The 57,671-nt window shown below is 45.1% G+C and carries 56 protein-coding genes (1 of these 56 running past the window's edge); 21 read left to right on the top strand and 35 right to left on the bottom strand.

All coding sequences use genetic code 11. The annotated features are described in order from the left end of the window. The 3 genes in view from dapE to R7040_RS21155 are tightly spaced (at most 14 nt apart) and all read left to right on the top strand, a layout consistent with a single transcriptional unit that may run on beyond the window. Positions 1-477: the 3' end of a succinyl-diaminopimelate desuccinylase gene (gene dapE / locus R7040_RS21165; RefSeq protein ID WP_213898519.1), read on the top strand. It extends 660 nt beyond the left edge of the window; the window shows 477 of its 1,137 coding nt (coding positions 661-1,137); its start codon lies beyond the left edge, outside the window; it ends in the stop codon at positions 475-477. 14 nt (positions 478-491) lie between these two features. After that, a complete protein-coding gene (locus R7040_RS21160) occupies positions 492-1,190 on the top strand; it encodes a M15 family metallopeptidase (protein ID WP_025768261.1) in 699 nt (232 codons plus the stop codon). Then, a complete protein-coding gene (locus R7040_RS21155; protein WP_005380425.1) occupies positions 1,187-1,390 on the top strand; it encodes a DUF2897 family protein in 204 nt (67 codons plus the stop codon). Before R7040_RS21160 ends, R7040_RS21155 begins: the two co-directional genes overlap by 4 nt. A 106-nt stretch (positions 1,391-1,496) precedes the next feature. Here R7040_RS21155 and bamC read toward each other — a convergent pair whose 3' ends face one another. Both bamC and dapA read right to left on the bottom strand, forming a co-directional pair. Next, positions 1,497-2,516, bottom strand: coding sequence for an outer membrane protein assembly factor BamC (gene bamC / locus R7040_RS21150; protein WP_005380424.1), 1,020 nt, complete (start codon positions 2,514-2,516; stop codon positions 1,497-1,499). A gap of 80 nt (positions 2,517-2,596) precedes the next feature. Next, a complete protein-coding gene (dapA, locus tag R7040_RS21145; RefSeq protein WP_005380422.1) occupies positions 2,597-3,475 on the bottom strand; it encodes a 4-hydroxy-tetrahydrodipicolinate synthase in 879 nt (292 codons plus the stop codon). A gap of 476 nt (positions 3,476-3,951) precedes the next feature. Here dapA and R7040_RS21140 point away from each other — a divergent pair, with 476 nt between their 5' ends. Together R7040_RS21140 and bcp are read left to right on the top strand one after the other, a co-directional pair. Beyond that, positions 3,952-4,494: a glycine cleavage system protein R gene (locus tag R7040_RS21140; protein ID WP_005380420.1), complete on the top strand. Its 543-nt coding sequence runs from the start codon at positions 3,952-3,954 to the stop codon at positions 4,492-4,494. A gap of 16 nt (positions 4,495-4,510) precedes the next feature. After that, positions 4,511-4,981 (top strand): thioredoxin-dependent thiol peroxidase, encoded by a 471-nt coding sequence (bcp, locus tag R7040_RS21135; RefSeq protein WP_005380418.1) that lies wholly within the window; start codon positions 4,511-4,513, stop codon positions 4,979-4,981. Positions 4,982-5,058: 77 nt separating this feature from the next. Here bcp and R7040_RS21130 read toward each other — a convergent pair whose 3' ends face one another. Both R7040_RS21130 and R7040_RS21125 read right to left on the bottom strand, forming a co-directional pair. After that, entirely contained in the window at positions 5,059-6,132 is a 1,074-nt protein-coding gene (locus tag R7040_RS21130; RefSeq protein WP_005389843.1) for an AI-2E family transporter, read from the bottom strand. Between the two features lies 1 nt (position 6,133). Continuing rightward, positions 6,134-6,370: a sulfurtransferase TusA family protein gene (locus tag R7040_RS21125; RefSeq protein WP_005380414.1), complete on the bottom strand. Its 237-nt coding sequence runs from the start codon at positions 6,368-6,370 to the stop codon at positions 6,134-6,136. Between the two features lie 257 nt (positions 6,371-6,627). Here R7040_RS21125 and R7040_RS21120 point away from each other — a divergent pair, with 257 nt between their 5' ends. Genes R7040_RS21120 through R7040_RS21105 form a run of 4 tightly spaced genes read left to right on the top strand, consistent with a single transcriptional unit; the run spans position 6,628 to position 9,479 of the window. Then, complete coding sequence (locus tag R7040_RS21120) at positions 6,628-8,079, top strand: M48 family metallopeptidase (RefSeq protein ID WP_318096979.1); 1,452 nt, start codon at positions 6,628-6,630, stop codon at positions 8,077-8,079. A 16-nt stretch (positions 8,080-8,095) separates the two neighbouring features. Next, on the top strand, positions 8,096-8,446 hold the full coding sequence (gene arsC / locus R7040_RS21115) for an arsenate reductase (glutaredoxin) (protein WP_005380410.1): 351 nt from the start codon (positions 8,096-8,098) through the stop codon (positions 8,444-8,446). Continuing rightward, positions 8,447-9,016, top strand: coding sequence for an NAD(P)H:quinone oxidoreductase (gene wrbA, locus R7040_RS21110; RefSeq protein ID WP_005380409.1), 570 nt, complete (start codon positions 8,447-8,449; stop codon positions 9,014-9,016). Positions 9,017-9,038: 22 nt separating this feature from the next. Further along, on the top strand, positions 9,039-9,479 hold the full coding sequence (locus tag R7040_RS21105; protein ID WP_005380407.1) for a DUF2069 domain-containing protein: 441 nt from the start codon (positions 9,039-9,041) through the stop codon (positions 9,477-9,479). Between the two features lie 140 nt (positions 9,480-9,619). Here the strand turns inward: R7040_RS21105 and R7040_RS21100 are convergent, their stop codons facing one another. Next, entirely contained in the window at positions 9,620-10,828 is a 1,209-nt protein-coding gene (locus R7040_RS21100) for a DUF2066 domain-containing protein (RefSeq protein ID WP_158156766.1), read from the bottom strand. 365 nt (positions 10,829-11,193) lie between these two features. Between R7040_RS21100 and R7040_RS21095 the strand changes: the two genes are divergently transcribed. After that, positions 11,194-12,447 carry a uracil-xanthine permease family protein gene (locus tag R7040_RS21095; protein ID WP_005389855.1) on the top strand — a complete coding sequence of 418 codons (1,254 nt, stop codon included), beginning with the start codon at positions 11,194-11,196 and terminating at the stop codon, positions 12,445-12,447. A 116-nt stretch (positions 12,448-12,563) separates the two neighbouring features. Here R7040_RS21095 and upp read toward each other — a convergent pair whose 3' ends face one another. Then, the gene (gene upp / locus R7040_RS21090; protein ID WP_005380401.1) at positions 12,564-13,190 is read right to left on the bottom strand and encodes a uracil phosphoribosyltransferase; all 627 of its coding nucleotides are present in this window, start codon (positions 13,188-13,190) and stop codon (positions 12,564-12,566) included. A gap of 179 nt (positions 13,191-13,369) precedes the next feature. Between upp and purM the strand changes: the two genes are divergently transcribed. Together purM and purN are read left to right on the top strand one after the other, a co-directional pair. Further along, a complete protein-coding gene (purM, locus tag R7040_RS21085; protein ID WP_318081537.1) occupies positions 13,370-14,410 on the top strand; it encodes a phosphoribosylformylglycinamidine cyclo-ligase in 1,041 nt (346 codons plus the stop codon). A gap of 151 nt (positions 14,411-14,561) precedes the next feature. Continuing rightward, complete coding sequence (purN, locus tag R7040_RS21080) at positions 14,562-15,218, top strand: phosphoribosylglycinamide formyltransferase (protein ID WP_025768256.1); 657 nt, start codon at positions 14,562-14,564, stop codon at positions 15,216-15,218. Between the two features lie 389 nt (positions 15,219-15,607). Here purN and R7040_RS21075 read toward each other — a convergent pair whose 3' ends face one another. Together R7040_RS21075 and lpcA are read right to left on the bottom strand one after the other, a co-directional pair. After that, the gene (locus tag R7040_RS21075) at positions 15,608-16,453 is read right to left on the bottom strand and encodes a class II glutamine amidotransferase (RefSeq protein WP_053304068.1); all 846 of its coding nucleotides are present in this window, start codon (positions 16,451-16,453) and stop codon (positions 15,608-15,610) included. Positions 16,454-16,503: 50 nt separating this feature from the next. Continuing rightward, on the bottom strand, positions 16,504-17,079 hold the full coding sequence (lpcA, locus tag R7040_RS21070; RefSeq protein ID WP_005380392.1) for a D-sedoheptulose 7-phosphate isomerase: 576 nt from the start codon (positions 17,077-17,079) through the stop codon (positions 16,504-16,506). A 376-nt stretch (positions 17,080-17,455) separates the two neighbouring features. On the opposite strand from lpcA, the gene fadE reads away from it, so the two are divergent. After that, positions 17,456-19,900, top strand: a complete 2,445-nt coding sequence (gene fadE, locus R7040_RS21065) for an acyl-CoA dehydrogenase FadE (RefSeq protein WP_005385392.1) — start codon at positions 17,456-17,458, stop codon at positions 19,898-19,900. A 202-nt stretch (positions 19,901-20,102) separates the two neighbouring features. Then, on the top strand, positions 20,103-21,878 hold the full coding sequence (locus R7040_RS21060) for a SulP family inorganic anion transporter (protein ID WP_005380390.1): 1,776 nt from the start codon (positions 20,103-20,105) through the stop codon (positions 21,876-21,878). Between the two features lie 73 nt (positions 21,879-21,951). On the opposite strand, the gene R7040_RS21055 is transcribed toward R7040_RS21060, so the two are convergent. The 5 genes from R7040_RS21055 to dnaQ form a co-directional block, all read right to left on the bottom strand. Further along, positions 21,952-22,362, bottom strand: a complete 411-nt coding sequence (locus R7040_RS21055; RefSeq protein ID WP_005391824.1) for a GNAT family N-acetyltransferase — start codon at positions 22,360-22,362, stop codon at positions 21,952-21,954. 84 nt (positions 22,363-22,446) lie between these two features. Continuing rightward, on the bottom strand, positions 22,447-22,839 hold the full coding sequence (locus tag R7040_RS21050; RefSeq protein ID WP_017633769.1) for a DUF1353 domain-containing protein: 393 nt from the start codon (positions 22,837-22,839) through the stop codon (positions 22,447-22,449). 51 nt (positions 22,840-22,890) lie between these two features. Beyond that, positions 22,891-23,448, bottom strand: coding sequence for a nucleotidyltransferase domain-containing protein (locus R7040_RS21045; protein ID WP_053304069.1), 558 nt, complete (start codon positions 23,446-23,448; stop codon positions 22,891-22,893). 202 nt (positions 23,449-23,650) lie between these two features. Further along, complete coding sequence (locus tag R7040_RS21040) at positions 23,651-24,901, bottom strand: TIGR03503 family protein (protein WP_017820744.1); 1,251 nt, start codon at positions 24,899-24,901, stop codon at positions 23,651-23,653. An 8-nt stretch (positions 24,902-24,909) separates the two neighbouring features. Beyond that, positions 24,910-25,632 carry a DNA polymerase III subunit epsilon gene (dnaQ, locus tag R7040_RS21035; RefSeq protein WP_005380385.1) on the bottom strand — a complete coding sequence of 241 codons (723 nt, stop codon included), beginning with the start codon at positions 25,630-25,632 and terminating at the stop codon, positions 24,910-24,912. Positions 25,633-25,691: 59 nt separating this feature from the next. Between dnaQ and rnhA the strand changes: the two genes are divergently transcribed. Continuing rightward, positions 25,692-26,156: a ribonuclease HI gene (gene rnhA, locus R7040_RS21030; RefSeq protein ID WP_005380384.1), complete on the top strand. Its 465-nt coding sequence runs from the start codon at positions 25,692-25,694 to the stop codon at positions 26,154-26,156. Here rnhA and R7040_RS21025 read toward each other — a convergent pair. Further along, entirely contained in the window at positions 26,153-26,899 is a 747-nt protein-coding gene (locus R7040_RS21025; protein ID WP_017636046.1) for a class I SAM-dependent methyltransferase, read from the bottom strand. The genes rnhA and R7040_RS21025 overlap by 4 nt on opposite strands. Before the next feature lie 37 nt (positions 26,900-26,936). Here R7040_RS21025 and gloB point away from each other — a divergent pair, with 37 nt between their 5' ends. The 3 genes from gloB (at position 26,937) to R7040_RS21010 (ending at position 30,216) form a co-directional block, all read left to right on the top strand. After that, entirely contained in the window at positions 26,937-27,695 is a 759-nt protein-coding gene (gene gloB, locus R7040_RS21020) for a hydroxyacylglutathione hydrolase (protein WP_017636045.1), read from the top strand. Between the two features lie 254 nt (positions 27,696-27,949). Continuing rightward, complete coding sequence (locus R7040_RS21015) at positions 27,950-29,533, top strand: LysM peptidoglycan-binding domain-containing protein (protein WP_213967821.1); 1,584 nt, start codon at positions 27,950-27,952, stop codon at positions 29,531-29,533. Continuing rightward, on the top strand, positions 29,530-30,216 hold the full coding sequence (locus tag R7040_RS21010; protein ID WP_005380375.1) for a YIP1 family protein: 687 nt from the start codon (positions 29,530-29,532) through the stop codon (positions 30,214-30,216). Before R7040_RS21015 ends, R7040_RS21010 begins: the two co-directional genes overlap by 4 nt. 1 nt (position 30,217) lies before the next feature. On the opposite strand, the gene R7040_RS21005 is transcribed toward R7040_RS21010, so the two are convergent. The 21 genes from R7040_RS21005 to rpsB all read right to left on the bottom strand — a co-directional run bounded on the left by R7040_RS21005 (position 30,218) and on the right by rpsB (position 53,057). Next, on the bottom strand, positions 30,218-31,063 hold the full coding sequence (locus R7040_RS21005; RefSeq protein ID WP_132936887.1) for an endonuclease/exonuclease/phosphatase family protein: 846 nt from the start codon (positions 31,061-31,063) through the stop codon (positions 30,218-30,220). 140 nt (positions 31,064-31,203) lie between these two features. After that, a complete protein-coding gene (gene glnB / locus R7040_RS21000) occupies positions 31,204-31,542 on the bottom strand; it encodes a nitrogen regulatory protein P-II (protein WP_005380372.1) in 339 nt (112 codons plus the stop codon). A 187-nt stretch (positions 31,543-31,729) separates the two neighbouring features. Continuing rightward, complete coding sequence (locus tag R7040_RS20995) at positions 31,730-32,044, bottom strand: c-type cytochrome (RefSeq protein WP_005391816.1); 315 nt, start codon at positions 32,042-32,044, stop codon at positions 31,730-31,732. 70 nt (positions 32,045-32,114) lie between these two features. Beyond that, positions 32,115-33,425: a tRNA lysidine(34) synthetase TilS gene (tilS, locus tag R7040_RS20990; RefSeq protein ID WP_318096967.1), complete on the bottom strand. Its 1,311-nt coding sequence runs from the start codon at positions 33,423-33,425 to the stop codon at positions 32,115-32,117. Between the two features lie 107 nt (positions 33,426-33,532). After that, positions 33,533-34,492 (bottom strand): acetyl-CoA carboxylase carboxyl transferase subunit alpha, encoded by a 960-nt coding sequence (gene accA / locus R7040_RS20985; RefSeq protein WP_005380365.1) that lies wholly within the window; start codon positions 34,490-34,492, stop codon positions 33,533-33,535. Between the two features lie 46 nt (positions 34,493-34,538). Next, positions 34,539-38,018, bottom strand: coding sequence for a DNA polymerase III subunit alpha (dnaE, locus tag R7040_RS20980; RefSeq protein WP_005385364.1), 3,480 nt, complete (start codon positions 38,016-38,018; stop codon positions 34,539-34,541). A gap of 81 nt (positions 38,019-38,099) precedes the next feature. After that, the gene (rnhB, locus tag R7040_RS20975) at positions 38,100-38,735 is read right to left on the bottom strand and encodes a ribonuclease HII (protein WP_005380361.1); all 636 of its coding nucleotides are present in this window, start codon (positions 38,733-38,735) and stop codon (positions 38,100-38,102) included. A gap of 9 nt (positions 38,736-38,744) precedes the next feature. Next, a complete protein-coding gene (gene lpxB / locus R7040_RS20970) occupies positions 38,745-39,884 on the bottom strand; it encodes a lipid-A-disaccharide synthase (RefSeq protein ID WP_213967820.1) in 1,140 nt (379 codons plus the stop codon). A gap of 119 nt (positions 39,885-40,003) precedes the next feature. Next, the gene (gene lpxA, locus R7040_RS20965; RefSeq protein ID WP_005380357.1) at positions 40,004-40,792 is read right to left on the bottom strand and encodes an acyl-ACP--UDP-N-acetylglucosamine O-acyltransferase; all 789 of its coding nucleotides are present in this window, start codon (positions 40,790-40,792) and stop codon (positions 40,004-40,006) included. Between the two features lies 1 nt (position 40,793). Beyond that, the gene (gene fabZ, locus R7040_RS20960) at positions 40,794-41,246 is read right to left on the bottom strand and encodes a 3-hydroxyacyl-ACP dehydratase FabZ (protein WP_005380349.1); all 453 of its coding nucleotides are present in this window, start codon (positions 41,244-41,246) and stop codon (positions 40,794-40,796) included. Positions 41,247-41,478: 232 nt separating this feature from the next. After that, positions 41,479-42,510 (bottom strand): UDP-3-O-(3-hydroxymyristoyl)glucosamine N-acyltransferase, encoded by a 1,032-nt coding sequence (gene lpxD, locus R7040_RS20955; protein ID WP_005380347.1) that lies wholly within the window; start codon positions 42,508-42,510, stop codon positions 41,479-41,481. A gap of 6 nt (positions 42,511-42,516) precedes the next feature. Then, positions 42,517-43,026 (bottom strand): OmpH family outer membrane protein, encoded by a 510-nt coding sequence (locus R7040_RS20950; protein ID WP_005391804.1) that lies wholly within the window; start codon positions 43,024-43,026, stop codon positions 42,517-42,519. Between the two features lie 13 nt (positions 43,027-43,039). Continuing rightward, entirely contained in the window at positions 43,040-45,454 is a 2,415-nt protein-coding gene (gene bamA / locus R7040_RS20945) for an outer membrane protein assembly factor BamA (protein WP_005391802.1), read from the bottom strand. Positions 45,455-45,498: 44 nt separating this feature from the next. Further along, positions 45,499-46,857, bottom strand: a complete 1,359-nt coding sequence (gene rseP, locus R7040_RS20940; protein ID WP_005380334.1) for a sigma E protease regulator RseP — start codon at positions 46,855-46,857, stop codon at positions 45,499-45,501. Beyond that, positions 46,857-48,062 (bottom strand): 1-deoxy-D-xylulose-5-phosphate reductoisomerase, encoded by a 1,206-nt coding sequence (gene ispC / locus R7040_RS20935; protein ID WP_005385353.1) that lies wholly within the window; start codon positions 48,060-48,062, stop codon positions 46,857-46,859. The genes rseP and ispC overlap by 1 nt, the downstream gene beginning before the upstream one ends. A 50-nt stretch (positions 48,063-48,112) precedes the next feature. Then, positions 48,113-48,955 carry a phosphatidate cytidylyltransferase gene (locus tag R7040_RS20930; protein ID WP_005385351.1) on the bottom strand — a complete coding sequence of 281 codons (843 nt, stop codon included), beginning with the start codon at positions 48,953-48,955 and terminating at the stop codon, positions 48,113-48,115. 12 nt (positions 48,956-48,967) lie between these two features. Further along, complete coding sequence (locus R7040_RS20925; protein ID WP_005380331.1) at positions 48,968-49,723, bottom strand: isoprenyl transferase; 756 nt, start codon at positions 49,721-49,723, stop codon at positions 48,968-48,970. 96 nt (positions 49,724-49,819) lie between these two features. Next, positions 49,820-50,377, bottom strand: coding sequence for a ribosome recycling factor (gene frr / locus R7040_RS20920; protein WP_005385348.1), 558 nt, complete (start codon positions 50,375-50,377; stop codon positions 49,820-49,822). A gap of 100 nt (positions 50,378-50,477) precedes the next feature. Continuing rightward, complete coding sequence (gene pyrH, locus R7040_RS20915) at positions 50,478-51,203, bottom strand: UMP kinase (protein WP_005380329.1); 726 nt, start codon at positions 51,201-51,203, stop codon at positions 50,478-50,480. A gap of 147 nt (positions 51,204-51,350) precedes the next feature. Continuing rightward, positions 51,351-52,196 (bottom strand): translation elongation factor Ts, encoded by an 846-nt coding sequence (gene tsf / locus R7040_RS20910; RefSeq protein ID WP_005380328.1) that lies wholly within the window; start codon positions 52,194-52,196, stop codon positions 51,351-51,353. Between the two features lie 132 nt (positions 52,197-52,328). Next, positions 52,329-53,057 carry a 30S ribosomal protein S2 gene (gene rpsB, locus R7040_RS20905; RefSeq protein ID WP_005380327.1) on the bottom strand — a complete coding sequence of 243 codons (729 nt, stop codon included), beginning with the start codon at positions 53,055-53,057 and terminating at the stop codon, positions 52,329-52,331. A gap of 384 nt (positions 53,058-53,441) precedes the next feature. Between rpsB and map the strand changes: the two genes are divergently transcribed. From map to R7040_RS20890, 3 genes are all read left to right on the top strand, one after another. Beyond that, positions 53,442-54,320: a type I methionyl aminopeptidase gene (gene map / locus R7040_RS20900; RefSeq protein ID WP_005380326.1), complete on the top strand. Its 879-nt coding sequence runs from the start codon at positions 53,442-53,444 to the stop codon at positions 54,318-54,320. Positions 54,321-54,428: 108 nt separating this feature from the next. After that, the gene (gene glnD, locus R7040_RS20895; RefSeq protein ID WP_017636037.1) at positions 54,429-57,053 is read left to right on the top strand and encodes a bifunctional uridylyltransferase/uridylyl-removing protein GlnD; all 2,625 of its coding nucleotides are present in this window, start codon (positions 54,429-54,431) and stop codon (positions 57,051-57,053) included. 142 nt (positions 57,054-57,195) lie between these two features. Continuing rightward, positions 57,196-57,579 (top strand): DUF3461 family protein, encoded by a 384-nt coding sequence (locus tag R7040_RS20890; RefSeq protein WP_213967819.1) that lies wholly within the window; start codon positions 57,196-57,198, stop codon positions 57,577-57,579. Positions 57,580-57,671: the final 92 nt, after the last annotated feature.

The following is a 57,671-nucleotide window of genomic DNA, read 5'->3' as shown; positions in this document are numbered from 1 at the left end:
TGGGACAAAGGGAATGATTACTTCCCACCGACTAGTTTCCAGATCCCGAATGTATCGGCTGGCACTGGTGCGTCTAACGTTATTCCTGGCGAGTTCCATGTTCAGTTCAACCTACGTTTTAGTACTGAGCTTAACAATGACGCAATTGTTCAGCGTGTTACCGAAACATTGGACAAGCATGAGCTGGACTACGACCTAAAATGGACATTCAACGGTGACCCATTCCTGACCGATACGGGCGCACTGCTAGACGCGGTTGTAGCTGCTGTGGCTGAAGTCAATGATACGAAGCCAGCGCTACTTACAACTGGCGGTACGTCTGATGGTCGTTTTATTGCTCGAATGGGAGGTCAAGTCGTAGAGTTAGGCCCTGTTAACGCTACGATTCATAAAGTGAACGAGTGTGTGAAAGTCGACGATCTTGAAAAGTTGACGGACATGTACGAAAACACGTTGAAACACCTATTGGCGAAGTAATCAGCGAGAACACAATGACACCAGAGCAACTCACCGGAATCACTGATTCCCATCTTCAATCCACACTAGTGGGGCAAAAGGCATTTATGCTTCACCCTAAAGTAGTCAATGACTTATTGAAGATGATTAATGCCGCAACCGAAGCAGGTTTCAAAATGGAAATCGCCAGTGGTTTTCGTGACTTTAATCGCCAAAAAGCCATCTGGAACGGGAAGTTTTCTGGTGAGTTGCCAATTCTCGACATAAACTCCCGCCCTTTGAATAAAGCAGAGTTAAATGACGAAGAGAAATTGATGGCCATTTTGCGCTGGTCGGCATTGCCCGGAGGAAGTCGTCATCATTGGGGTTGTGATTTTGATGTCTATGCGCGCAATTTATTGCCTGCTGACACCAAACTCAAGTTGGAACCTTGGGAGTATCTTGAAGGCCACCAACAAGCGTTCTACCAATGGTTAAAAGCCAACCTTGGTCGGTTCGGTTTCTTCTTCCCTTATCAGCATGATTTAGGTGGCGTTTCGATTGAGCCTTGGCACATTAGTCACCGCGCTGTCGGGCAGCAATGCCTCGAGCAGTTGACGCTTGATGTACTCAGAAGCCAGTTGATTAAACAAAATCAGACCGACAACATTGCAGGGATTGACGTCATACTGAATAATTTGGATAACGTCGTTGCCAAATTTATTCACAATATCACGCCGCCGGAGGCTCTATGATAGAAATACTAACCAATCCTTGGGTCATTATTATTGTAGTGTTGAGCGTGGTCATTGGTAATATTGCCGCACTCAAATATACCGCAAAAATGAAGTTTGGTCAGATGGATAAAAGCCGTAAGAACGATTTAGATAAGCTGAACACATTGGATAAACAGCGCTACGCTGAAGAAGATAAAAACAAAAACGAGCCTCGTTAGTTACTCACCAGCTTCATCTCGACACATTTAATCTAAACATCAAAAAAGGGACCACTAGGTCCCTTTTCTATCATTAAGTAAACACGCCGCGTTAAGCTCGCTTTGTTTACTGCTTCACTGTTGCAGCCAATACAGGCGCTAGTGATTTCAAAAACTCTTCTTCTACTGGCTTGCCAGAGGAGTCGGTGATATTGATAGACGTACGGTTGCCTAAATCACCAAGTAAGAATGTGTACTTACCAGCGGCTAACTCCACTGGTTTAACGCCGATATCGTTCCAGAATTCATCATCCGGAGATGCATATTTCGCAGTGATTGTGCCCTGAGACTGGCTACGCTCTTCAATCTTAAAGCCCATCTTAGGTAGAATATTAGGCAGACGTTGCCAAAGCATGTTGTATTGCGCACGCGCGATAATCACAGGAAGTCCGCTGCGGTCTTTACCCATTGTGATTGGGATCTGTTTAACCAACTCTTGCGCTTTACGCTGTGCTTCTTCACGCACTTCTTGATCGTAGCGAGCGGTGACCAAGTTCGTCATGAACACATTGTAGCGCTCACGGTTGGTCGCCGTTACTTCTTTCACTTGATTGCCTTCACGCCAGTCAATAAGGCTCACCTTAAAGCCGTGTCGACCATTTGCTTCAGCGCGTACGATTTCATATCGGCTGCCAATTTCTAGCTCTTCATCTGGCGAATCCCAAGTCACCCATCCTGTCTCGATGCGAGAGTCTGTTTGGCTTTCAACTGGAATCTCGTTGGCCGCGACCATGTTTTGCACCGTTTGCCAAACTTTATCTAGTTCATCTTTACGAAGTAGCCAAAGTGTCACTTCACCATCACTACTGCGGTCTAGACGTGCACCGGGAATAAGCTCTAGGACTTGTTGAGGTGGACGAATGTCGACATCTTTACCTACACCACCAGCGTAGTTACCCTGAGGGATCTCGTAGTTAGGGTAAAACTGAGGCTGTGCACCCTGTGGGACATTCCACTCACCCAAATTTGGGGAGTTCAAATACTCGAAGTCATCTTTTGCTTGACGACGTTGATTGGCACCACCTGAACAGGCAGTCAATACGAATACAGCTAATGAACTTAACACTAACTGGCTTGAAAGCTTCATCTATACTCCTAAAACACCGAGGGCGCTTTGGCCCCCAGTATGAACTTCAATCCTAGTAACTCAATCTTAATAGCTCAATCTTAATAAATATGGGCGTCTGTTAGCGCCTGCTCGACGATCGGCTGCGATTTTTCAGAAAGCGTAGTTAAAGGAAGACGCAAACCACCTTCTTCAATCAAACCAAGCTTTTGCGCTGCCCATTTTACTGGGATAGGGCTTGCTTCGATGAAAAGGTTTTTGTGTAGAGTCATCAAGCGTTGGTTAATCGCTTCTGCTTCTTCGTACTTACCTTCACTTGCCAAATGGAACATGTCTGCCATGTCTTTAGCTGCAATATTGTTCGTTACCGAGATAACACCATTGCCGCCAAGTTTCACAAAATCCAGCCCTGTCGCATCATCGCCACTTAGTAAGATAAAATCTTCGCCACAAAGTTCACGATGAATTGCAATTCGTTCCAAATCGCCCGTTGCATCTTTTAGAGCCACGATATTATCAAGCTTTGACAAGCGTGCCACTGTTTCTGGCTGCATATCAACAGCAGTACGGCCTGGTACGTTGTACAAAATTAGAGGCACGTCACTCGCTTCGGCAATTGCCTTGTAATGTAAAAACAAACCCTCTTGAGTTGGTTTGTTGTAATACGGTGTCACACTCAGGAAGCCAGCAATACCAGAATCAGCCAGTAATTTGCTAAATGTTACTGCCTCATGGGTTGCATTTGCACCCGTGCCAGCAATCACAGGGATGCGACCGTCGGCAAACTCAACAGTTTTATTAACGACCTTCACATGCTCTTCAATGGTCAGTGTCGCTGACTCACCTGTTGTGCCTACTGCCACAATACCGTCTGTACCCGCTTCAACGTGGTACTCTACTAGCTTTTGCAGACCGTCAAAGTCTACTTCGCCATCTGCTTTGAATGGCGTAATCAGCGCTACGATACTTCCTGAAAACATGTTTATCTCCCTCATTTAACTCTTTCTGCATGGTACTGTAATGCGATTGAAAAACACAAGAGCGTAAACTCGCTTACAAAGTACAAATGAATGAATAATTATCAGTTGTTAGAGGTCTAGCAACTTAATTGCTCTATTTGGTTTGATTAACGGCAATATTGATAATCGTGTTGGGCTTTCGAGTGACTTTAGAATCTATCAGTGATTTGGAAAATACTGAAGAGCACAAGCAAGGAAAATATACTCTTTGGTCTTGTTAGCCAAGTCAGATCTAAGTGAATAAAACGGCCAGACAATAGGCAAGCACATCATGCAAACGTTTTGTTTATCCTATAGCCTGCATTTACTGTTTATTTCCCACCACTCCCCTCAAGCTCCGACTGCTTTTTTATGGACTAAAAAAGAACTGGCTCGATATTTCTTCGCAATATCTGTGCTAACATCTCTCTATTGAAGAAAGGACAAGAAGCTCATTTATGAAGCAACATCTGGTACTTACAGCAGTTGGAACGGACCGTCCAGGCATTTGTAACCAAGTCGTACAGCTCGTTACTCAAGCTGGTTGTAACATAGTCGATAGCCGTATCGCTATCTTTGGCAGCGAATTTACGCTGATCATGCTCCTGACTGGGAACGCCAGCAGCGTGACTCGAGTTGAAACACAATTGCCCCTGCTTGGCCAAGAACATGACCTTATTACGATCATGAAACGCACAGCGGCGCACGAACTGCTCGATAACAGCTACACCATGGAAGTGTTTATTGAGTCTGAAGACCGCCCTGGGTTAACTGAAAAATTTACTAAGTTCTTCGCTGATCAGCAGATTGGTTTAGACTCTCTTAGCGCGCAAACCATCAGCAAGTCGAAAATTCAACTCGATTCTGACCAGTTTCACATTGCGATTACTGCATCTGTAAGCGCGGATTTTAATTTGATGCAGTTACAAGAAGACTTCGATGAACTTTGTAAGTCGCTCAACGTACAAGGTTCTCTGAATTTCATTAAAAACACACTATAAAGTAAAGGAAATCAAAATGAATACGCTGACAGCAGGCTCGCCAGCGCCAGCCTTCTCTTTGCTCGACCAAGACGGAAATACCGTTTCTCTTGAAGACTTTAAAGGCAAGAAAGTACTTTTCTACTTTTACCCTAAGGCGATGACGCCGGGTTGTACTACACAAGCAAAAGGCCTTCGTGACATCAAAGCTGAACTCGATGCACATAACGTGGTGGTACTCGGCGTAAGCATCGACCCTGTAAAGCGTCTAGGCAAGTTCATCGAGCGCGATGATTTAAACTTCACTCTGCTTTCTGATGAAGACCATGCCGTTGCTGACCAGTTCGGCGTTTGGGGCGAAAAGAAATTCATGGGCAAAGTATACGACGGTCTTCACCGCATTAGCTTTCTGATCAATGAAGAAGGCGTGATCGAACATGTGTTCAACAAGTTCAAAACCAAAGATCACCACGAAGTCGTATTAAACTACTTAAACGAAAACGCTTAAACGCTATTGTTTTTCTACAAACAAAAAGCCCAGCAAACTGCTGGGCTTTCTTGTAACCATCGTACCTTTGGTAACAACTACTCTTGTTCGACAGGTTCGTTTTCTTCCGTGCTTGGTAATGCATGCCATACGGCTTTGACTAATGTCGCTAAAGGAATGGCGAAGAACACCCCCCAAAAACCCCACAGCCCACCAAAGACTAATACAGCCACAATGATAGCAACTGGGTGTAAGTTTACTGCCTCGGAAAACAGAACAGGAACCAACACATTACCATCCAGCGCCTGGATAATACCGTAAGCAAGCAACAACCAATAAAACGGAGGCGTTAAACCCCATTGGAACAAACCAACGATAGCAACAGGTACAGTAACAGCCGCCGCACCGATATAAGGAATCAAAACCGACAGACCAACAGCTACGGCAAGCAACGCCGAGTAACGAAGATCTAAAAGGGCAAAAGTCACGTAGCTCACACCGCCCACGATTAAAATCTCTAACACTTTACCGCGAATGTAATTTGATATCTGCTCGTTCATTTCATGCCAAACTTTATTCGCCAATTTACGGTTTTTCGGCAGAATACCACTTGCGATTCGCAGCATTTCTTCTTTGTCTTTAAGCAAAAAGAAGATAAGGAGTGGCACTAAGATCAAATATACCGCTAGCGTTGCAATGCTAACTAATGAAGCAAGCGACCCTTTGACGACACTTTCACCCAGCCCCAGTGCTTGGTTTTTGGCGTTCGTCACCACGGTTTCTACTATTTCTAAATTGGCTAGTTCAGGATGGCGCTCTGGCAATGTGACAATAAACTTTTGTAGCCCGTTGTACATGTTCGGAATATCGTTAATTAGATTACCGACCTGAGTCCAAATCGTCGGAACCAAGCCAAACAACGCAATTAACATTAACCCGACAAAGACCAAGATCACGATAATAACCGACAAAGTGCGCGGCACGCCCATACGACACATTTTGACAACTGGCCATTCAAGTAGATAAGCCAAAACGATCGCGACAAGTAATGGCGCAATCAAGTGTCCAAAGAAGTAAATGGTGATAAAGCCAAACAGCAAGATCGCGACGAGACTTACTGCGTGAGGGTCAGAGAAACGTCGTTTATACCAACGACTAACCATTTCAAACATCTTATGCGGATTCCTTATTGAAGACAGTCAATGTGTAGTGCTCTGATGTAGATTGGCAATCAACCGAGTACCCTTGGGCACTAAGATAGTTCACAATGTCTCGTTTAGAGCTGTTGTCCACCACTTGAATGACAAGTTGATGATACTGCTTTGCTTCTCCTTGAAAGACCTCAGCAGCATGACGCTTTGCAAGTAACAGTGCCATAGGACAACGTTGCTCACGCAAATCAAGTAACATGGACTCCATTGTATTGCTCTGCACTTATGATAGGGTTGTATTGTAACGGCTTTTTGAGCTGGTGCTAGCACTTCTGACATGATTTAACCACATGCTGAAATAGCTCGGATATAAAATAATTTACGAAACCAATTCATTTATTTCCGGTCTTACTGTTAGCTTATATCCTCACGGATAACCAAAACGTATGTGGCGCTGTTAATGGGCTCTCGACCTGTAACCACATGCTTATGTATTTTGGAGAACCTTTTAAACGTATGTTAAAACGCACTCGCTCGCTAGTTTGCTTATGTCTTGCTGCTGCCATCAGTTCGCCGACAACTTATGCCAATAGCATTGACTTGCCAGACATTGGCACAGCTGCTGGTGGCACGCTTTCAATAGACCAAGAGTTGATTTATGGCGACGCCTATATGCGTATGCTCAGAGCCAGTAAACCTATCGTTAATGACCCTGTCATCAATGAATATATTGACTCTCTTGGGCACAAATTAGTGGCCAATGCGAATGATGTAAAAACGCCGTTCCACTTCTTTATGATTCGCGACCGTAATATCAACGCGTTCGCGTTTTTTGGTGGCTATGTAGCGCTGCATTCTGGGTTGTTTCTTCATGCTCGTTCAGAAAGTGAGCTGGCCTCTGTTGTCGCTCACGAGATAGCGCACGTCACACAACGTCATCTTGCTCGGAGTATGGAAGAACAATCACGCCGCTCTCCGGCCACATTAGCCGCACTTGCGGGGGCACTACTGCTTTCAATTGCCTCACCCGAAGCGGGGATGGCTGCAATTACAGCAGCAACCGCGGGCAACATGCAAAGTCAAATCAACTACACTCGTGCAAACGAAAAAGAAGCGGATCGCTTTGGTATTTCGACATTAGCAAAAGCCGGCTTTGATGTTCAAGCAATGCCAAGGTTTTTTGGCCGTCTTGCTGATGAGTATCGTTATGCGAGTAAACCGCCACCAATGCTCCTGACTCACCCTTTGCCTGAAGATCGAATTACCGATAGCCGTGCGCGAGCAAGAACCTATCCTCCAATGCGTGTTGTGCCTTCAATAGACTATCATCTAGCTCGCGCGCGCATTGTGGCTCGTTACGCTGGCATTGATGGACAAGCCGCCCTGAGCTGGTTTGAGAGAACCCAAAAGAAAGCCTCTGCGGACATTACACCTGCTTTTGATTATGGTCGAGCACTCGTGCATTTAGACAATAAACGCTTATCTCAAGCGGAACCAATTTTGAAAAAGTTACTGGAACAAGACCCAAGTAACCCGTTTTACTTGGACGCTATGACGGATTTATACATCGAGAAGAAGCAGCCAGAAAAAGCAACCGAGATGCTCCGCAAAGCGTTATCTCGTAACCCTCAAAATAAAGTATTGACCATTAACTACGCCAATGCGCTACTTGAGGACAATAAAAACGATCAAGCCACGCGAGTTCTTCAAAGATACACTCATGACTATCCTGAAGATACAAATGGCTGGCACCTAATATCGAAGAGCTACCACGCGCTGGGGCGTAGCGATGAAGAGTTGGCTGCTCGAGCAGAAATTTTGGCATTGCGAGCAAATTGGAATAAAGCGATTCAATATTATAGTGAAGCAAGTAAAATGGCCAAGTTGGGCAGCTTAGAGCAAGCGCGATACGATGCCCGTATCGACCAACTCATGATCCAAAGAGATCGATTCATGGCATTACAATAACGAAATGGAGAAAACCATGTCAGTCGTGATTTATCACAACCCTCGTTGCTCAAAGAGCCGTCAAACACTTGAACTGCTTGAGCAAAATGGTGTTACACCGGAAGTCGTCAAATACCTAGACACACCACTTAACGTGGATGAACTAAAAGCGCTGTACGCCCAGCTTGGCTTTTCATCTGTACGTGAAATGATGCGCACTAAAGAAAGTGAATATAAAGAGCTTGGCTTAGGCGAAGACTCCGTCAGCGATGAGCAATTATTCGAAGCAATGGCGAAAAATCCAAAGTTGTTTGAGCGTCCGGTTGTCGTTGCTAACGGCAAAGCAAAAATTGGTCGCCCACCAGAGCAAGTGTTGGATATTTTATAAATGGATTGCCAGATCCTTATTTTGTATTTCAGCCGTCATGGCTCGACAAAACAACTGGCAAGACAAATAGCAAGAGGAGTCGAATCGACTCCTCAATGCCAAGCAATTTTGCGTACAGTTGAAGAATTGTCACCTCACTCACACTCCCCTTCTGATCCAATTGTTACTCTAGAGGAACTAAAAACGTGCGACGGTCTAGCGTTTGGCAGTCCCGTCTGGTTTGGCAACATGGCTGCGCCTTTAAAGCACTTCTGGGATCAGACTACATCTTTATGGGTCAGTGGTGACTTAATCGATAAGCCTGCTTGTGTCTTTACCTCTTCGTCCTCGATGCATGGTGGTCAAGAAACAACGTTACAAAGCATGATGACCCCTTTATTGCATCACGGGATGATGGTTTTGGGCATTCCTTATTCCGAGCCAGAGTTACACACTACGCAGTCCGGAGGCACTCCGTATGGCGCCAGCAGTGTAGGCCATGAGGCAACCCTAAGCAGTGAAGAGATTCGCCTGGCACAACAATTAGGCAAAAGGCTGGCAACTGCAGCGTTAAAACTAAAAGTCTGTTAGTAAAATCAAGGATAGTTAATCGATGTCTGACTCTTTAGACCAAACACCACTCGGTACACAGGCTAAAACCTATCGTTACCTGGCTTTATTTGGCAACTTAGCCTTATTAGCCTGGGTCGCTATTTGGCAGCTTGCGTTATCCCCTCACCCTCACCTCAGCAGCACAACACTTGCTATTGCTTGGTGTATTCCGCTACTACTTCCGTTACCTGGTATTTTAGCTGGTAAGCCTTACACTCATGCTTGGGCTAACTTTGTTCTTATGCTGTATTTCTTGCATGCGCTGACCATCCTTTATGTGGATGGGGGTGAACGCTGGCTTGCGGCAGTGGAACTGATACTGACTTCACTCGGTTTCGCTGGCAATATTTTGTTTGCTAGAGCGAGAGGCAAAGAGCTAGGTCTTAAGTTGAAACGCCTCTCTCAAGTAGAAAAAGAAGAAAAAGCGAAATTCAATAAATAACGCCAATTGCAGTCAATCACTGATCATTGGTTCGAATACGAATTTAGAAAACAAAAAGAGTCGCTATTGCGACTCTTTTTTATGCTTACCACATTGGTGTTTGATCCTTGCGTTTCACGCCTGGAACGCTACGAAGGCGATTACGATGCCGAGCGCCACTCGTAGATCAAGTCATACTGTTCTCGGACAGGCTCCACAATCATCGGCTGAGTTGGCTGTGTTTCGTCACTTGCTTCTGCCACAACATTTACTGGTACTTCAGGCTGCGCTTCTTTTGGCGTCGCGGCGTCTTTTGCTTCATTACTCTGAACCAATGGCTCTTCTTCTTGAGTTGAAGCTGGGGCATCAACTTCACCTAAAGGATCTTCAAAAACCATTAATTGAGAAATAGAAGAAGCTTCTTTCTCAAAAGCTTGTTGTGATGCCAAAAGGTGGATGTTGAGCGTTAACTCGTCCCCTTGAACACGCTTAATCTCTGTACCCGCAACCGAATTAAGTTGTTTTAACGCATTCTCTAAACGGAAGAAGTCCGTGGCAGAGGTTACATTAAGGACTTTCACTGCTAGCGCTTTTGAAGACTTTCCTGAAACCACAACTGCACTCTTACTTGCATAGTAGTCTGCGATGCCATCCACCATTTCTGCAATAGCATTAGCACCTGATGCAGACCCGCTGCGCGGAGAACGTTGCGCTTCTACAATTCTCGTTGGCGACTGGTCGTAGAGTGTCCAACGAATTTGTTCACCTTGAGCTCGTACAACCAAAACGGCGTCAGCTGGGTAGCGCTGGCTGGCTTGACCAATTGGCTCAATAAAGCCGCCCCAAAGATCAGAGACATTAACACCGGTTACATCATCAAAATCCCCAACCGGGATAGTGATTGGTAGGCCTCTTAGTTTCGCTGCGCTACGAAGTGCTGCAACATTTGAAGATTCAGAATGTTCCCACGCAATGTTACGATCGTAACCCTGTTCTTCAACCATCCAAACTAAAATATTGGCACGATTTGGCGACCAAGATGGCAATTGTGCTTGTGTTAAAAGAGAGCTGATTTGGTCGTTGTTAAACAACATTTTTAAGCTCGCTTTTCCATCAACCTGTCCATAGCTCAGTTGAGAAATGTAACGCGCACTTGAGCTAAGTGCCTTTTTAATCACTGGATTGCTTAAAGAGGATTGAGAACCGGTCGCTCGAATAATCACATCCTGCATACCTTGTTGACGAGCCAAAGACTCACCGTCGTTCTGCTCACTGTCGATAACCACTTCGGCACGATAGATATCCACCTGAGTTAATGCATATACTGGTAGGGACAACCAACCTATCAGTAAGAGAGCTAAATAGCGCATAGTTTTTATAATCCTCTGAACAAGAACCCGAATAATAAGCAACTATCAAATCTTGAGCAAGGTAAGTACTGAGTAAATTGTCTGTATTATGACCAGCTTTGTTAACTCGGGCCTCAACCAGCGCTTCAGTGCTATTTTTTATAATAAACTCATTGCTTATTAAGCTATCTCAACAAGTTAGGCTGTCCATTTTTCATCTTCACGCAAGACACGTAAAAGAGGACAATTTGCAAGCAAGCAACTCTCAAAAGTGCTATTTATGGGAAAAATTCAATCGAAAGTTTGATCTATGCAACATTGCAAACGATTGCAGGATGATAGTATTCGCCGGATTTGTCTGCGTATCTTGAAAATAGGGAATTATTATGAAAAACGCGTTACAAGGCGCTCAAATGCTCTTTGTCGCTTTTGGTGCTTTGGTGCTTGTGCCGCTCCTAACTGGCCTTGATCCAAACGTAGCCCTCTTTGGTGCCGGTGTCGGTACTCTCCTCTTCCAGTTAATGACTAAACGTTCTGTTCCCATCTTCCTTGCCTCTTCTTTTGCGTTTATTGCTCCTATTATGTTCGGTATCCAAACTTGGGGTATCGGTGCAACGATGGGCGGCTTGATGGCAGCGGGCTTAGTTTATGTGGCTCTAGGGGCTATGATCAAAGTGCGCGGTGTTGGATTTATCCATAAAATTCTCCCGCCCGTTGTCGTTGGCCCTGTGATCATGGTTATCGGCCTTGGCCTTGCCCCAACAGCAGTGAACATGGCGGTAGGTAAAACTGGTGATGGAGCTGCACAGCTAGTTAATGGTGATGCTGCGATCATTATCTCGGCGGTCTCACTGCTCACAACCATTGTACTCAGCGTTTTTGCAAAAGGCTTTTTGAAGCTCGTTCCTATTGTTGGTGGTATTCTTGCTGGTTACTCTGTTTCTCTATTCTACGGGGTGGTTGATTTCACTCCTGTAGAGCAAGCGGCTTGGCTAGCCATGCCAAACTTCACCGCGCCAGAGTTCAATATCAACGCAATTTTGTTCATGATTCCTGTCGCTATCGCACCTGCGGTTGAGCACGTAGGTGACATGCTTGCTATCTCAAACGTTACAGGTAAAAACTACCTGAAAAAACCAGGCCTTCACCGCACAATCGCAGGTGACGGGGTGGCAACTATCGCAGCTTCGATGGTGGGTGCTCCACCAAACACCACTTACAGTGAAGTAACAGGAGCGGTAATGCTAACCAAAGCATTTAACCCTGTGATCATGACTTGGGCAGCAATCACCGCAATCGTACTTGCATTGGTAGGTAAGCTAGGTGCGGTTCTTCAAACGATTCCAGTTCCTGTTATGGGCGGCATCATGATTCTGCTGTTCGGCTCCATCGCAACGGTAGGCCTCAACACACTGATCAAGAATAACGTTGATTTACATAAGTCTCGTAACCTAGTGATTGTTGCCGTAACACTTGTGTTTGGCATTGGTGGTATGGCTTTCGGTATTGGTGAGTTCAGTCTACAAGGTGTGAGCCTATGCGGTATCGTGGCAATTATTCTTAACCTTGTGCTACCAAACGATTTAGGTGAAAACCACGTTGTGGATAACGCACAAATGGAAGAAGAAAGCGCGAAATAGTTCGTTTGCGCCGCTTTATTAGTTGGCGTGTCTTACTCTTCTCCTCTTGTAGATACAAAAAAGGCTTGGTTTTCACCAAGCCTTTTTCTGTTCAGTCATAGTAATACATCAAAGAATTACTTAGTACCGAAGATCTTATCACCTGCATCGCCTAGACCCGGAACGATGTAGCCTTTGTCATTAAGCTTCTCATCGATTGCCGCAGTGTATAGCTCAACATCTGGGTGTGCTTTTTCTAGCGCTTCAATACCTTCTGGTGCAGCAACAAGTACTAGCACTTTGATTTGGTTACAACCTTTCTCTTTTAGGAGATCGATCGTAGCAATCATAGAACCACCTGTTGCAAGCATTGGGTCAACAACAAGCGCAATACGCTCCTCGATGTTTGAAGCAAGCTTGTTGAAGTAAGGAACTGGCTCAAGCGTTTCTTCATCACGGTAAATACCCACAACACTGATACGTGCGCTTGGCATGTGCTCAAGAACTCCATCCATCATGCCTAGACCTGCACGTAGGATTGGCACTACGGTTACTTTTTTACCTTTAATCTGGTCTACTTCTACCGGACCGTTCCAACCATCAATGGTCACTTTTTCTGTTTCAAAGTCTGACGTTGCTTCGTAAGTAAGTAGGCTACCGACCTCAGTCGCTAACTCACGAAAACGTTTTGTGCTGATGTCACCTTCTCTCATTAGACCAATTTTATGTTTTACTAGAGGGTGCTTTACTTCAACAACTTTCATGTCCATCTCCGGCTATAGTTGGCAATATTTAAACAAACCTTCAGATTATACATGATTTTCACAGGGATATCAGGATAAATCACTAAAGAAAAAAACAGACGCAAACGTTTGCTATCTATGTTTAAGCACTGTTAGAATAGCGCCGTTTTCATATCCAACTTAATACCGAGGACTTCCCTGTGAGTGGTAACAACTCTTCTCTTAGCTATAAAGACGCTGGTGTAGATATTGATGCAGGCAACGCGCTTGTGGATCGTATTAAGGGTGCGGTAAAACGCACTCGTCGCCCTGAAGTTATGGGTGGTATCGGTGGTTTTGGCGCGCTATGCGAATTGCCAACTAAATACAAACAACCTGTACTGGTTTCTGGTACTGATGGCGTTGGCACAAAACTTCGCCTAGCACTGGATATGAACAAGCACGACACGATTGGCATCGACCTAGTGGCAATGTGTGTAAATGATCTTATCGTGCAAGGCGCAGAGCCACTGTTTTTCCTAGATTACTACGCAACAGGCAAACTAGACGTTGATACCGCAGCGGATGTTGTTTCAGGTATCGCAGAAGGGTGTGTTCAAGCAGGTTGTGCCCTAATTGGTGGCGAAACTGCGGAGATGCCGGGCATGTATGAAGGCGAAGACTACGACGTAGCTGGTTTCTGTGTTGGCGTAGTAGAAAAAGAAGACGTGATTGACGGCACGAAAGTCGCTGCTGGTGATGCACTTATCGCTATTGGCTCAAGCGGCCCACACTCAAACGGTTACTCCCTTATCCGTAAGATCCTAGAAGTATCTGGTGCAGATAAGAGCGAAGAGCTAGCAGGCCGCACTATTGGTGAGCACCTACTAGAACCAACAAAAATTTACATCAAGTCAGCACTTAAGATGATTGAGAAACACGACATCCATGCGATTTCTCATATCACTGGTGGTGGTTTCTGGGAAAACATCCCACGCGTACTGCCTGAAGGCACGAAAGCAGTTATCGATGGTAACAGTTGGGAATGGCCAGTTATCTTCAAGTGGCTACAAGAGAAAGGCAACGTCGACACACACGAAATGTACCGCACATTCAACTGTGGTGTAGGTCTAATCGTCGCACTACCGAAAGACCAGGCAGACGCAGCAGTTGCTCTTCTTAAAGAAGAAGGCGAAAACGCGTGGGTGATTGGTCAAATCGCACAAGCAGACGCGAACGAAGAGCAAGTTGAAATCCAATAATTTGCAAATCGAGCTCAAAAGATAAGAAGAATGAGGACACTAGATGACTAGGTCCTCATTTTGCTATCTAGAACACTAAAAACCATTCTATTAGTAGGTAGTTTAGAAGCTACATAACTCCAACCTACAATACCAAGGCGCTCTCGACATCATGAAAAACCATACCCTAAAAAACTTTGTGGTCCTCATCTCGGGTAACGGAAGTAACCTGCAAGCTATCTTGGAAGCTTGCGAAGACAGCATGCCAAACGCACGAGTGGCAGCCGTGTTCTCTAACAAAGCAGATGCTTTTGGTTTAGAACGTGCAAAAAAGTTTGATGTGGACGGTCACTTTGTCGACCCTAAAGCATTCAGCTCGCGTGAAAGCTTTGATGCAGAGCTAATGAGTCAAATAGATGAATACCAACCAGACGTGATTATTCTTGCTGGTTACATGCGCATTCTGAGCAGCGCATTTGTTTCTCATTACATGGGTAAGATGATCAATATCCACCCTTCTCTTCTACCAAAATATCCTGGGCTACACACACACCAGAGAGCAATTGATGCTGGCGATAAAGAACATGGTACGAGTGTGCACTTTGTAACGGAAGAGCTTGATGGTGGCCCTGTCATACTGCAAGCAAAAGTTCCTGTGTTCGAAGACGATGATGCTAGTGTACTTGCAGCACGTGTTCAGGCGCAGGAGCACCGAATCTACCCTATGGTGGCTAAGTGGCTGGTAGACGAGCGGTTGATCATGAAGGATGGTAAAGCCTATTTAGATGGCGCAGAGCTTGGCGTACATGGGTACGCCTCAGATGAGTAGCCCTGAATAATAAACTCCAAGCACAAAAGAGCAGCCTGAGGGCTGCTCTTGGTTGTTTTAATACTTATAAACTTGATTCAAGAAAACCATGGTGAGACTAGAAACCTAAAACCCAACATTCTAAAAAATCCCATAACCACTTGAGTAACATAACACTCGGAAAGTAGATTCTGAATCTGGTTCGTTCTTCACCGTTCAGACTGACGAGGTGTTTTATGAGAAATTTCTATCAGTTACGTCTTTACAGCAAGCCTTAGCGAGACTAGGACTCTACTACCAGCACTCTAGAAAGTAAGAATGCTCATCCGTATCCGCCCTCGGCTTAAAACGCATAAAAATAAAGCTCGCGATTAAGCGAGCTTTATTTTTATATTCAGAGTAAGAGACCATCACTCTAACGGTTCGGTTGGCGCTTGATTGCCCGGCTTAGCCGCCGAAAACGGCACATTTACCAGTTCAGAGGCATTATTTTTGACTAGTTCACCTAGGTGAAACAAGCCGTATTCGCCAGGTTTCATACGCTGCCAAGCTTCGTTGCCCGTCAAAGGTTGAGTTGCGATCACAGAAACGATGTCATGTGGCGTGGTTTCTTCTTGGAAGTTAATTTCCACATCTTCATCAAGCAAAGCAGCTTTTCCAAACGGTGCGCGTCTTGTGATCCAATACAAATGATTGGTGCAATACGTCATTACATACTCACCATCACTCAGAAGCATGTTAAATACACCCTTCTCTCTTAGCTCATCACAACATTTAGCAACATATAAGAATACCGACTCCATATCCTTTGGCGGCTCAGGATATCGATCTTCCATTTGCTTCAACAACCAGCAAAATGCCAGTTCACTATCTGTTTCACCGACAGGTCGATGTCGGCCTGTATGTAAGTCTTGATAGCCAGAGAGCTGACCGTTATGCGCAAACGTCCAATACCTACCCCACAGCTCACGTGTAAAGGGATGAGTATTTTCTAAATTAACACCACCACGATTCGCCTGTCGGATATGACTAACGACCGCACGACTTTTGATGGGATAATTTTGTACCAACTCTGCTATTTTAGACTCACAACTTGGCTTGGGATCTTTGAAGGTTCGAAAGCCCTTCCCTTCGTAGAAGGTGATCCCCCATCCGTCACGGTGTGGGCCGGTTCGACCTCCACGCTGCATGAGCCCAGTAAAACTGAAACAAATATCCGTTGGAACATTAGCGCTCATACCGAGCAATTCACACATGGTTTAAAAAACTCCCTAACAACACAGCTCGAAACGGTGGCCGTAAACGATTATTCCATCTCTTTTTCGATCAACTGAATGATGATATGAATAATCTTAATATGAATTTCCTGAATGCGGTCTGCATAACCAAAGTGTGGCACGCGGATTTCAATATCTGCAAGGCCTGCCATTTTGCCGCCATCTTTACCTGTTAGCGCAATCGTCTTCATGCCTTTCGCTTGTGCTGCTTCAATCGCTTTCAGGATGTTACCTGAGTTACCTGAAGTCGACAGACCAAACAGTACGTCACCTTTTCGACCAACCGCTTCTACATAACGTGAAAACACGAAGTCATAACCAAAGTCATTACTCACACAAGAAAGGTGGCTTGGATCTGAAATAGCAATACCAGCATAGCCAGGACGATTTTCTCGGTAACGGCCTGTTAGCTCTTCGGCAAAGTGCATTGAATCACAGTGAGAACCACCGTTACCACATGACAATACTTTACCATCTTGCTTGAATGAGTCAGCAATCATTTTCGCCGCTGCTTCGATTTGCGCAATGTTATGGTCATCGCTTAAAAATTTGTTGAGCACTTCAGCAGCTTCGTTTAATTCACTTCTAATCAGATCATGGTACATAAGACGTTCTCTTTATTATTTCGGCTTCAGTCAGCTCTTGACTCACTGAGCAAATTGTTCTGATACCAATTTGGTATCGGACATTTCATAAACCTGAACTCGGGTTTGATTACTCTGAGTTTACCCACAAACGAGAATTAGTGTCGATAGTGAACCAACAGATTTAGATTAGTGATGGTAATAAACTTGTCAACTTGCTCATGAAACCATCACTCAAATCTCAACTTTAGAATTTTAACTCTACTTAGATCACTTTTTATCCAATCTTATGTTTTACATTTCCTTAATATTTTGATTACACTTAAACCAACTGGTTAGACCTCTTACCTAACATACAGACGTACAAAACTTATAAAGTCTGAAAAGGAAAATATATATGGACATCTTGCTCTCAATCATCACGATGGCGATCGTGCTAGGCATTACGCTCTACCACCGCATGTCTCTCGTGAAATCTATTAGCTTACTCACCGCGGCCATGCTGGCTCTTACAGTAGCAGGAACTGTCGGCGTTATTGGTTGGGCGATTTACGTTCTCGCCGCAGCTGTGCTCGCGGTTCCTGGCGTACGTCAGTCTTTAATTAGCCGCAAAGCGTTAGTGCTTTTCAAGAAAGTGCTGCCAGCTATGTCTCAAACCGAAAAAGAAGCGTTAGACGCAGGTACCGTCTGGTGGGAAGCCGAACTGTTTAAAGGCAAACCAGAGTGGCAAAAGCTACACGCGATTCAAGCACCTAAGTTAAGTGCGGAAGAACAAGCCTTTTTAGACGGCCCTGTGAATGAAGTGTGCGCCATGGTGAGTGATTTCCAAGTGACCCATGAACTCGCGGACTTACCGCCAGAAGTTTGGCAATACCTGAAAGATCATAAGTTCTTCGCCATGATCATTAAGAAAAAGTACGGTGGTCTGGAATTCTCAGCATACGCGCAATCACTAGTACTACAAAAACTAACGGGTGTTTCTGGCGTTCTATCGTCTACCGTTGGTGTTCCTAACTCTTTGGGCCCAGGTGAGCTACTGCAACACTACGGTACTGAAGATCAAAAAAATCATTACTTACCGCGTCTAGCTGAAGGTAAGGAAATCCCTTGTTTCGCCCTAACAAGTCCAGAAGCGGGTTCTGACGCAGGCTCTATTCCAGATTACGGTGTGGTCTGTAAAGGCGAATGGGAAGGAAAAGAAGTACTGGGTATGCGCCTGACTTGGAACAAGCGCTACATCACCCTAGCGCCAGTCGCAACGGTACTAGGCTTAGCATTTAAACTTCGCGATCCTGAAGGTTTGCTAGGCGACAAAGAAGATCTTGGCATCACTTGTGCGCTTATCCCAACTGATGTCAAAGGTGTTGAGATTGGTAACCGACACTTCCCGCTCAATGTACCATTCCAAAATGGTCCAACGCGCGGTAAAGACATCTTTGTTCCTATCGATTTCATTATCGGTGGTGAAAAAATGGCGGGCCAAGGTTGGCGTATGCTGGTTGAGTGTCTGTCGGTTGGACGTGGTATCACGCTACCTTCAAACTCAACAGGTGGCATCAAAACTGCGGCAATGGCAACCGGTGCTTACTCACGTATTCGCCGTCAGTTCAAACAGCCGATCGGCCATATGGAAGGAGTTGAAGAACCATTAGCACGCTTGGGTGGTAATGCTTACGTGATGGATGCAGCAAGCAACTTAACCGTTGCGGGTATCGACTTAGGTGAAAAACCTTCAGTTATCTCAGCTATCGTGAAGTATCACTGTACGCACCGCGGCCAGCAAAGCATCATCGATGCAATGGACATCGTAGGCGGTAAAGGTATCTGTATGGGACCTTCTAACTTCCTAGCTCGTGGTTACCAAGGTGCGCCAATCGCAGTAACGGTTGAGGGTGCTAACATTCTAACACGCTCAATGATCATCTTTGGCCAAGGCGCAATCCGTTGCCATCCGTACGTTCTTGAAGAAATGAACGCGGCGTATTCTGAAGCAAGTAATGCTGTCGAGAAATTTGATAAAGCGCTTGCTGGTCACGTGAGCTTTACAATGAGTAACCTAGTGCGCAGTATATGGTTTGGTTTGAGCGACGGTCTGGGCTCTTCATCGCCAACCAAAGATGCAACCAAGCGTTACTACCAACAATTGAACCGCTACAGTGCAAACCTTGCCTTACTATCGGATATCTCGATGGCAGTGCTAGGTGGCTCTTTGAAGCGTAAAGAGCGTCTATCAGCGCGTCTTGGTGACATTCTAAGCCAGCTATATTTAAGCTCTGCGACGTTGAAACGTTTTGAGCAAGATGGACGCCCAGTCGAAGATTTACCATTAGTACACTGGGGTCTACAAGACAGTTTGAAACAAGCGGAAGTGGCGGTAGACGAATTCTTAGCAAACTTCCCGAACAAAGTGATTGGTCGTGCACTGCGCGTGTTAATCATGCCATTCGGTCGTGTACGCAAAGCGCCAAGCGATAAACTAGACAGTAAAGTGGCGCGCATTCTACAAACGCCAAGTGCAACGCGCTCACGCATTGGTCGCGGTCAATACCTTGAACCAACCGAGCACAACGCAGCAGGTAAGATTGAGCTTGCGCTGTCAGTCATTCTTCAAGCTGAACCTGTGTTTGACAAAGTATGTAAAGCGCAAGGTAAGCGTCGCCCATTCTTACGTTTGGATATGATTGCTCAGGAAGGGCTAGAGCAAGGCTTTATCACGCAAGAAGAAGCCGATCTACTCAGAGAAGCGGAACAGCATCGTCTAGATACAATCAATGTTGACGACTTCGAGCCGGAACTGCTTGCCGCAAAGCCGCTATACCCTCAGATGGATAGTGTCGCGTAACTCTAGAATCTGAGACCACAAACGGGAGTATCAGCTCCCGTTTTTTATTGCTTCCAGAATCGGATTCATAACACCTCACACTACAAAGCCCCCCTGCGCAATAAAATCCTCGCACTCCAATCTTTCCCCCGATTTCCAGTGATAACTAACTCACAGACGTTCCAACTAAGCGGTGTATACTTTAAGTAACTCACTCACATATATGGTAAATCCGTTGGCTAAAATATTACTCGCACAGTGGTTCCCAGGGCTTGTTCAGCTTAAGCATTATCAAAAAGAATGGTTTGTTAACGACTTTAGAGCCGCCTTTTCTGTTGTCGCGGTTGCACTGCCAGTTGCCATAGCTTACGCACAATTAACTGGTGTATCCGCAATTGTCGGTCTGTATTCGTGTGTACTGCCAATGTTGGTTTACGCCATGATGGGCACATCTCGACAACTCATTGTCGGACCCGATGCAGCAACCTGTGCAGTGATTGCTGCTGTTGTGACACCACTTGCCGCAGGTGACCCCACAAAACATTGGCAGTTGGTTATGACCATGACAGCGATGACGGGGATTTGGTGTGTACTGGCAAGTCGTTTCAAGCTAGGGGTATTTGCAGATTTCCTTTCTCGTCCGATTCTTTTGGGTCTACTCAACGGTGTTGCTCTCACAATTATCGTTGGTCAGTTTGCGAAAGTAGTCGGTTTGAAATACGAGCAACGTTATTTACTGGAACGTTTATGGGAAGCTCCACAACGATTAACCGATCTTCATTGGCCTACTGTAACTCTGAGTATCGTGACAGTTGTCGTTTATTTGCTCACCAAACGCTACCGACCAACTTGGCCTGCTGCCATGCTGGCGATCCTCGTAACTACTGCGTCAGTTTGGTTTTTCCATTTACAAGAGATGGGCGTATCGGTTGTCGGACTCACTCAAGGTGGCTTCCCTCAGTTTCAAACACCGGAATTTGAGCTAGGTGAAGTTCGTGAACTAGTAGTCCCGGCGCTCAACCTTGCGATTGTCAGTTTTGTTAGCATGATGCTCACTGCCCGCAGTTTCGCTGCTAAAAACGGTTATGATATTGATGCTAATAAAGAGTTTCAGGCGTTGGGTTTTGCCAACATTGCCTCAGCGTTTTCGCAAGGTTTCGCGATAAGCGGCGCTGACTCACGCACAGCCGTCAATGATGCAAATGGCGGTAAATCTCAATTAGTTTCGATTGTCGCCGCAATCACCATTGCCATTATTGCGGTATTTATTTACGAGCCTTTGCAGTTCATCCCTATCGCTTCACTTGGTGTTGTATTGATCATTGCGTCCCTATCGCTGCTCGATCTTAAAGCAATTTGGAAATTAAAATCTCGTGACAAAGATGCATTTTATCTGGCCATCATTACTTTTATTTCTGTGTTGATCGTGGGTGTAATACCGGGGATCACTTTGGCGGTATTGCTAGGGCTGTTTCAATTTTTACGGATTGTCATGCGACCGAGTGATCAGCTACTTGGCTTGGATGAAAAAGGTACCATTCGGACCATCGACGACTCAGGTAAAGCTTCGCCTATTCCTGGAATGGTGATTTACCGCTTTAACTCACCGCTAACTTACTTCAATGCTCCTTACTTTAAACGTAGAGTGTTAGAGCAGGCAGAGCATCACAAAGACGCAAGTTGCGTTGTCATCGACGCCGTATCGAGCTTTACTCACTTGGATCTCAGTGTGATGGCAACACTGGCAGATATTCACAATACTTTGAAAAAGAGAGGTGTACGCTTAATCCTCGCAGGAAGGAAACGACGTCTTCGTCAATGGTGTGAGCTTACTGGTATCAGCACCAGTGAAGGAGGCATCTTACTGCGAGCTGATATGTACCTTGCCATTAAACTTAGTGGCTGTTACATCAGTGCTGTGGGTGAGGGACAAATTCCTACTGTTCAAAAAGAGCCTGATTTAGAGCAGCCACCCAAACCAATTCCAGAAGTGGCTTAAATACAAATTTAATATAGAAAACAGGAAATTAAACTCCTGTTTTCTAGTGCTTATCTTCACAGCTGAATACGTGTTACGCCTTTGGCTTAAACTTTTTTGTCATCCCTTGGCTTTTAGGAGCCACCAGCCTATAACCAAGCTTTTCGTAAAAGACCGGTTCATCAGCAATCATAGAAACGTAAGAGCCTTCAAGTGCAACAGAAGAAAGATAACCGTCGATGTATTCCATGACTTTTCTACCTAAACCGTTGCCTTGATAATCAGAATCAACGGCAACGTCGACAATTTCGAAGTTACACGCCCCGTCACCAACAACCCGACCCATTGCAATGAGCTTTCCTTCATCCCGAACAGATACGCCATATAACGAATTGGGTAGACCAATTTCAGCAGCTTTCAACGATTTGGGTGATAGCCCGGCTTTGATACGCATATCACAGTATTCTTTCGGGCTTGGCACATGCTCTTCATATCTTATTGTCATTATGTACTACTCCTTTGTATCACCTTGGAGCTTACATAACTAAACTGTATAAATAAACAGTTAAACGTTGGAAAGATGTTCCCATTAAGCACACAAAGTATCGGGTCTAGAAAAGAACCCGCCGACAACTCTGACGCCATAATAGATATAAGTTGCTCTGAAGCTAGACATTCCTTTTTCTAAACATGTTTCTCTCAACAACGTATCCGCATGCTTTCGAGCACTTTGTGGCAACACCTCTTCCCTCATGAGTTGGTAAAGAGCATCATGCACTAAAGAAGCTTTCATAATGTTTTTTGTGTCTAACGCTGGCCCACTCGCTCCATCCCATGCATAGCCCTTTTTAATCGTTAACACGCCTTGTTTGGACAAACTAAGAAAAGGGCTGTCATACGCGTTACTCACTGAAATGTGAGTCTCAATCTTTTCTTCAGAATGGAGAGTGTATTTATACTTCTGACGCTTTTTGTATTTCATAACCTAACCGCCTAGCTAACTTCAGTGGGAGGAACGGAGATGACTCTCAAATTAGAGTTTCTCAGAGAGTTTTTTCAAATAGGACTTAGCAAGCTCATGGTTATCTCTGCTCAACCACTTAATACAATCAAAGAGTTCCCAGATCAGTCCTTGATCACCACTGGTATAAACTGGGAAATCTTCATGCTTTGGCGCAGGTTCATCAGTAACCATGCCCCCAATCACATCAGCTTTATCAAATAAAGTCTTAAATGGCTTAGAAAGTTTGAAGGGCTCACAGAGATCTAAACAATGAATCTCTGCACTGGTTAAGTCATTAAAAATGTATTTTTTGAAACACGCATTTTCGTTGTGCTCTCCCTCAAGGCGATAAAAAATGTCTTTATTAGCTTCAAACTGGGTAAAGCAAGGCTCTGAGGCTTTATGGAAGTTGTTTTGAGTAAATACAACAACATCAGCGTCCGAAATACGGTCACCTTGTCCTGATGACAATGAACCAAGCAATACCGCGGCAACAACGTCTTTTTCAGAACAAAAGGCATCATAAGCTGACTCAACCAAGGCCTTTTGTCGTGGTAAATGTTCTAGTCCTAACTCTCCAATTGTCATAATTCACTCCGTCGATACGCACTAAAATCAAGTCGAAACGTAAACAGTATCATGCGAGCTTTATTATGATTAATCAACGTTAAATCATGGTGTTACTTTAAAATAAAATGATTAATGACCATGAGAAACATCAAATTCTGTCTCAAACTTAAACTGAAAAAACGGAGCCGATTGGCTCCGTTTCTCGCTTTATGTGTTACTACTATTTCTTTGGCACTTCTAACTGCATCTCTGGCATGGCATCGCGCTTCGCTTTAATTTTGCGCCAGACTATCCATGCAATGATCACAATCAGCAGCATTATCACGTTACCCACCGCGATAATAATCATGCTGCGCTTACGCTCAGCCTCCCGCTCAGCGATAATTTGCTTTTCCATTTCAATACGGCGCTGCTCGGCTAATTCAGCTTCTTTTGCAATTCGAGCAGCTTCTAGATCAACTTCATCAACAACACTGAAGGTTTGCTCTGGAATAGGAAACACCAACGGACGCTGGGTTGCAAAATCAGTGGTAAAGATCTCGCCGCGCCATGCGTACTTACCAAGCTCAGCATCGTTATTGAGGTTCAACGTAACTCTCATTCCATCTTTAGAGACCTGTCCTTGGCTGTAACTAATGAAACCATCGGGAGCGTCCTTTTTCACTGTGACTGCAATAGAGCCTGGTGCAATCATACCTTGCTCACCACTCACCACTAATTGATGTGGCTTATCGGGATTACGAGCCTGAATAAAAGTACGAGAGATTGGGTTCGGATAAACCAAGATGACTTGTTCTTGCGCTCGTAAGAATACGCCATTGCCAGACGTGATGCGCGCGCGGTACTTACCAGGCTCAACGTCTATTGGGAGCTGAACCGTGAACACTCCATCCCCTGCTTTTTCATCCAAGCCGCGGCCGTCATCAGCAAACTCACCCACAACCATCGGCACTGGACGAGCTTCTTTGATCAGCTCATCTTCATTTTCGACAAACTTGGTAAATGTCACGCGCAGATTCACGCGATCAAGGAAGTCGCGCAATACAAGAGGTTTGCCGTCGGAGGTCAGGCGAGCTGTAAACTTAAGCGCTTCCCCATTATATAATCGGTTTGGGAACAGGTCCGTACTGAGCTTTAGGTGAGAAATTAAGCGGATGTTATTTTTAGGCGTAACTTTCCCCACAGCCTGCCATGGACCTGGCATCGGGTTATCAACGGAAATAATATCGAGTGAGGCTTCTTGATACCAACGTACATTGTCGTAAGAGCCCCAAGCATAGTATTTTTTACCGTCAGGACGGACTAAAACAACTGGCTGAGAACTTTGCTCACGATAAACCAAAAACGTGATCTGCTCGATGGTTGGATCAACTCGAAAGCGATTGTCTAACAAAGACATTGTAGATTCACTCGCAGCACTCGAGAGACTACTCCATATCGCTAAAAACGCGACCAACAAAGCCCTCAACATAGCTTCTCCTATTGATGCCAAATACAGTCGTTCACCAACTCTAATCTTTTTTGGTGAGCTTCTAGTTCATCGGCACTTGCGCGCAAAACCTTTAGCGCTTTTCTTCCTTCAATACGACGAATGGTTTCTACCCCACCCTCTTGTTTATTCGCGTTAAATTCTAGACTCGTTTGACCACCCGTCATAAAGAGGTAAACGTCGGCTAGAATCTCCGCATCGAGCAAAGCTCCGTGGAGTGTACGGTGCGAGTTATCAATACCGTAACGTTCACATAAGATATCAAGGTTGTTTCGCTTACCAGGGAAGATTTTCTTCGCCATAGCAAGGGTATCGGTCACCTTGCAGTAGTCGTCCGTTTTGCCGATGTTAGGATCGAGCATGCCAAACTCGTAATCCATAAAGCCGGTATCGAAGGGCGCGTTGTGGGCAACAAGTTCTGCGCCTTTAATAAACTCAAGAAACTCTTGGTGCACGCTCGCGTATTCCGGTTTATCAACCAAGAATTCATCCGTAATACCGTGAACTTCAACCGCTTCTGGTTGGATTTCACGATCGGGTTTTAAATAAACGTGGAAGTGACGACCAGTCAGCTTACGGTTGATGATCTCCACGGCACCGATTTCAATAATGCGGTGTCCCATGTAGTGAGGACCACCCTCGCGGTTCATACCTGTGGTTTCGGTATCGAGAACGACAATGCGGTTATATTCAGAATTGCTGCTGGTATTCATAAGGTTATGTATGTCAGACTATGCTTTATTAAATGTTTCGGCTAATAGTACCAAAAAATATGACCAAACACGTTGAGATTTTCACTGACGGTTCTTGTTTAGGTAACCCAGGACCAGGTGGTTACGGCATAGTATTGCGTTACAAAGACGTAGAAAAGACACTTTCCAAAGGCTATACGTTAACTACCAACAACCGCATGGAAATGTTGGCGGCTGTCGTCGCGCTACAGACGTTAAAACAACCTTGTAAAGTCACTTTAACGACTGACAGCCAATATGTGCGCCAAGGTATTACTCAGTGGATCCATAACTGGAAGAAGCGTGGTTGGAAAACAGCGGATAAAAAACCCGTGAAGAATGCCGATTTATGGCAAGCTCTAGACAAAGAAACCGCACGCCATCAAGTTGAATGGCATTGGGTAAAAGGCCACGCGGGCCATCGTGAGAACGAAATGTGTGATGAGCTAGCCCGGACTGCTGCAGAAAACCCAACTGAGGAAGATACAGGTTACCAACCCTCTTAGCGAGATTCTTTCCTCATAGTGTTACCCTCTCGATTCATCACCCCAAGTGGTGTGAGCTTTTTCTTCAAGCGCCAATGCGGTTTGATAGGCTTGAGAGGGTATGTCCGTTTCCGCGCGACTATGTAATACAAACTCCCAGCGGGTGATGCCCAATCACCAAGACTATTTTCCAACCATGTCCACATCGTACGGTAACGTTTCATCGGAAACAGCGCATAACGATCACAATGAATCACTTGATAATTAAGTAACCCTAACCAATCTTTGATGCGGTTCGACGTAAACATTCGTCCACTCCAAGGCAAATTATGTTTACGCCATGGAAGCAAACTCGCTAATCCAGTCAAGCTTAATGGGTTGAATCCAGTAATAATTACATAGCCATCATCCATCATCACTCTATCGACTTCACGCAACAAACGGTGTGGATCGCTTGCATAGTCGAGCTGATGAGCGAGTATCACAACATCAAAGCTTTTTTCCAAAAAGGGTAATTCGTAACCATCTGCAATCACATTATGCAACGGGTTCTGGATATCTACGTTGACTTGGTGTTGAATGTTACAATTACAGCTGGTTAGCTCACAGCTCAACCCGCCCAGTTTGAGCATATGGTAGCCGAAGAGTTTCGGGCACCATTCATCAAGTCGGGTCTGGATTGACTCAAGCACCCACGGACCGTTGTTCATTGCTGACCAAGTCGACGGGTGTGGTATAGTTTTGTTGCTGAGTGCTGGTTTCATTAACCACCTGACTAAAATGGGTGACGGAGAACGAATCGTGTTAGAGATCAAAAGCATACCCGCATTTAATGATAATTACATCTGGCTGATACAAAATAGCGATAAGCGCTGCGCAGTCGTTGATCCGGGCGATGCGAAGCCAGTATTAGAATTTCTGCAGGCTAACGAATTAACTTTAGAAGCGATTTTAATTACGCACCACCACAACGATCACATTGGTGGCGTTCCAGACTTAGTGCGTGCATTTCCTGACGTCGCCGTTGTGGGCCCAAAATCAGAGCCAATTCCAACCCTAACGACACCAATGGAAGAAGGCGACAAGCTGGAGTTGTTTGGTGAGATTTTCTTAGTACTTGGGTTACCCGGCCATACTTTGGGCCATATCGGTTACGTTGGGGACGGAAAACTGTTTTGCGGTGATGTGCTCTTTTCTGCTGGCTGCGGTCGTATTTTTGAAGGTACGCCTGAGCAAATGTTTGAATCACTGAGCAAACTAACGTCTCTACCAGAAGAAACTCAAGTCTTCTGCGCGCATGAATACACCGCGAGTAACGTGGCGTTTGCTCTAGCGGTTGAACCTGACAATGAGCAACTTCGCCAATATCGCGACGATGTAAACCGACTGCGAGCACTCAACATTCCGACACTTCCAACAACAATACGCAAAGAAAAGTGGATTAATCCGTTCTTGCGAACCTCTAACCCTGACGTGGTTCAATCTGTTGCTAGTCGCATTAAAAATAGCGATCCATGCTCGGTTTTTACTGCTTTACGCGAGTGGAAGAACGAATTTTAACCATTTTCTGCTTGTAAGTTTGCAAGACCCCAGTATTATCAGGGACTGATTTTTCGAGAAGCGCCACTGGCGCTTCTCTTACGTTTGGGGTTGATATAAATCTATTTGAATTTCTCCCCATTGCATAATTAGAAGCTCTTTGCCTCTATAAATTAGTTAGTGTTTAAAAGATGTCTATTATCTTGCGACTGCCACGCACATTACGTTGCGCGACAGGCAGGTGAAGATAAACAGGCCCTAAATAGGCTGAATCCATGCGTTTGAAGTATACTTGGGCGTTGGCGTTGTTATTATCTGGCTGTCAATTGACTCAGTCAGATTCAACGTCTTCTACACCAGAAACCAATAAATCTGAGCAGACTGCAAAGCAAAATGCAGTAAAAGCTCAACCGGGCAATAAATCGTCACTAGCAAAAAAATCCGCTAACGACACGCCTAAAGTTCTCTCCCCCCAAGAACAAGAAGATGTGTGGCAACGTATCGCCATGCAGCTGGACATGGATATCCCAAACCACAAGAAAGTGGACTACTACCGTACGTGGTATTTAAAGCACCCAAATCACCTTTACACGGTATCTAAGCGTGCGACTCCTTTTCTATACATGATCACAAAACGTATCGAAGAGCGCGGACTCCCAATGGAGCTTGCATTACTTCCTGTAGTGGAAAGTTCATTCGATGCCTTTGCCTACTCACATGGTAGCGCGGCTGGGTTGTGGCAATTTGTCCCAGGCACCGGAAAAATGATGGGATTAGAGCAAAACTACTGGTATGACGGTCGCAGAGATGTGGCAGCAGCAACGGATGCAGCGCTGGACTACCTAGTACAACTAAACGAGCGTTTTGATGGTAACTGGGAACATGCAATCGCCGCTTATAACAGCGGTGGAGGCCGAGTTTCTAGCGCAATTCGTAAGAATAAAAAGCTCGGTAAACCTATCGATTTCTTCTCATTAGACTTACCAAAAGAGACCAGCAGTTACGTTCCTAAGCTATTGGCCTTGGCTGACGTTATCGCAAACCAAGACAAGTACGGACTTAATATTCCTGCAATTCCAAACAAGCCTGTTCTAACGCTTGTTGATCCAGAAGAGCAGTTAGATCTGGCTATTGCCGCAGATTATGCCGGCATTAGCGTAAAAGAGTTGCAGAGTTACAACCCAGCATACAACCAGTGGTCGACAGCGCCTGAGGGGCCGCACCAACTTTTGATTCCCGTAGAGAAAAAAGAGACTTTTCTCACCAAGGTGGAGAAAAATCGCGGTAAAGGGATGAAGGTCGCTCGCTACAAGGTGAAATCTGGCGACTCTTTAAGCGTGCTAGCTAATAAATACGGCACAACCACGAAAGTCATTCGACGTGCCAACGGCCTATCGAATAACAATATTCGTATTGGTCAATACCTGTTGATTCCGACATCAACAAAAGACGATGCAAAATACGCATTAACGGCACAAAACCGATTAAACAAGACTCAATCTCGTGCTCGTGGTCAACTCAAGCTCACCCATGTCGTTCAGTCTGGAGAAAGTTTGTGGTCAATCGCACGTAACAATAAAGTGTCGTATAAATCGTTAGCTAAATGGAATGGTATGAGCCCTAAAGATCCATTGCGTGTGGGTCAAAAGCTAGTGATATGGAAGGACTCAGACAAAGGTTCTGTGATCCGTACCGTTTTCTACAACGTTCGCTCTGGCGACACCATTAGCGGCATTGCAAGCAAGTTCAAAGTAAAAACGAACGACATCGTGAAATGGAACTCGCTACACAAGAAAAAATACTTACAACCAGGTCAAAAGCTTAAGTTGTACGTTGACGTAACGAAGGTAAGTGTATGAACCCATCAAGCAATCCACTTGTGATGCTGTTGGACATTTTTCGTTCTCCAACATCTTGTTTTCTTGCGCTTTATCAACGCGGTGGATGGGGATGGCAACCGTTCATCTTCCTGATGCTTAGTCCGTTTTTATTCTGGGGTGCTTACTTTTCGAATGTCGATTTCACGTGGCTCAGTGACCAACTTGCTGCGCAATTTCAGCAAATCGACCCGAAGCAGATTGAGCTATTAGAACCAAACACGCTAATGGCAAGCGCGATCATCAATGATGTATTCAACCGCTTTGCCACCTTACTATTGCTCGCGCTTTGGTTCTTTCTTGCAACAAAGGCAAGCAAACAACAATACGGTTACTGGAAATGGTTTGCCGCATCGTGTGCTATCTTATTCCCAGCAGTATTGGGCGATGTAGCAAGCTACGCGAGCTTGCTACTCAAGCATGGTCAGGTAATGACTTACGCTGCCGATTTAAATAGCCTCAATGGTCTATTAAAGCTGCCTCTTACTAACGAATGGTCTCATTTCGCTAGCTCGTTACCTTTGCTTCTGCCTTGGTACATTGTGCTCGGCTACGGCGTTGTACTGACGTGGACGGAGTTTGAACGTGGCCAAGCTTTGGTGATAGCAAGCCTGCCATGGGTATTCTTCTACGTTATTTGGGCACTTTATATTGTGGTAACCTAAGCTAGTTATTTAACGTAAATGACAATAACAATGGGTTATGATCGGAAGCGTCGCTCTGCGGCGCTTTTGCATACTTAAGCGTCAGACCTCGGTAAAACACATGGTCCAGTGGTAACCCTGTTATAAATTGGACTCGATGATCCGGCAAGAACGTCACCTCTTGTAAGTCCGCAGCCTTTAAGGCCTGCCTCATCGCATTAACGCGAGATTCACTCCAGCTATTGAAGTCTCCAGCAAATAGAATTGGCCCCACATGATGCTTTAAAAGCATTTCAAGCGCCGTTAACTGCGATACATACTCTTTTGTACCTACGGTGAAGTTAATCGCATGTACATTCACCACTGCGAGTTTCTCGCCATTACTCAAGTGATACTGGCTATATAATGCAGACTTAGGTAAGCGAAGCCACGGCTCTTTAGAGGTGTAAGCGCAGGCTTTTTCTGGTTGCCCTTGAGCAATACTAATTACACCGGCACCGCTACCCAGCGCCTTAAAAGCACTCACTTGATTACTAACCCAGCGACCATCCACCAACCACTGTTTAAATGATGGTGTCATGCTGGCTTCTTGCAATAACAGTAACTGCTTATCAGCAGAAAACTCATCGAGTGCACGTTGCCAGTTAGCCCGGTTCTGTTTGTAGATATTCCAGACAAGCACATTGATTTTGCCGTCATGATCGAGAGCTTTTGAATCGCTAAATTCGATGCACCTGATATCTTGTGTCAGCTCGGTACCTGTTTGAGTAATAATTTGCGGTTGATCTGGTACGGTGAAAATAACCTGGAAGCCAACCAATACCGCTATTACGAGAAAAGCTAACGCCAGAAAAAAACGCTTAAACATACGACAAACCTGAATGTAGGCACCCGAAATCTAGAACAACAAATCTCGGGTTAAATGATTTCACTAATAAGCAAACAACAAAAAAGGAGCGACTTGGCTCCCTTTTAGCATAATAAATACGAAACAGGTGACAAGAAACCTTAGATCGCGTCTTCGTCTTCTTCACCAGTACGAATACGAACCACACGCTCAATATCAGTGACGAATATTTTACCATCACCAATCTTACCAGTTTGCGCGGTTTCAATGATTGTCTCTACGCATTTATCAGCCACATCTTCCGTTACAACGATTTCGAGCTTCACTTTAGGTAGAAAGTCCACCATGTACTCTGCACCACGGTAAAGCTCGGTGTGACCTTTTTGGCGACCAAAGCCTTTCACTTCAGAGACGGTCATCCCTGTAATGCCAACTTCAGCTAGCGCTTCTCGAACATCATCCAGTTTAAATGGCTTGATAATCGCTTCAATTTTTTTCATGTTCATCCCTTAAGCTTCAATCGATTGCGCTTATTATCGTTTAGCGTTTCGCAACATTCAATGTTTGTCTCTGATCCACCAGCGAAAATCCAGATTGAGCAAATTAACATAGCGAATATCGTGAGTTGATAAAACCCCAGTGAGGACTGCTCAATGCCCAATCGTCCAAGCTTTTTCAGACTCGCGTTTACTTCAAACTTGCGTAGTAAGCCGCTAGGTTAGCGATATCTTCATCAGACAACAATGAAGCTTGAGCTTGCATCACAGCAGCAAGCCCACCTGTTCGCTCTTTATTTTTATAAGCTTTAATTGAACTGATAATATATTGCTCATTTTGCCCTTTCAGATTTGGGTAACCCGGAATGACAGCAATACCATCAGCGCCATGACACGCCGCGCATACTCCCGACTTTGCTTGACCTGCTGTAGCATCTCCCGCAGCTAGAGCTTGCCCACTAAACATGGTTAACGCCACCATTGCACCCATGATTGTTTTCTTCATTGCTTCACCTAATCAATTATTATTTAAGGATTTTTATATTTTATAATCGACATTGTGGCATGAATTTTCATTACCTGCGCCAAATAAGTTCACAATCTTGACCATTAAACGCCTGGTCAACGAACAAATCTGCCACAGCAACGACTCGGTCTTGGTACATTAAAATCGGAATTTGACGACGCAGCCAGCTTGGCACATTGTATTCTTGGAATAACTTCTTCAGTTTTCGACTGTGATTACGCGTGGTTGGATGCGCTGATAAACCTTCCGGATTGAAGGTCACGCGAAGCAATTCTGGCTGACTCGGTAGCGCAATCGTTGCGTTACTAGAACTCGTCGTTAAGGTCAGCTCCCCGAGTCCCTCAGGCAGCGACAAAGTCGCATCAACCTGAATCGTACTTTGCCACTTAGTGACATCAGCCGTTTCCGTTACCCAATAGAGACGATTTCGAAAACGGCGCACTTCACCTTGTTTAAGTTGTAGTTTGGGGTTGGCATCTTGCTGAGCTAATGCCACTTCATTCCAGATAAGATTGAGTTGTACCTGAGTCGGCATACTAGTATTAAGCTTAGCTAGCCACATACGAATCAAGCGCGCACGTGCTAATTCACGGTGCTTAGCCAGTTCTTCAATACTCAAACTTAGATCCGTTTGTAAAGCGCGTTCAAACACCGCGCTCAATAGTTCATCCAATAGCGCTTCTTGTTGAGCACATAAGCTTGCACTGCGCTGAACCGCTTGATGGATACTCGGCCAACGACCAGACAATTCAGGAACAACACAATGACGAAGAAAGTTACGATCATAACGGGTATCTTGATTGCTTTCGTCTTCCACCCACTCCAAGCCTAATTTAGTAGCGGCGTCTTCGATGGTCTTCCGCTTGATAGTAAGCAATGGTCGAACTAGAGATCCGCAAGAAAACGGCATACTCTCCGCCATCGAAGATAACCCTTTTGGCCCGCTACCGCGCTTAAGCGCAAGGAGAAAAGTCTCTATTTGATCGTCGGCATGTTGACCAGTCAACAGTATATCGCCTTCTTGAATGTACTTAGTTAAGGCTTGGTAGCGAGCTTCACGAGCAAGAAGTTCAATACTTTCACCATTGCTGATGTCTAAGCTCACTCGCTCGATCGAGCACGATATCCCCACTTGTTGTGCCCAAAGTAAGCATTTATCGGCCCAATTATCGGCATTCGAGCTTAAACCATGGTGCACATACACAGCGTGACACTCTACAGAGTGCGCTTGTTGGTAGCGACTGAGTAATTCGAGTAAAAGACGTGAATCCACTCCTCCGCTAAACGCCAAGACAACCTTAGTGCCTAATTGATAGTAGCGGCCGAGAACTTGAGCAAAATGCGGGTAAAGCGATTCCATAAGCGATCCGATAGGTACAAAAAAAGGGCTGGACTCTCATCCAACCCTTTCTATTTTAACTGTTATCACTTGAGATATCAGCTAACGCTTAATAGCAATCACCGAAATTAACAGTAACCGTAGCTCATTAGACGCTGGTAACGACGCTCACGTAGCGTCTCTTCATCCAGTTGTTCTAGATCTTCTAGCTGACGAAGTAGTGTCGCTTTCATATTCGCTGCCATTTGAACATGATCGCGATGAGCGCCGCCTAGTGGCTCTTCAATGATTTCGTCGATCAGTTCAAGCTCTTTAAGACGCGGAGCAGTTAGACCCATTGCCTCTGCCGCTTGTGGCGCTTTGTCTGAATCACGCCATAAGATTGAAGCACAACCTTCAGGAGAAATTACTGAGTACGTAGAGTACTGAAGCATGTTCACGTAGTCGCCTACACCGATTGCTAGTGCACCACCAGAACCGCCTTCACCAACAACGTTACAGATTACTGGCACTTTAAGACCAGACATCACTTTTAGGTTTTTCGCGATAGCTTCAGATTGACCACGCTCTTCTGCGCCCACACCTGGATACGCGCCAGCCGTGTCGATAAATGTGATAATCGGCATGTTGAAACGCTCTGCCATTTCCATCAAACGTAGCGCTTTACGGTAACCTTCTGGTTTCGGCATACCAAAGTTACGTTTCACCTTTTCTTTGGTCTCACGACCTTTTTGGTGACCAATGATCATCACAGGGCGGCCTTCAAGGCGAGCCATGCCACCCACAATCGCTTTGTCGTCTGCAAACGCGCGGTCACCCGCTAATTCATCAAACTCCTCAAAAGCGTGTTGGATGTAATCCAGCGTGTAAGGACGTAGTGGGTGACGAGCCAGTTGAGCTGTTTCCCATGCACCTAGGTCACTGAAGGTTTTTTTCTTCAGCTCTAAGCTTTTCTTCTCAAGCTGTTCGATTTCTTTATCCAGGTCAATCGCAGAATCACCACCGTGACGAGAGACATCACGTAATGCTTCAATTTTCGCTTCTAGTTCTGCAATTGGCTTTTCAAATTCAAGAAAGTTTAGGCTCATCTATGAATCCTTGTTTACTCAGCGTCTAACATATTGCGCTGAATTTTTAGTTAAATTCGAGTTCTACCTGGCTTTTGCCAAGCAACTGTTTTAAATCGTCGAGTAATGTATCACTTGGCGTAACTCGCCACTCGGTGCCCAATGTTAACCGCGCTCTGGCGTCGGCACGCTGGTAGTATACATTGACGGGTACGGTTCCGGCTTTGTGCGGTTCTAAAATACGGCTGAACTGCTCAAAAAACTGATCGTTGATCTGATTTGCATCTATCGATACCGACAAACCACGAGCGTATTTCTCGCGCGCACTGCCGAGATCCATAACTTCACGCGCCGACATTTTAAGGCCACCGTTGAAGTCATCAAAGCTGACCTGTCCAGAAACGACCAAAATTCTGTCTTTTTCGAGAAGTTCAGCGTATCGATCCAGTGCATCTGAGAACAACATCACTTCCATGCGACCACTTCGGTCATCCAGTGTCATAATGCCAATTCGTGTACCACGCTTAGTCGTCATTACACGAGCGGCAATAACCAGACCTGCCACCGTGACAGATTGGTCGCGGCGAGTGGGCGTTGCGTCTTTTAGTCGACAACTGGTGTATTTGTTTAGTTCCTTTACGTAGGCGTTAATTGGGTGCCCTGTCAAATATAGACCTAGGGTATCACGCTCGCCCTCTAACCACACTTTTTCTGGCCAAGGCGGAACCTGCGTATACTTATGCTCTACTTCTTCAGGTGCATCCGTTAACACACCAAACATATCTGTTTGACCAAACGCCTCAGCTTGGTGATGTTGACTTGCTGCTTTTACCGCGTCATTGAGTGACGCCATCATCGCCGCGCGGTGTGGGCCTAGTCGATCCAACGCGCCCGCGTAAATCAGCTTCTCTATCACTCGTTTATTGACGCGTTTTAGATCAACTCGAGCACAGAAATCAAATAGGTCTTTAAAGTGACCACCTTTATTTCTCGCCTCAAGAATCGCATCGATAGGACCCTCACCTACCCCTTTTATCGCACCAATACCGTAAACAATTGCGCCATTTTCATCAACATTAAAGCGATATAAGCCAGAGTTGATGTCTGGTGGCAGCACGGTGAGCTTCATACGGAAACACTCATCGACCAAGCCAACGACTTTTTCCGTGTTATCCATATCGGCTGTCATTACCGCAGCCATAAATTCGGCAGGGTAATGTGTTTTCAGCCAAAGAGTCTGATAAGAAACCAATGCATAAGCAGCAGAGTGCGATTTGTTAAAACCATAACCGGCGAACTTCTCTACCAAGTCGAAGATTTTCATCGCCAACTCGCCATCGATACCGTTCTTTATCGCACCTTCTTCAAAGATAGCACGTTGTTTTGCCATCTCTTCTGGCTTTTTCTTACCCATTGCACGACGAAGCATGTCCGCACCACCTAGCGTGTAACCTGCTAAGATCTGCGCAATCTGCATTACCTGCTCTTGGTACAGGATGATGCCGTAGGTTGGATCAAGCGTCTCTTTTAGCGACTCGTGTTGCCACTTTTCATCTGGATAAGAGATCGCTTCTCGACCATGTTTACGGTCGATAAAGTTATCTACCATGCCCGATTGCAAAGGACCCGGACGGAAGAGTGCTACCAATGCGATAATGTCTTCGAAACAGTCTGGCTGAAGTCGTTTGATCAGCTCTTTCATGCCTCGAGATTCAAGCTGGAATACTGCTGTCGTTTCAGAGTTTTGCAACAAACGGAAAGAGGCAGGGTCTTCTAACGGTATGGATTCAATTTGAACCGGTTCTTTCCCTTCTCGCTCTAGGCGTGGGTTAATCAGCCCTAACGCCCAGTCAATAATGGTTAAGGTACGTAAACCCAAGAAGTCAAACTTAACTAGGCCAGCGGTCTCAACATCGTTTTTATCAAATTGAGTAACCGGAAAGTGACCTTCAGCGTCTGCATAAATTGGCGCAAAATCGGTAATTGTTGTAGGTGAAATTACAACACCACCAGCGTGTTTACCGGCGTTTCGCGTACAGCCTTCCAAAATATGACACATGTCGATGAGTTCTTTAACTTCCTCATCGGCCTCATACAATTCAGGTAGTGCAGGTTCAGCTTTAAACGCTTTATCTAGCGTCATGCCTGGATCGGGCGGGATCAGCTTTGAAATACGATCAACAAAACCAAATGGGTGGCCCAATACGCGGCCAACGTCACGGATTACCGCTTTTGCCGCCATGGTACCAAACGTGATGATCTGAGATACCGCGTCGCGACCGTACATTTCCGCAACGTGGTCAATAACCTGGTCACGTTTATCCATACAGAAATCGACGTCGAAATCGGGCATCGAAACACGTTCTGGGTTCAAGAAACGTTCGAACAGCAAGTCATATTCTAGTGGATCCAGATCGGTGATTTTTAGTGCGTAAGCCACCAAAGAACCAGCACCGGAACCACGTCCAGGACCGACAGGAATTCCATTATCTTTTGACCACTGGATGAACTCCATTACGATCAAGAAGTAACCAGGAAATCCCATTTGGTTGATAACATCTAGCTCTATCTGAAGACGTTCATCATATTCAGGGCGGCGACGTTTTCTCTCTTCCTCATCTGGAAATAGGAACTCTAAACGCTCTTCCAACCCCTCTCGGGATTTCATGACTAGGAACTCAGTCTCTTTCATCCCTTCGGTTGGGAAAGCTGGTAGGAAGTACTCACCTAAGCGCACAGTCACGTTACAACGCTTCGCTATCTCGACACTGTTTTCTAACGCTTCAGGAATATCAGCAAACAGCTCACACATTTCTTCTTCTGTACGAAGATATTGCTGCGGACTGTAGTTTTTTGGCCTACGCGGATCTTCTAATGTGTAACCATCGTGAATCGCTACGCGTATTTCATGAGCATCAAATAGGTCTGGACTCAGGAATACAACTTCATTGGTCGCCACTACTGGCAAGTCCTGCTGCTCTGCCAATTCAACCGCAAAGTGAAGATAAGTTTCTTCATCTGGACGACCGGTACGAAGTAGCTCAAGATAAAAGCGATCTGGAAAATGCTGTTTATAGAAATCAACACACCCTTGCACTATTTGACGGTTGCCTTTCAAAAGGCCGCGACCAATTTCCCCGCTTTTACCGCCGGATAATACAATCAGGCCTTCAGACATTTCAGCCAACCAGGCTTTGTCAATCACTGGGTGGTGTTGAACATGTCCACGTAAGTACGCTTTTGATATCAATAACGTCAGGTTCTTATAACCTACATTATCCGCCGCAAGCAAAGTCACTTGTGTCAGCTCTTCACCAAACTCGTCCGACTGCATTTTAAAGTCAGCACCAATGATCGGTTTAACACCACTGCCATGTGCTGTACCGTAAAACTTCACCAAACCACATAGGTTGGTAAAGTCGGTCAACGCCATTGCGGGCATACCGAGCTCAGCAACTTTCTTTACGATTGGCGGAACTTTGTTGAGGCCATCCACCATCGAGAAGTCACTATGAACACGCAGGTGGATGAATTTGGGATCTGACATTAACAGGTACCGTGTAACTCTATTTTGTTGGGGATTCTAACCTAAAGAGGTTGGGTTTATAACACCAATTAGATCGTTTGATTATTCTATGCCTAACGCTTTTTTTACTGGCTTGAAACTCTTGCGGTGTTCACTGATCACTCCGTGTTGCTCAATCGCTTCAAAGTGCGCTTTAGTTGGGTAACCTTTGTGCTTCGCGAAGCCAAATTGTGGATGAAGTTTATCCAACTCTTCCATCTCTTGGTCACGCACGACTTTAGCAATAATTGAAGCCGCACTGATTTCGGCAACACGTAGATCGCCTTTTACTACAGCTTGAGCATCCATAGGCAGCTCCGGACAACGGTTACCATCAATCAACACCAAATCAGGTTGAACCTGTAACCCCGCCACTGCACGCTGCATCGCAACCATAGTCGCCTGCAAAATATTCAGTTGATCGATTTCTTCAGGAGAACAACGCCCGACCGCCCACGCCAATGCTTTTTCTTTGATTTCAGGAAGCAGCGCCATGCGTTTCTTTTCGGTCAATTTTTTCGAATCGTTCAACCCTTCAATAGGATTGTTAGGATCAAGGATAACCGCAGCGGTGACGACGTCTCCTACCAAAGGGCCACGTCCTACCTCGTCGACTCCGGCCACAAGCTGATAACCTTGCGGATATTCAAACGGAGGGAGTTCAACTTTGGTTTTGGTCGCTTTTGGTTTAACAGCCATGATAAATCTCTATTTCTCAATCAGTTTTAGAACTGCGTTTGCGGCTTGTTGGTCCGCATCTTTACGAATCCAATGATGCATTTCCGTAAATTTATCTAACATCGGTTTATTGTCGCTTTCCAATAAGCGAGAAACCTCAGTAAACAAATTGTCCGGTGTGCACTCATCTTGTAGATATTCTTTGACGAGCTCATCATCCGCCAAGATATTCGGCAATGACACATACTTCGTTTTCAATAGACGTTTAGCTAAGAAAGCAGTAAATGCATTCACACGATAACCCACCACCATTGGACGCTTGAGAAGCATACACTCCAACGCTACGGTACCGGAGGCCAACATCACAGCATCGGATGCGGTGATGACGTTGCGTGCGGTGTCATCAACTAACTTGAAGTCCAACTCTGGCGCGAGCGCTTTCCAGGCTTGTTCAAACTGCTCACGGCGTTTTTGATTAACAAGCGCGACAACAAACCCCAGTTCTGGAAATTTTTTATGGAGTAACTTGCACGTTTCAATAAATGGCTCTGAGAGCATTTTTAACTCGCTACCACGACTGCCTGGCAGGACAGCAAGCCACTTTTTATCTTGTTCTAAACCAAGCAACTCACGTGCAGGCGCTTGTTCTGATTCTAGTGGGATGGCATCAGCCAAGGTATGACCAATGAACTCGCAAGGTACATTAAATTTGTCGTAGAACGCTTTCTCAAACGGAAGAAATGCTAGCACCAAGTTCGTTGCCGCTTCTATTTTAAAGATGCGCTTCTGACGCCAAGCCCAAACAGACGGACTCACGTAATGAACGGTTTTAATGCCCGCTTGCTTGAGGTCAAGCTCCAAGCGTAAGTTGAAGTCAGGAGCATCGATCCCTATGAAAACATCAGGCGGATTCTGAGTAAAATACTGAACGAGATCAGCTTTCACTTTAAGAAGTCTCGGTAAGCGGCCTAAAACCTCGACTAATCCCATCACCGCAAGCTCTTCCATATCAAACAGAGACTCGCAACCTTGGGCTATCATTTTCGGACCGCCAATGCCTACGAACTCTGCGTCTGGATATTGCTGCTTTACTGCTTTGATAAAGCCTTCACCTAGCGTATCGCCAGACAATTCTCCGGCAATGATGCCAATACGTAATGGTCTTTCCATATCTACTTCGCTATTTTTCCTGTGCGCTATGGATAACGGTTTGCCTTATCCATAAAACACAAAAAGATCGTAACCTCAAATTCGGTCACGATCTTTTTATTTATTGGTTCATTCGCCAATTAACGAATAATGCCACGTTCCGTCGTTTCCAGAATATCTGAGAAACGCTTCACTGCTGGCCACTCTTGAGCCATTTCAGCCAGAATAGGCTTCACTTCTTCTAGCGTCTTACCTGAACGGTAGATTTCTTTATACGCTTTTTGTAGCGCACGAATCTCTGGTTTCTCAAAGCCATTACGCTTCAAGCCAACAAGGTTCAAGCCGAATGGAGTAGCGTGGTTACCTTGCGCGAGTACATAAGCTGGGACATCTTGCACCACAGCTGAACAGCCGCCAATGTATGCGTAAGCGCCCACTGTACAAAACGGATGAATCGCAGACAGTGCCATCACACCGGCATAGTCATCAACAGTAACGTGACCACCAAGAATCGAGTTATTACCGATATGAGTGTGGTTACCAATAACAACATCATGCGCAACGTGTGCATTCACACACAATAAGTTGTCATCACCAATGATCGTGGTTGCTTTGTCTTGCACTGTGCCGCGGTGAACTTGGACCGCTTCACGAATGACGTTACGGTCACCGATAACCACAGTTGTGTCTTCACCACCGTATTTTTTGTCTTGGTTTTCTTCACCAATGACAGCATGTGGGAAAATACGGTTATCTTTGCCAATAGTTGTGTGACCTTTGATCACAACGTGAGACATCACTTCTGTGCCTTCACCAATTTCAACCGTAGAGGTGATGTACGTAAAAGGACCTACTGTTACGTTAGCACCAATTTTGGCGCCCTCTTCTACCACCGCTGCCGGGTGGATTTTAGCGGTTTCATGAATCATATTAAAACTCTCGACGAGCACACTTCAGTTCTGCAGAACATACCACTTCACCGTCAACTTTTGCTACACCGCTAAATGCAGCAATGCCGCGACGTTCTTTCAGAAATTCTACCTCAATAACCAATTGGTCGCCCGGAACCACTGGTTTACGGAATTTCGCGCCGTCTACGCTTGCAAAGTAGTACAGTTCATTTTCTGTTGGTGCACCAAATGATTTAAATGCAAGTAAGCCTGTTGCCTGAGCCATTGCTTCTAAAATCAAAACACCTGGGAATACTGGTAGTTGAGGAAAGTGACCTGTGAACTGAGGTTCGTTAACCGACACGTTTTTAATCGCGTGAAGGTACTTCTCTTCTTGGAAGTCTATCACTCGGTCGATCAATAAGAATGGGTAGCGATGAGGTAGTAGCTCTTGAATTTCAGAGATGTTCATCGTTTTCTTTTCAGTAGTCAAAGTCGTCTTCCTATATCAATTTTTTGCCGCCAAGATGGCAAACGTGGCAACAGGTCGTAAAGCCGAATCGCTTTGCAATATACTAGCAAAATACGCACCATCTTGGAGTTAAATCTACTTAGAGCGCGTCATTATAGAAGAAAAAGACCCGCATTTCGCGAGTCTTCGTACAGAATATGGAACTAGAGCCTGTTAGCTTTCACGTTAAATACAGAGCGAAAGATAACTTGTTCTAAATTTCTTCTTTCTGTTCCAGCTGTTTTTCAACCGCTTTCAGGCGCTTATTCATCTCATCAATACGGTGAACTCGAGTTGCAGTTTTACGCCACTCTCTGTTCGTTTGTAGTGGAATACCTGATGAGTAAAGGCCTTTTTCTTCGATACTGCGCATTACCATGCCCATACCTGTAATCGCCACACCATCTGCGATAGTGATATGGCCATTCAGAACAGACGCGCCGCCAATCTGGCAGTACTTACCAATTTTTGTACTGCCCGCGACAATAGTACCACCAGGCATCACGGTACCATATCCGATCTGCACGTTGTGCGCGATTTGAAGTTGGTTATCCAGAATGACATTGTCTTCAATGATAGTATCTTCGAGTGCACCGCGGTCAATCGTAGTACAAGCACCAATCTCAACGCGGTTACCGATACGCACTGAACCAAGCTGAGGGATTTTGATCCACTCGCCTTTGTCATTCGCATAACCGAAGCCATCAGAGCCAATGACGGTACCCGATTGAACAAGACAGTCATCACCTAATGACACTTCATGGTAGATAGTGACATTAGCCCAAAGCTTGGTGTTATTCCCTAGCTTGGCGTTCTTACCGATAAAACAACCAGCGCCAACGCTTACGTTATCGCCGAGTTCTACGCCCGTTTCAATCACAGCGTTAGCGCCGATTGTAACGTTCTCACCCATCTTAACGTCAGCGGCAATCACAGCACTTGGTGCAATATCGTCTGCCGGTTTTGGTGTGGTATCCATCGCTTGAACCACACGAGCAAATGCGACATAAGGGTCTGAAACCACTAGCGCATTTCCAACGCATTGATCTTTATGCTCAGCCTTTACCATAACAACGGTAGCTTGGCACTCAGAAAGGTGTTTTGCGTATTTTGGGTTAGACAAGAAGGTTACGTCACCTTCTTGTGCTTTATCCATTGGGGCAACACGGCTTACAACGAGAGACTCGTCACCAAACAGCTCACCCCCGGTAATTGTCGCCAATTCGGCTAATGTCAATGTCTTCATAACTTCTTATTTTAGAGCTTTAATTACGTCTTCAGAGATATTGTATTCTGGCTTGCCGTACTGCAAAGCAGAGATATCAATCACAAGATCGTAACCATTTTTGTCTGCGACTTTCTTAACTGCATCTTGAATCGTTTTGAAAAGCTTCGCTTTTTCTTCAGCTTCACGACGCGCACTTGCTTTTTCAAGTGCTTGTGCTTTCACTTTGTACTCGCTGTCTAGCTTCGCGATATCGATACGTAGCTTTTCAACTTCGTCTTGACCCAAAAGCTCGCCGTCACGTTGTAGCTTCTCAATCTTTGTTTTAGCTTGTGCTTGGATTGACTTCAGTTCATCAGCTTTGCTTTTGAAGTCTTTCTGCATTTTTTGTAGTACAACTTCACGTTGAGGAAGAGCTTGAAAAACTTGAGCTGTATTTACGTAAGCAATTTTCTGTGCAGCTTCTGCCGCATTTGCAAACATTGAAGAGCTCAGTACAAGAAGGCCAATCCCAGCCGCTTTGATCATTTTATTCAAAATATTTTCCTCTTTAGAAAGTTCTACCGATAGTGAATGTGAAGAACTCTTCATCATCGCCATCAAATTTCTTAATTGGTTTCGCTAGTGAGAAGACTAGTGGCCCCATTGGAGACATCCACTGCAACGCCGCACCGTAAGAAGAGCGGTAGTTGGTTGGATCTGAGTAATCGTAGTAGTAACGGTCACCATATTCCGCACCTGAATCGCGGTAGTCAAACTCCGTATCCCAAACACTTGCCATATCAAAGAAGATACTGGTACGAATTTGGTTTTGTACTTCTTCTGATGCAAATGGTGTTGGGACAATCAACTCAACACTTGCTAGCGCTACGGCGTTACCACCAACAGAGTCATCTGTTGCTGTATCTGCGCCATTGTTTGAACCAGATGTATCACGGTAAACCGCTTTAGGACCAACAGAGTTTGAGCCAAAGCCACGAAGCGATGTAAAGCCACCTGCGTAGTAGTTTTCGTAGAATGGGAACAAGTTATCGTTGCCATCCGTTTGACCGTAACCATTACCGTAACCTAAGCGGCCACGGAACAAGAGGGTAAACTCGTGCTTTTTAGTCAATGGCACATACTGACGAACATCGTACTGCATTTTGAAGTATTGAACGTCAGAGCCAGGTACGGTCATTTTATAGAATGCACGCTGATGGTTACCTGCCGTAGGGAAGTAGCCACGGTTTAAGTTATTACGTGTCCAAGAGATATTGAAGTCGAAATCGTTTGTGTTCAACGCTCCACTAGAATCAATGTTGTCTGCTTGTGCTCGTAAGAACTGCTCTACCTGTAAGTAAGGCGATAAGTTACCGATCTTGTTGTGCGTATAACCGACACCGAATTCAAAACGGTTCAACTCATCGAATGGGAAACCCCACGTTAAGCTCGCGCCATAGCTTTCGTTGGTATAGTCAACGATATTGGCTTCTTTCGCTTCAAATTCGTTATAGAAAACCTTACCACCTAAGCTTACACCGTCTAAGTTCCAGTACGGATCACGGTAATCTAGACTGATGTTTTTCTGGTAGTCATTCATCATCGCGTTGATACCAACACGGTTACCACTACCAATGAAGTTATCTTGTTGCAGGCCAACCTGGAAGCTCACACCCGATTCTGTGCCGTAGCCAACACCGAAGTTAACGCTACCAGAGTTCGCTTCTTTGACAGAGTAAACTAGGTCAACTTGATCATCACTACCAGGAACTCGAACCGTCTGTACTTCAACATTTTCAAAGTAGCCCAAACGATTTAGACGAGTTTTACCCGTTTCAATCGATTTCGAGTTCAACCAACTGCCTTCCATCTGACGCATTTCACGACGAAGGACTTCATCTTTGGTTGAGTTATTACCCGTGAAGCGAATGTCACGAACATAAATTCGGTTACCCGGATCTACGTTAACGACCAAAGAAACTTCTTGATTCTCGTCGTCAAACTCAGGAATGGTATTCACTTGAGGATAAGCATAACCGGACTCACCAAGCACACGCTTAATCCCTTCTTCCATTGAAGTAACCAACGAGCCGTTGTATGTCTCATTGTCTTCAAATGGCACAAGTCTTTCGAACGTCGCTTCCTCGCCAATCAAATCACCACGGAACTTCACGTCCTTAACGGTGTAAACCTCGCCCTCTTCTAGACCAAGAGTAATGTATACCCCTTTCTTGTCAGGAGAGATTGCAACTTGTGTCGAATCAACGTTAAATTTTAAGTAACCACGATCCAGGTAGAATGATTTGAGTGCTTCAATATCACCTGCAAGAACTTGCTTTTGATACTTTTCATCAGAAAGGAAATTCCACCACGGCACATCAACATTTAAGTTAAAGCGCGAAAGCAGTTCTTCATCACTGAACACTTCATTACCGATAAAGTTGATTTGCTGAATTTTTGCCGACACACCTTCAGTAAAGACAAACTTAAGATCAGAACGATTACGTGGTAGTGGAGTCACCACCGCTTTTACTGTTGCGTTGTATTTACCTACGCTGTAGTAAAAGTCTTCTAAGCCTTTTTCAATGTTGCTTAGCGTGGTGCGGTCAAGCGCTTCACCTTCACGAACGCCAGACGCGTTCAGGTTTTCTTGTAGCTGCTCGTCCTTGATTGCTTTGTTACCTGAAAAAGAGATGCTTGCAATGGTAGGACGTTCTTTGACTTGAACCATCAGAACACCACCGTCACGCAACACTTTCACATCTTCAAAGTTACCAGATGCATACAGGGCGCGGATAATTTCTGCAACATCGCCTTGGCCAATGGTATCACCGACACGTACAGGCATTTTCAACAATGCAGCACCCAGTGCTACACGCTGCAATCCATCGATTTCAATATCTTGAACTACGAAGTTCTCTGCTCCATTTGCAGATACACTGGTCGCCAGTAAACTTGCAAATAGAATTCGCTTAATCGCCATACTTGTTCTAATTATTCCTTGCTACTGCTTTTGTCTCTGAACTATCACAGACGAGTAAAATCATTAAATAGCGCTAACGCCATGAGCGAGAAGATGATCGCACCACCAATTCTAAAGCCCATTTCCTGCACTTTCTCAGGAACAGGACGTCGAATGACTGCTTCAATTGCAAAAAACAACAAATGACCGCCATCCAACATTGGTAAAGGAACGAGATTAATAATACCTAGGTTAACACTAATTAGAGCGAGAAAACCTAAAAAGTAGACCAAACCATAATCTGCTGTCGCGCCTGCGCCTTTGGCTATTGATATTGGTCCACTCAGATTATTCAGACCAACGTCTCCAACAATAAGCTTCTTAAGCATGCTGATTGTCAAACCAATGACTTGGCCAGTTTTGTCTACTGCTTTACCTATTGACTCGAATACACCAAACTGAAGATCGAAGCGATAACTTTCTGGCCATTCTGCGACTTTAGGTGCAATACCTGCAAAACCAACGACTTCTTTGTTAGCTAGCTCACGGCTACCGGGCGTCAGCGTCAATGTTTGCTCATAACCCTGACGTAACACCGTCAATTCAAGCGGTGTATCAGGATTAGAACGAACCGCTTCAACTACTTGCTTCCATTCGGTCACGCGTTGTTGACCAATTGCGACAACCTCATCACCTGGAAGCACACCGGCTTTTTCCGCCGCTCCACCTTGCGAGACCTGCTCGATAACTCGATACACCTCCGGTGTATACGGAGCAAAACCTAACGACTGCATCGCTGACTGAGTTTCTGGGTCGAACTTCCACTCACGTAAATCGAGCGTTTTCGTTACTTCTGAACCAACTTCATTCGCTGACGTTAGTGTTACCGTCATCAAATCATCGCCAATATGAGAAATCAATCCCATATTTACTGATTCCCAATCCGGAGTTTTGATACCAGATATCGATTTAAGTTCCATTCCAGATTCAATTCCAGCTTCCGCAACAATCGAATTGGGCGTAACTTCACCAATTACAGGCTTAACAGCTGGGATACCAATTAGAAATACCAGCCAATAGGCAAAAATTGCGAAAAGAAAATTAAAGATGGGGCCAGCCGCAACAATAGAGGTACGCTTCCATAACGGCTTCTTATCAAACGCTAGGTGCTTCTCATGTTCTGGCACCTCATCGACACGGCTATCAACCATTTTCACATAGCCGCCGAGAGGGATCATTGAGATGCTGTACTCCGTTCCGTCTTTGCCTACTTTACTCCAAATAGACTTGCCGAAACCGATTGAAAACTTTTCAACTTTAACGCCGCAACGGCGAGCAACCCAAAAATGCCCAAATTCGTGCACGGCAACAAGAATGCCCAGTGCGACGATAAAAGAAATGAGATTCCACAATATACCAGTCATCAGCTACGCTCGCGTATGGTTTCTAGGGCAATAGTTCGTGCCATTCTATCTAGCTCGAGCAAGCTTTCCAAGCTATTCGCATTCTCAGCTTTGCAGCTTGCGTTGATTTTATTCAACACAGACTCATTGATGCGAGCAATATCGGTAAAACCTAGTCTGTTATTTAAAAATGCATCAACAGCGACTTCATTAGCTGCATTCAATGCCGTTGTTGCGTGTTGACCTTCATAACAAGCATCAATTGCGAGTTTTAAACATGGGTAACGAGCAAAGTCAGGCTGCAAAAACGTCAGCTCACCAACTTTCGTGAAGTCTAGCGGCTTAACCCCAGCTTCCACTCTTGACGGGTATGACATGGTGAGCGCAATTGGCGTCGCCATATCCGCTTCTCCCATTTGTGCCAAGACCGAACCATCACGATACTGAACCATAGAATGAATTACCGATTGAGGATGAATAACCACCTTCAGTTGTTCGCGAGCAGCATTAAATAGCCACTTAGCTTCTATATACTCAAGGCCTTTATTCATCATCGTGGCAGAATCAACAGAAATTTTTGGCCCCATCGACCAGTTTGGATGAGCGATCGCCTGAGCGGGTGTCACCTGCTCCAGTTCTGCGATGTCAGTGTAACGGAAAGGACCACCAGATCCAGTCAACAAAATATGAGAAATGCCATGTTCTTGTAAATTGCAACGACCTAGATTGGTTTGTACTTGCTGTGGTAAACATTGGAAAATGGCGTTGTGTTCACTGTCGACGGGAAGTAGCTCTGCGCCAAATTCTTCAACGGCATCAATAAATAGCTGGCCTGACATTACAAGTGCTTCTTTATTTGCCAACAAGACTCGCTTACCTGCTTTCACGGCAGCCATGGTAGGCAATAAGCCGGCTGCTCCTACAATAGCAGCCATTACACTGTCGACCTCGTCCAGCGAAGCAATATGGCATAGCGCATCAACACCACCTAGCACTTCGGTACCTGGCGAAACCGAGTGTAGCTCAGCTTGAAGTTGAGACGCCGCAGCTTTATCTGCCATGACCGCATACTTAGGTTGCCACTGACGACATAGACCGATCATCTTTTCAACGTTAGTGCTTGCCGCTAAGGCAACGACAGAAAACAGATCTGGGTTTTGTTCGACCACTTTAAGCGTGCTTGCACCAATTGATCCAGTAGCACCAAGAATCGTTAACTTTTGCATGTTGTAAGACCGTTAGAAAGCTCAGGAGCGACGACGCCGCTCCTGATAAATTAGAATACGTAGTAAAGAAGAGCAAAAACTGGGAATGCTGCGGTTAGGCTGTCGATACGATCTAGCACACCACCGTGCCCTGGGATAATGTTACTGCTGTCTTTAATGCCTGAGACACGTTTGAACATACTTTCAACCAGATCACCAAGCACTGAAATAACGACAGTCACTAGCGTAATCAGCACCATATGGACAGGGCTAGTGAACTGGATATCGAACCAATCAGCAAATGCCCACGCTACGATTAATGCCGTGATAATGCCACCAATTAGCCCTTCAATGGTTTTATTGGGGCTTACATGAGGAGCCATCTTACGTTTGCCTAAGCTTTTGCCTGCAAAGTAGGCGCCGCTATCTGCAGCCCATACCAAGAAACAAACGTACAACACAAGCTTTGCGCCGTGGTATGGATCTACAGTGATGTCATACGCTCTGAGAATAATCACACTCCAAAGGAATGGGATTAATGTCAGAAAACCAAATACATGACGTAAAACAAAATTACTTTGCCAAGATTTCGTCGTTTTGGGGTAAGTAATCGCCATTAAGCTAGCAATAATCCACCAAACAAAACCAATACCCAAGACGACATAATGAGGTGTCGTTAAGTGATTGAGGCTATATGCATCAGGCGAGATGTATAGAAAACTAAGTCCGGTAATAATGATTGCCGGCACAAGGGCAGCAATGCGAGAGTTGCTTCCTGTAAACTGAGTCCACTCCCAAAAACCTAATAGCGTTATTGCAGTTAAAGCGGCAATAAAGCCCATTAGCGGTAATTTAAAAATGCCTAAAATAACCAGGGGAGCTAAAATTAGTGCTGTTATTATTCTCTGTTTCAAACTAACTAGTCCTTATTGAGCTGCCATCAATGCCTTTATTTGTTCACCTGTACAGCCAAAACGACGTTCTCGGTTGATAAACCAAGTCACAGCTTCTACCAAACTGTCTTCATCGAATTCTGGCCAGTACTCTGGTGTAAAGTACATTTCTGCATAAGCCATTTGCCACAACATAAAGTTGCTGATGCGGCACTCTCCACTGGTGCGAATTAAAAGATCCACTTCCGGTAGGTCTGCCATGGTCAAATGCTCAGTGATTAGCTGCTCATTGATATCCTCTACACGAATTTCACCGTTACGTGCTTTTAGCGCTAACGTTTTAGCAGCTTCTGTGATGTCCCATTTACCGCCATAGTTGGCTGCAATGTTGATCACCATACCCGTGTTATCTGCCGTTAGGTTTTCTGCTTCTACAATTTTCTTTTGTAGACGCTCACTAAATCGACTGGTATCACCGATCACGCGCAACCGTAAGTTATTTTTGTGTAGTTTTTTTACTTCACTAGACAGGACCGTGATAAACAGTTCCATCAAAAGACCCACTTCTTCCTCCGGACGACGCCAGTTTTCACTACTAAAAGCAAACAGCGTCATGGCTCTAATGCCTAGTTTTGAAGCAGCAGCCACGGTCTTACGAACGGCACTAACGCCTTTTTTATGACCAAATACGCGAGGTTTTCCTTTGGACTTAGCCCAACGGCCATTACCGTCCATAATGATGGCAATATGCTTAGGAAGGGAATCAGAGAAGGCTTGAGAATTTTGCATAGGGAGTTAATTGAGTTCCATCAGTTGGATAGACTAACATAAAAAAACGCTGAGCTGTGAGCACAGCGTTTTCCAACAGTGATGTGTGTGGGAGTATTAAACTTCCATCAACTCTTTTTCTTTTGCAGCAAGAACTTCATCGATCTTCTTAACTGCAACGTCAGTTAGCTTTTGAATTTCGTCTTGTGCTTTACGGTCTTCATCTTCAGAGATTTCTTTATCTTTTAGAAGCGCTTTAAGATCGTTGTTTGCGTCACGACGGATGTTACGAACAGCAACACGACCACCTTCAGCTTCACCACGAACGATCTTAACTAGGTCTTTACGACGCTCTTCCGTTAGCGGTGGAAGTGGAACGCGGATGATAGTGCCAGCTGACATAGGGTTTAGACCAAGGTCAGACGTCATGATCGCTTTTTCTACTTTCGGCGTCAGCTCTTTATCAAAAACCGTGATTGCAAGTGTACGTGCATCTTCAGCAACAACGTTTGCTACTTGGTTTAGAGGTGTTGCTGCACCGTAGTATTCTACAGAAATACCAGATAGTAGGCTTGGGTGTGCACGACCTGTACGAATTTTAGAAAGGTTGTTCTTAAGCGCTTCAACGCTTTTATCCATGCGCTCTTGCGCGTCTTTTTTGATTTCGTTAATCACAGTTTCACCTTAAAAATGTCATCTTTCCTGAAGAAAGCCTAAAACGGTTGAGCAAAGCAAGCACCACCCTAACGCTTTGGAGTGGCACCTTAAGCCAAGCTTATTCGTTGATGAGCGTGCCTTCTGCTTCGCCCATTACCACGCGACGTAGTGCGCCTGGCTTGTTCATATTAAATACGCGGATTGGCATTTTGTGGTCACGAGCTAGCGTAAACGCCGCCAAGTCCATAACTTTCAGCTCTTTATCCAGAACTTCTGCATAAGATAGCTTATCATACAGCTCTGCGTCTGGGTTTGCTACAGGGTCAGCAGTAAATACACCATCAACTTTCGTCGCTTTTAGTACGACATCCGCTTCAATTTCGATACCACGTAAACAAGCAGCAGAATCCGTTGTAAAGAACGGGTTACCAGTACCAGCAGAGAAGATGACAACTCGGCCTTGGCGAAGCTCACGGATCGCATCAGCCCAATTATAGTCGTCACATACGCCTTTTAGAGGGATTGCAGACATAACGCGCGCATTTACGTATGCACGGTGAAGAGCATCACGCATCGCTAGGCCATTCATTACTGTAGCAAGCATACCCATGTGGTCACCAACTACGCGGTTCATACCAGCTTCAGCTAGGCCTGCACCACGGAACAAGTTACCGCCACCGATAACTACACCAACCTGAACACCCAGTTCAACCAGTTCTTTAACTTCTTGTGCCATACGATCAAGGACCGCAGGATCAATACCAAAACCGTCTTCACCTTGAAGAGCTTCACCACTCAGTTTTAATAGGATACGTTGATACGCTGGTTTAGGGTTCGTAGTCATGGAGTTTACCTTCCAAAGAGAGTTGTTGATTAACAGTCATGAATAGACACAACTTCAGTTATGGCTATTCATCACGGCTAATCGTTCACTGCTCATAAAAAGACCGCAGCCTTGGCTACGGTCTAATCTTTATACAGTCTCTAAGGATTAACCTTTTTGAGCTGCTGCAACTTCTTCAGCGAAGCTCATTTCTTCTTTCTTCTCGATACCTTCACCTACTTCTAGGCGAACGAACGTAGAAACTGAAGCGCCTTTTTCTTTCAGCATTTCGCCTACAGTTTTCTTAGGCTCCATGATGAAAGCTTGACCTGTTAGAGAGATCTCGCCAGTGAATTTCTTCATGCGGCCAACAACCATCTTCTCAGCGATTTCAGCAGGCTTGCCTTCGTTCATTGCGATTTCAACTTGAACAGCTTTCTCTTTTTCTACTACGTCAGCTGGTACGTCTTCTGGGTTAACGAACTCAGGCTTAGAAGCAGCAACGTGCATTGCAACGTGCTTAAGAGTTTCTGCGTCGCCTTCACCAGCAACAACAACACCGATTTTCTCACCGTGACGGTAAGAAGCGATTGCAGTGCCTTGAACGTATTCTACGCGACGGATAGTGATGTTTTCACCGATTTTAGCTACTAGAGCTACACGTGCGTCTTCGAATTGTGCTTGTAGTTCTTCAACAGAAGCTTTTGAAGCTAGAGCTGCAGCTGCAACTTCTTCTGCGAATGCAGTGAAGTTACCGTCTTTAGCAACGAAGTCAGTTTGGCAGTTAACTTCAAGAAGAACAGCAACGCCGTTTTCTTCTTTGATGATGATTGCGCCTTCAGCTGCAACGTTACCAGCTTTCTTAGCTGCTTTCGCTGCGCCAGATTTACGCATGTTTTCAATTGCTAGTTCGATGTCAGCGTTTGCTTCTACAAGCGCTTTCTTACATTCCATCATGCCAGCGCCAGTACGCTCGCGAAGTTCTTTAACTAGAGCAGCAGTTACAGTTGCCATTCTGTCTTCCTCGTTTGATTCGAAATAAGGTAAAAAACAGGGGCCTAACATTGTCGGCCCCCATTGCTAACTATAACTTAGTTTATGCTACACAAAGGTTTCACATAGACCAAGTGTGACACAGAGCCGCTATTATTCAGCTTCTACGAAACCGTCTTTTTCAGCAACTGCAGCTACGTCTTTGTTACGACCTTCAGATACTGCTGAAGCAGCAGCGTTCAGGTATAGCTGTACAGCGCGGATCGCGTCGTCGTTACCTGGGATTACGTAGTCAACGCCGTCTGGGTTAGAGTTAGTATCTACCACAGCGTATACTGGAATACCTAGGTTGTTAGCTTCTTTAATTGCAATGTGTTCGTGATCAGCGTCGATTACGAATAGAGCGTCTGGTAGGCCGCCCATGTCTTTGATACCACCAAGAGATTTCTCTAGCTTCTCCATTTCGCGAGTACGCATTAGAGCTTCTTTCTTAGTTAGTTTGTCAAAAGTACCGTCTTGAGATTGAGTCTCTAGTTCTTTTAGACGCTTGATAGACTGACGAACTGTTTTGTAGTTTGTAAGCATACCGCCTAACCAGCGGTTGTTTACGTAAAACTGGTTGCTTGCGATTGCAGCTTCTTTAACAGCTTCAGATGCAGCGCGCTTAGTACCTACGAATAGAACCTTACCTTTCTTCTCGCCAACTTTAGCTAGTTCAGCTAGAGCGTCGTTGAACATTGGTACAGTTTTTTCTAGGTTGATGATATGAACTTTGTTACGAGCGCCAAAGATGAATGGCTTCATTTTTGGGTTCCAGTAACGAGTCTGGTGACCGAAGTGAACACCAGCTTTTAGCATATCGCGCATTGATACAGTTGCCATTTTAAAATCCTCTATGGGGTTAGGCCTCCACATTCCCCATAACTCCGACCAAGCTTCTGCTCAGCACCCCGGAATATGTGACGGAATGTGTGTGATTTAAAGATAAAAGGTTATTCGGATGAAGCTTGCTTCGCCGCTTAACTTTGCTAAACGAAGAGAACAGTCCTCTATTCCGGCGCGCTTTATACCATATTTTAGCTCACTGTGGCTAGTAAAAATTATTTCTTCACCGAGCCACTTTCTCCTATTTATAAGCAAAACTTTAAACATATGATCGAATTAAGAATGATGCATATTCCTATCTAACTTGGGTTAACGCCCCGATGTCTGATAGAATGCGGCCATTCGCACGTTTACGTGCTTAGGAATAAGTAGAGAAAGCCAATGTCAATCAAGATTAAAACTGCTGAAGAAATAGAACGCATGCGCATTGCGGGCAAGCTAGCCGCAGAGATTCTAGAAATGATCGAACCACACATCAAAGTTGGTGTGACGACAGAAGAGTTAAACAAAATCTGTCATGAGTACGCTCTAGAAAAAGGTGCATACTCTGCTCCGCTTGATTACCATGGTTTCCCTAAGTCGATCTGTACTTCAATCAACCATATCGTATGCCACGGTATTCCAGCGGAAAAAGACGAAATCGGTAGCAACGGCCAAATGAAGCCGGCGGTACTAAAAGATGGTGACATCTTAAACGTTGATATTACCGTAATCGTTCCAAATGATGAGAATGCCGATCTGAGCGTGCGTCCTCAGGGGTACCATGGTGACACTTCTAAGATGTTCCTAGTCGGTGATGTTTCGCCTGCAAACAAACGTCTGTGCATGGTAGCTCAAGAAGCACTGTATGTTGGTATGCGTACCGTTAAGCCAGGTTCAACGGTTGGTGACATCGGTACAGCTATCGAGAAGTACATCAAAGAGAACAACAAGAACAATCCTCGCAACAAGTTTTCTATTGTGAAAGACTTCTGTGGCCACGGTATCGGCGATGAGTTCCATGAAGAACCACAAGTAGTTCATTACAAGAACAAAGACCGCCGCGTATTAAAAGAAGGCATGTGCTTTACTATTGAGCCGATGATTAACGCAGGTAAATTTGGTTGCTCTGTTGATGCACAAGATGACTGGACTGTTTACACGGGCGACGGCAAGAACTCTGCGCAATGGGAACATACCATTGTTGTAACAAAAGAAGGTTGTGAAGTACTGACGCTTCGTAGCGACGATACGATTCCTCGCCTAATGAAAAACGCGTAAAGCTGACGACCACTCGTTGTTTACTATATCCCTGCTTCGGCGGGGATATTTTTTATCTGCCGCAAATTTGTTAGATTGTTATTAGATTAGCTTGCACGGATGGCAAATATGACACTTCAGTCCCCTCTTACCTTTTCCGATGAACAAATCAATATCGGTGAACTCAAACAAGAATTAGAGAAGTTTAGCTCTAATCAAAACCAAGAGTTTCTCAATCATCATCCGGTAACAAGCTTGGTTTTAGCCAGAGCTGAATATATGGATCTGCTTCTCAATCGTTTGTGGCAACATTTTGGTTTCAAGGATATTTACAACATTTCCCTAGTTGCCGTTGGTGGCTACGGACGAGGCGAGCTGCATCCGCTCTCCGATATCGATATTTTGATTCTGTCGAACAATAAACTGCCAACCGCGTTAGAAGCAAAAATCAGCGAATTCATTACGCTGTTGTGGGATTTAAAACTCGAGGTCGGACACGCTGTTCGCACCGTTACTGAATGTGCTGAAATTGGTAAAGCCGATCTAACGGTCGCGACAAACCTGCAAGAAGCGCGACTGCTGTGTGGAAGCGAGGACACCTTTCAGGCACTGAAGAAAGTCGTGTTATCAGACTCCTTCTGGCCAAGTGAGACGTTTTACCGCGCTAAAATTCAAGAGCAGCGCGAACGCCATGCACGTTACCACGACACGACCTACAACTTAGAACCGGACATTAAATCAACCCCTGGCGGGCTGCGCGATATTCATACATTAAGCTGGGTCGCTCGACGTCACTTTGGTGCGACTTCATTGTTAGAAATGAGCCGATACGGATTTTTAACTGACGCAGAATACCGAGAATTGGTTGAATGTCAGGACTTCCTTTGGCGAGTACGTTTCGCTCTGCACATGGAGCTTCGCCGCTATGACAACCGCTTGACCTTTGCCCATCAAGCACAAGTTGCGGAAAATCTAGGCTACGTCGGAGAAGGCAACCGAGGCGTAGAAATGATGATGAAAGAGTTCTACCGCACGCTTCGTCGTGTGGCAGAGCTCAATAAAATGCTACTCAAACTCTTTGACCAAGCGATCATTAATGGTGGGGCGACAGAAAGTGCCGAGATTCTCGATACGGACTTTCAACGTCGCGGTTCTTTAATTGAAGCGCGGAAACCCGCATTGTTCCAAGCTCGCCCAGAAACTATTCTGGATATGTTCTTACATATTGCTAACGACTCAACTATTGAAGGGGTGAGCCCACCAACGCTGCGTCAACTGCGCACCGCTCGGCGTCGGCTCAACAAGTTTTTGCACACCATTCCTGCTGCGCGTGAAAAGTTCATGGCGTTATGTCGTCACCCTAATGCTCTTCACAAAGCATTCAGCCTCATGCACCGATTAGGGGTTATGGCGGCCTATTTACCGCAATGGAGTCAGATTGTTGGTCAAATGCAGTTTGACTTATTCCATGCCTACACCGTTGATGAACACAGTATTCGCTTACTTAAACACATCAACACTTTTAGTGACCCAGAAAATCATGCGAAGCACCCTATTTGCTGTGACGTCTACCCTCGGATGCAAAAGAAAGAGCTGCTGATTATTGCCGCTATTTTCCACGATATCGGGAAAGGTCGTGGCGGCGATCACTCGATTATCGGTGAAGGAGAAGCGTACGACTTCTGCATTGAGCATGGTTTATCGAAGCCCGAAGCGAAACTTGTCGCTTGGTTGGTAAGACATCATCTATTAATGTCTGTCACCGCACAGCGCCGAGATATTTATGATCCTGATGTCATTACCGAGTTTGCCAAAAAAGTCAGAGACGAAGAATCTCTCGATTATCTTGTATGCCTGACAGTTGCAGATATTTGTGCAACCAACCCAGAACTTTGGAATGCTTGGAAACGAACTTTACTTGCGGAGCTGTATTACTCCACACAACGTGCTTTACGTAGAGGCCTAGAGAACCCTGTCGATGTGCGTGAGCGAATTCGCCACAATCAACAAATGGCCTCCGCAATGCTGCGCAAAGAGGGGTTTGCCGCGCGCGAAATTGAAGTATTGTGGCAACGCTTCAAAGCTGACTACTTCCTTCGTCATACCCATACGCAAATCGCGTGGCACTGCGAACACTTACTTCGCATGGAAGATCCGACTAAGCCTTTGGTGTTGATCAGTAAAAAAGCCACTCGTGGCGGCACTGAGGTGTTTGTATATACGAAAGACCAGCCTGCTTTATTTGCGACGGTCGTGGCGGAGTTAGATAGGCGTAATTTTAATGTACACGACGCGCAAATCATGACCAGCAAAGATGGGCACGTGATTGATACCTTTATGGTACTCGATCAACATGGCGAAGCGATCGATGAGTCTCGTCACGCCGCGGTGATTAAACACCTCACTCATGTACTGGAGGCAGGCCGACCAACCAAGATTAAAACGCGCCGTACTCCGAACAAACTTCAGCACTTTAACGTGAAAACCAAAGTCGACTTCTTACCAACCAAAGGTAAAAAACACACTTTAATGGAGTTTGTCGCGCTAGACACACCAGGGCTGTTGGCCAAAGTAGGCCGTACGTTTGCTGATTTAAATATCAACCTTCATGGTGCAAAAATCACCACCATTGGTGAGCGAGCAGAAGACTTGTTTATTTTAACCAGTGATGCAGGGGGAAGATTAAGTGAAGAACAACAGGATGAGCTAAGAGAGAGATTGATCGAAAAGTTATCTGATGAGGTCGCAGCTTAGATCAAACCTGCCAATCTTTTCGGTTCAGGGCGAGAGCGATCTTGCCCACAAGTTAAGCATTTTGGCTAAATATCAGCTATCTAGCTCATACATAGGCTGCTACAGTTATATCAATATCAATTCGATGTAATAGAGGTAGCCTATGTATCCCCACCTCACTGGTTTGGGTATTCACGACCCTAAGCAGATTGAACGTTATTCCCTACGCCAAGAAGCACACAAAGACGTACTCAAGATCTATTTCCACAAGCAAAAAGGCGAACTATTCGCTAAAAGCGTTAAATTCAAATACCCACGCCAAATCAAAAATGTTCTTGTTGATAGTGGCAGTCACAAATATAAAGAAGTAACGGAAATCAGCCGTAACCTCACATTAGTCATTGATGAACTGAATAAAATCACTAAGCCAACGAAACAACCTGAGGTTGATGTAAAAGAGAAAATTCTTTCAGACCTTCGTCATTTAGAAAAAGTCGTTTCGAGTAAGATCGCAGAGATCGAAGCGGATCTTGAAAAACTAAAGTAAACGTTAAGTCTTAAATGACCCGTCCTGATATGGGTTGACACTTTTTAACTAAAACGCTCGATGTACTTCATCGGGCGTTTTGTATTTTAAAG

It is taken from the genome of Vibrio sp. 1069 (assembly GCF_033340555.1).
Note: the sequence above shows the minus strand (reverse complement) of the source record. Positions and strands in the feature narration are given on the sequence as shown.

Coding starts and splice junctions, on each gene's coding strand:
- R7040_RS21025 (WP_017636046.1), bottom strand. CDS start 26,899: ATGAAACCAGCACTCAGCAACAAAACTATACCACACCCGTCGACTTGG.
- tsf (WP_005380328.1), bottom strand. CDS start 52,196: ATGGCAACTGTAACTGCTGCTCTAGTTAAAGAACTTCGCGAGCGTACT.
- bamA (WP_005391802.1), bottom strand. CDS start 45,454: ATGGCGATTAAGCGAATTCTATTTGCAAGTTTACTGGCGACCAGTGTA.
- bamC (WP_005380424.1), bottom strand. CDS start 2,516: ATGAAGCTTTCAAGCCAGTTAGTGTTAAGTTCATTAGCTGTATTCGTA.
- R7040_RS21045 (WP_053304069.1), bottom strand. CDS start 23,448: ATGACAATTGGAGAGTTAGGACTAGAACATTTACCACGACAAAAGGCC.
- lpcA (WP_005380392.1), bottom strand. CDS start 17,079: ATGTACCATGATCTGATTAGAAGTGAATTAAACGAAGCTGCTGAAGTG.
- R7040_RS20890 (WP_213967819.1), top strand. CDS start 57,196: ATGTATCCCCACCTCACTGGTTTGGGTATTCACGACCCTAAGCAGATT.
- R7040_RS20995 (WP_005391816.1), bottom strand. CDS start 32,044: ATGAAGAAAACAATCATGGGTGCAATGGTGGCGTTAACCATGTTTAGT.
- R7040_RS21105 (WP_005380407.1), top strand. CDS start 9,039: ATGTCTGACTCTTTAGACCAAACACCACTCGGTACACAGGCTAAAACC.
- R7040_RS21050 (WP_017633769.1), bottom strand. CDS start 22,839: ATGAAATACAAAAAGCGTCAGAAGTATAAATACACTCTCCATTCTGAA.
- lpxB (WP_213967820.1), bottom strand. CDS start 39,884: ATGGAAAGACCATTACGTATTGGCATCATTGCCGGAGAATTGTCTGGC.
- R7040_RS21160 (WP_025768261.1), top strand. CDS start 492: ATGACACCAGAGCAACTCACCGGAATCACTGATTCCCATCTTCAATCC.
- R7040_RS21155 (WP_005380425.1), top strand. CDS start 1,187: ATGATAGAAATACTAACCAATCCTTGGGTCATTATTATTGTAGTGTTG.
- arsC (WP_005380410.1), top strand. CDS start 8,096: ATGTCAGTCGTGATTTATCACAACCCTCGTTGCTCAAAGAGCCGTCAA.
- glnB (WP_005380372.1), bottom strand. CDS start 31,542: ATGAAAAAAATTGAAGCGATTATCAAGCCATTTAAACTGGATGATGTT.
- glnD (WP_017636037.1), top strand. CDS start 54,429: ATGACACTTCAGTCCCCTCTTACCTTTTCCGATGAACAAATCAATATC.
- map (WP_005380326.1), top strand. CDS start 53,442: ATGTCAATCAAGATTAAAACTGCTGAAGAAATAGAACGCATGCGCATT.
- R7040_RS21005 (WP_132936887.1), bottom strand. CDS start 31,063: ATGTTTAAGCGTTTTTTTCTGGCGTTAGCTTTTCTCGTAATAGCGGTA.
- R7040_RS21055 (WP_005391824.1), bottom strand. CDS start 22,362: ATGACAATAAGATATGAAGAGCATGTGCCAAGCCCGAAAGAATACTGT.
- wrbA (WP_005380409.1), top strand. CDS start 8,447: ATGGATTGCCAGATCCTTATTTTGTATTTCAGCCGTCATGGCTCGACA.
- R7040_RS21120 (WP_318096979.1), top strand. CDS start 6,628: ATGTTAAAACGCACTCGCTCGCTAGTTTGCTTATGTCTTGCTGCTGCC.
- dnaQ (WP_005380385.1), bottom strand. CDS start 25,632: ATGAATACCAGCAGCAATTCTGAATATAACCGCATTGTCGTTCTCGAT.
- tilS (WP_318096967.1), bottom strand. CDS start 33,425: ATGGAATCGCTTTACCCGCATTTTGCTCAAGTTCTCGGCCGCTACTAT.
- fadE (WP_005385392.1), top strand. CDS start 17,456: ATGGACATCTTGCTCTCAATCATCACGATGGCGATCGTGCTAGGCATT.
- R7040_RS21010 (WP_005380375.1), top strand. CDS start 29,530: ATGAACCCATCAAGCAATCCACTTGTGATGCTGTTGGACATTTTTCGT.
- lpxA (WP_005380357.1), bottom strand. CDS start 40,792: ATGATTCATGAAACCGCTAAAATCCACCCGGCAGCGGTGGTAGAAGAG.
- R7040_RS21040 (WP_017820744.1), bottom strand. CDS start 24,901: ATGTTGAGGGCTTTGTTGGTCGCGTTTTTAGCGATATGGAGTAGTCTC.
- R7040_RS21130 (WP_005389843.1), bottom strand. CDS start 6,132: ATGTTTGAAATGGTTAGTCGTTGGTATAAACGACGTTTCTCTGACCCT.
- rseP (WP_005380334.1), bottom strand. CDS start 46,857: ATGACTGGTATATTGTGGAATCTCATTTCTTTTATCGTCGCACTGGGC.
- purN (WP_025768256.1), top strand. CDS start 14,562: ATGAAAAACCATACCCTAAAAAACTTTGTGGTCCTCATCTCGGGTAAC.
- dapA (WP_005380422.1), bottom strand. CDS start 3,475: ATGTTTTCAGGAAGTATCGTAGCGCTGATTACGCCATTCAAAGCAGAT.
- lpxD (WP_005380347.1), bottom strand. CDS start 42,510: ATGAAGACATTGACATTAGCCGAATTGGCGACAATTACCGGGGGTGAG.
- R7040_RS21140 (WP_005380420.1), top strand. CDS start 3,952: ATGAAGCAACATCTGGTACTTACAGCAGTTGGAACGGACCGTCCAGGC.
- R7040_RS21015 (WP_213967821.1), top strand. CDS start 27,950: ATGCGTTTGAAGTATACTTGGGCGTTGGCGTTGTTATTATCTGGCTGT.
- bcp (WP_005380418.1), top strand. CDS start 4,511: ATGAATACGCTGACAGCAGGCTCGCCAGCGCCAGCCTTCTCTTTGCTC.
- rnhB (WP_005380361.1), bottom strand. CDS start 38,735: ATGGCTGTTAAACCAAAAGCGACCAAAACCAAAGTTGAACTCCCTCCG.
- R7040_RS20925 (WP_005380331.1), bottom strand. CDS start 49,723: ATGCAAAATTCTCAAGCCTTCTCTGATTCCCTTCCTAAGCATATTGCC.
- R7040_RS21060 (WP_005380390.1), top strand. CDS start 20,103: ATGGTAAATCCGTTGGCTAAAATATTACTCGCACAGTGGTTCCCAGGG.
- dnaE (WP_005385364.1), bottom strand. CDS start 38,018: ATGTCAGATCCCAAATTCATCCACCTGCGTGTTCATAGTGACTTCTCG.
- rnhA (WP_005380384.1), top strand. CDS start 25,692: ATGACCAAACACGTTGAGATTTTCACTGACGGTTCTTGTTTAGGTAAC.
- upp (WP_005380401.1), bottom strand. CDS start 13,190: ATGAAAGTTGTTGAAGTAAAGCACCCTCTAGTAAAACATAAAATTGGT.
- ispC (WP_005385353.1), bottom strand. CDS start 48,062: ATGCAAAAGTTAACGATTCTTGGTGCTACTGGATCAATTGGTGCAAGC.
- R7040_RS21095 (WP_005389855.1), top strand. CDS start 11,194: ATGAAAAACGCGTTACAAGGCGCTCAAATGCTCTTTGTCGCTTTTGGT.
- pyrH (WP_005380329.1), bottom strand. CDS start 51,203: ATGACTACGAACCCTAAACCAGCGTATCAACGTATCCTATTAAAACTG.
- rpsB (WP_005380327.1), bottom strand. CDS start 53,057: ATGGCAACTGTATCAATGCGCGATATGCTAAAAGCTGGTGTTCACTTC.
- accA (WP_005380365.1), bottom strand. CDS start 34,492: ATGAGCCTAAACTTTCTTGAATTTGAAAAGCCAATTGCAGAACTAGAA.
- R7040_RS21100 (WP_158156766.1), bottom strand. CDS start 10,828: ATGCGCTATTTAGCTCTCTTACTGATAGGTTGGTTGTCCCTACCAGTA.
- R7040_RS21125 (WP_005380414.1), bottom strand. CDS start 6,370: ATGTTACTTGATTTGCGTGAGCAACGTTGTCCTATGGCACTGTTACTT.
- R7040_RS21075 (WP_053304068.1), bottom strand. CDS start 16,453: ATGTGTGAATTGCTCGGTATGAGCGCTAATGTTCCAACGGATATTTGT.